At 61.5% G+C, this 57671-nt stretch carries 41 protein-coding genes and 1 tRNA gene (2 of these 42 running past the window's edge); 10 read left to right on the forward strand and 32 right to left on the reverse strand.

Annotated features, from left to right (window positions below; genetic code table 11):
* Positions 1-505: the 3' end of a glycosyltransferase gene (locus tag DL86_RS02450; protein WP_036257651.1), read on the forward strand. It extends 725 nt beyond the left edge of the window; 505 of the gene's 1230 nt are visible here — the last part of the coding sequence; the start codon falls outside the window, past its left edge; it ends in the stop codon at positions 503-505.
* A 441-nt stretch (positions 506-946) separates the two neighbouring features.
* Entirely contained in the window at positions 947-1474 is a 528-nt protein-coding gene (gene infC, locus DL86_RS02460; protein ID WP_036257654.1) for a translation initiation factor IF-3, read from the forward strand.
* A gap of 119 nt (positions 1475-1593) precedes the next feature.
* On the opposite strand, the gene DL86_RS02465 is transcribed toward infC, so the two are convergent.
* From DL86_RS02465 to rsfS, 6 genes are all read right to left on the reverse strand, one after another.
* On the reverse strand, positions 1594-3237 hold the full coding sequence (locus DL86_RS02465; RefSeq protein ID WP_156964421.1) for a hypothetical protein: 1644 nt from the start codon (positions 3235-3237) through the stop codon (positions 1594-1596).
* Positions 3238-3380: 143 nt separating this feature from the next.
* Complete coding sequence (locus tag DL86_RS02470) at positions 3381-3905, reverse strand: RNA pyrophosphohydrolase (RefSeq protein ID WP_036257658.1); 525 nt, start codon at positions 3903-3905, stop codon at positions 3381-3383.
* A 597-nt stretch (positions 3906-4502) separates the two neighbouring features.
* Positions 4503-5846 carry a S41 family peptidase gene (locus DL86_RS02475; RefSeq protein ID WP_084572628.1) on the reverse strand — a complete coding sequence of 448 codons (1344 nt, stop codon included), beginning with the start codon at positions 5844-5846 and terminating at the stop codon, positions 4503-4505.
* The gene (locus DL86_RS02480; RefSeq protein WP_051952555.1) at positions 5846-7213 is read right to left on the reverse strand and encodes a murein hydrolase activator EnvC family protein; all 1368 of its coding nucleotides are present in this window, start codon (positions 7211-7213) and stop codon (positions 5846-5848) included. Before DL86_RS02480 ends, DL86_RS02475 begins: the two co-directional genes overlap by 1 nt.
* Positions 7214-7334: 121 nt before the next feature.
* On the reverse strand, positions 7335-7817 hold the full coding sequence (gene rlmH, locus DL86_RS02485; RefSeq protein WP_036257659.1) for a 23S rRNA (pseudouridine(1915)-N(3))-methyltransferase RlmH: 483 nt from the start codon (positions 7815-7817) through the stop codon (positions 7335-7337).
* A gap of 9 nt (positions 7818-7826) precedes the next feature.
* Positions 7827-8156, reverse strand: a complete 330-nt coding sequence (gene rsfS / locus DL86_RS02490; RefSeq protein WP_036257660.1) for a ribosome silencing factor — start codon at positions 8154-8156, stop codon at positions 7827-7829.
* 423 nt (positions 8157-8579) lie between these two features.
* Here rsfS and DL86_RS18520 point away from each other — a divergent pair, with 423 nt between their 5' ends.
* Positions 8580-9731 carry a DUF3611 family protein gene (locus tag DL86_RS18520; RefSeq protein ID WP_084572630.1) on the forward strand — a complete coding sequence of 384 codons (1152 nt, stop codon included), beginning with the start codon at positions 8580-8582 and terminating at the stop codon, positions 9729-9731.
* A 112-nt stretch (positions 9732-9843) separates the two neighbouring features.
* Here DL86_RS18520 and DL86_RS02500 read toward each other — a convergent pair whose 3' ends face one another.
* Positions 9844-11145 (reverse strand): Hsp70 family protein, encoded by a 1302-nt coding sequence (locus DL86_RS02500; protein WP_036257662.1) that lies wholly within the window; start codon positions 11143-11145, stop codon positions 9844-9846.
* A 205-nt stretch (positions 11146-11350) separates the two neighbouring features.
* Entirely contained in the window at positions 11351-13132 is a 1782-nt protein-coding gene (gene rpsA / locus DL86_RS02505; RefSeq protein ID WP_036258096.1) for a 30S ribosomal protein S1, read from the reverse strand.
* Between the two features lie 220 nt (positions 13133-13352).
* Between rpsA and DL86_RS02510 the strand changes: the two genes are divergently transcribed.
* Positions 13353-13730 carry a YpsA SLOG family protein gene (locus tag DL86_RS02510; protein ID WP_162180382.1) on the forward strand — a complete coding sequence of 126 codons (378 nt, stop codon included), beginning with the start codon at positions 13353-13355 and terminating at the stop codon, positions 13728-13730.
* Positions 13731-13877: 147 nt separating this feature from the next.
* Here the strand turns inward: DL86_RS02510 and DL86_RS02515 are convergent, their stop codons facing one another.
* From DL86_RS02515 to DL86_RS02545, 7 genes are all read right to left on the reverse strand, one after another.
* Positions 13878-14159, reverse strand: a complete 282-nt coding sequence (locus DL86_RS02515; protein WP_036258098.1) for a CCDC90 family protein — start codon at positions 14157-14159, stop codon at positions 13878-13880.
* Positions 14160-14229: 70 nt separating this feature from the next.
* Positions 14230-14553, reverse strand: coding sequence for a rhodanese-like domain-containing protein (locus DL86_RS02520; protein ID WP_051952557.1), 324 nt, complete (start codon positions 14551-14553; stop codon positions 14230-14232).
* A 104-nt stretch (positions 14554-14657) separates the two neighbouring features.
* The gene (mobA, locus tag DL86_RS02525) at positions 14658-15287 is read right to left on the reverse strand and encodes a molybdenum cofactor guanylyltransferase MobA (RefSeq protein ID WP_036258099.1); all 630 of its coding nucleotides are present in this window, start codon (positions 15285-15287) and stop codon (positions 14658-14660) included.
* Complete coding sequence (locus DL86_RS02530; RefSeq protein ID WP_036257666.1) at positions 15280-16179, reverse strand: formate dehydrogenase accessory sulfurtransferase FdhD; 900 nt, start codon at positions 16177-16179, stop codon at positions 15280-15282. The genes mobA and DL86_RS02530 overlap by 8 nt, the downstream gene beginning before the upstream one ends.
* Positions 16180-16216: 37 nt before the next feature.
* Entirely contained in the window at positions 16217-18985 is a 2769-nt protein-coding gene (gene fdhF / locus DL86_RS02535) for a formate dehydrogenase subunit alpha (RefSeq protein ID WP_036257667.1), read from the reverse strand.
* Positions 18982-20694 carry an NADH-ubiquinone oxidoreductase-F iron-sulfur binding region domain-containing protein gene (locus tag DL86_RS02540; protein ID WP_036257670.1) on the reverse strand — a complete coding sequence of 571 codons (1713 nt, stop codon included), beginning with the start codon at positions 20692-20694 and terminating at the stop codon, positions 18982-18984. The genes fdhF and DL86_RS02540 overlap by 4 nt, the downstream gene beginning before the upstream one ends.
* 144 nt (positions 20695-20838) lie before the next feature.
* The gene (locus tag DL86_RS02545) at positions 20839-21600 is read right to left on the reverse strand and encodes a hypothetical protein (protein ID WP_156964422.1); all 762 of its coding nucleotides are present in this window, start codon (positions 21598-21600) and stop codon (positions 20839-20841) included.
* 542 nt (positions 21601-22142) lie between these two features.
* On the opposite strand from DL86_RS02545, the gene DL86_RS02550 reads away from it, so the two are divergent.
* The 4 genes from DL86_RS02550 to DL86_RS02565 all read left to right on the forward strand — a co-directional run bounded on the left by DL86_RS02550 (position 22143) and on the right by DL86_RS02565 (position 26325).
* On the forward strand, positions 22143-23060 hold the full coding sequence (locus tag DL86_RS02550; protein WP_051952560.1) for a TIGR01459 family HAD-type hydrolase: 918 nt from the start codon (positions 22143-22145) through the stop codon (positions 23058-23060).
* Positions 23061-23190: 130 nt separating this feature from the next.
* Entirely contained in the window at positions 23191-24159 is a 969-nt protein-coding gene (locus DL86_RS02555) for a bifunctional riboflavin kinase/FAD synthetase (protein WP_051952562.1), read from the forward strand.
* A 245-nt stretch (positions 24160-24404) separates the two neighbouring features.
* A complete protein-coding gene (locus DL86_RS02560) occupies positions 24405-25988 on the forward strand; it encodes a 2-isopropylmalate synthase (protein ID WP_036257672.1) in 1584 nt (527 codons plus the stop codon).
* A 261-nt stretch (positions 25989-26249) separates the two neighbouring features.
* A tRNA-Lys gene (locus DL86_RS02565) sits at positions 26250-26325 on the forward strand.
* A gap of 108 nt (positions 26326-26433) precedes the next feature.
* Here DL86_RS02565 and DL86_RS19590 read toward each other — a convergent pair.
* The 14 genes from DL86_RS19590 to DL86_RS02635 form a co-directional block, all read right to left on the reverse strand.
* Positions 26434-26580, reverse strand: coding sequence for a hypothetical protein (locus tag DL86_RS19590; RefSeq protein WP_156964423.1), 147 nt, complete (start codon positions 26578-26580; stop codon positions 26434-26436).
* Positions 26581-26923: 343 nt separating this feature from the next.
* A complete protein-coding gene (locus DL86_RS02570; protein ID WP_036257674.1) occupies positions 26924-27454 on the reverse strand; it encodes a flavin reductase family protein in 531 nt (176 codons plus the stop codon).
* Between the two features lie 275 nt (positions 27455-27729).
* On the reverse strand, positions 27730-28845 hold the full coding sequence (locus DL86_RS02575) for an HlyD family secretion protein (protein WP_036257677.1): 1116 nt from the start codon (positions 28843-28845) through the stop codon (positions 27730-27732).
* A gap of 1 nt (position 28846) precedes the next feature.
* Entirely contained in the window at positions 28847-29569 is a 723-nt protein-coding gene (locus DL86_RS02580; protein ID WP_036257679.1) for an ABC transporter ATP-binding protein, read from the reverse strand.
* Between the two features lie 5 nt (positions 29570-29574).
* On the reverse strand, positions 29575-30717 hold the full coding sequence (locus tag DL86_RS02585; protein ID WP_036257681.1) for an ABC transporter permease: 1143 nt from the start codon (positions 30715-30717) through the stop codon (positions 29575-29577).
* A gap of 78 nt (positions 30718-30795) precedes the next feature.
* A complete protein-coding gene (locus tag DL86_RS02590) occupies positions 30796-31218 on the reverse strand; it encodes a DUF4345 domain-containing protein (protein ID WP_051952496.1) in 423 nt (140 codons plus the stop codon).
* Entirely contained in the window at positions 31215-32648 is a 1434-nt protein-coding gene (locus DL86_RS02595; protein ID WP_084572631.1) for a flavin-containing monooxygenase, read from the reverse strand. Before DL86_RS02595 ends, DL86_RS02590 begins: the two co-directional genes overlap by 4 nt.
* A gap of 21 nt (positions 32649-32669) precedes the next feature.
* Complete coding sequence (locus tag DL86_RS02600) at positions 32670-36836, reverse strand: cytochrome P450 (protein WP_202899146.1); 4167 nt, start codon at positions 36834-36836, stop codon at positions 32670-32672.
* On the reverse strand, positions 36833-42907 hold the full coding sequence (locus tag DL86_RS02605; protein WP_036257684.1) for an SDR family oxidoreductase: 6075 nt from the start codon (positions 42905-42907) through the stop codon (positions 36833-36835). The genes DL86_RS02600 and DL86_RS02605 overlap by 4 nt, the downstream gene beginning before the upstream one ends.
* Positions 42908-42990: 83 nt before the next feature.
* Positions 42991-44535, reverse strand: a complete 1545-nt coding sequence (locus tag DL86_RS02610; protein ID WP_202899148.1) for an acyltransferase domain-containing protein — start codon at positions 44533-44535, stop codon at positions 42991-42993.
* A 1369-nt stretch (positions 44536-45904) separates the two neighbouring features.
* Positions 45905-47071: a DUF3095 domain-containing protein gene (locus DL86_RS02620; RefSeq protein ID WP_036257689.1), complete on the reverse strand. Its 1167-nt coding sequence runs from the start codon at positions 47069-47071 to the stop codon at positions 45905-45907.
* Between the two features lie 349 nt (positions 47072-47420).
* Positions 47421-48965 (reverse strand): peptide ligase PGM1-related protein, encoded by a 1545-nt coding sequence (locus DL86_RS02625; RefSeq protein WP_036257691.1) that lies wholly within the window; start codon positions 48963-48965, stop codon positions 47421-47423.
* A 324-nt stretch (positions 48966-49289) separates the two neighbouring features.
* Positions 49290-49760 carry a hypothetical protein gene (locus tag DL86_RS02630; protein WP_036258113.1) on the reverse strand — a complete coding sequence of 157 codons (471 nt, stop codon included), beginning with the start codon at positions 49758-49760 and terminating at the stop codon, positions 49290-49292.
* A 155-nt stretch (positions 49761-49915) separates the two neighbouring features.
* Positions 49916-50440, reverse strand: a complete 525-nt coding sequence (locus DL86_RS02635) for a phosphatase PAP2 family protein (RefSeq protein ID WP_245276173.1) — start codon at positions 50438-50440, stop codon at positions 49916-49918.
* Positions 50441-50846: 406 nt separating this feature from the next.
* Between DL86_RS02635 and DL86_RS02640 the strand changes: the two genes are divergently transcribed.
* Entirely contained in the window at positions 50847-51344 is a 498-nt protein-coding gene (locus DL86_RS02640) for a L,D-transpeptidase (protein ID WP_425348886.1), read from the forward strand.
* 18 nt (positions 51345-51362) lie between these two features.
* Here the strand turns inward: DL86_RS02640 and DL86_RS02645 are convergent, their stop codons facing one another.
* The 3 genes from DL86_RS02645 to DL86_RS02655 form a co-directional block, all read right to left on the reverse strand.
* The gene (locus tag DL86_RS02645; RefSeq protein WP_036257697.1) at positions 51363-51839 is read right to left on the reverse strand and encodes a YaiI/YqxD family protein; all 477 of its coding nucleotides are present in this window, start codon (positions 51837-51839) and stop codon (positions 51363-51365) included.
* A 98-nt stretch (positions 51840-51937) separates the two neighbouring features.
* A complete protein-coding gene (locus DL86_RS02650) occupies positions 51938-53653 on the reverse strand; it encodes a DEAD/DEAH box helicase (RefSeq protein ID WP_036257698.1) in 1716 nt (571 codons plus the stop codon).
* A gap of 127 nt (positions 53654-53780) precedes the next feature.
* Positions 53781-55832: an acyltransferase family protein gene (locus tag DL86_RS02655; RefSeq protein ID WP_051952498.1), complete on the reverse strand. Its 2052-nt coding sequence runs from the start codon at positions 55830-55832 to the stop codon at positions 53781-53783.
* Positions 55833-56275: 443 nt separating this feature from the next.
* Between DL86_RS02655 and DL86_RS18525 the strand changes: the two genes are divergently transcribed.
* Positions 56276-57671, forward strand: the 5' portion of a protein-coding gene (locus tag DL86_RS18525; protein ID WP_162180383.1) for an acyltransferase family protein. It continues 617 nt past the right edge of the window; 1396 of the gene's 2013 nt are visible here — the first part of the coding sequence; the start codon lies at positions 56276-56278; its stop codon lies beyond the right edge, outside the window.

Raw genomic sequence — 57671 nt, forward strand, 5'->3', positions numbered from 1 at the left:
AGGAACAAGGTTCATTCTGGCGGGCGACGAGCACAGAGGGCGCCTTGGCGCTGAAATCGACCGGGCGATCGCCAAGGCCCAGCTAAGCGACCTCGTGCGCCGCGTCGGCCCTTGCGCGGATATGCCGGCGGCCCTTCTCGCCGCTGCGGTCGTGGTCGCGCCTTTGACGCGGCCGGAAGCCTTCAGCGGAATTGCGGTCGAATCCCAGGCCATGGGAACCCCGGTCATCGTCGCCGATCAGGGCGCATCGGCCGAGGCTGTCCTTGCGCCGCCCCAGATCGACGCCGCCCTGCGGACCGGCTGGCGGGTCGCGATGGGGGACGCCACGGCGCTGGCGGGGGCGCTCACCGCCGCGCTGAGCCTTGGCGCGACGGCGCGGGACCAGCTTTCCTTGCGAGCGCGCGCCCATGCCGAATGCCATTTTTCTCTGGAGCAGGTCGGCCTCGAAACCCTCGACGCCTATCGGGCGGCCCTTGGAGGGGATGAGGGACCATCGGATGGCTAGAGAACGGCTCCCGATCAGATCGGTCCCGCCGATCGAAAGGAACTGCGCAACTTCAACGAGCTCGGGACGGATTCCAATCCATCATATTGCGGCCAGTTGTCAGTCAACATGAAGCGGGATGCAACAACCCGCACAGAATTGCGTCGGCTTGCCAACGCAATCGGGCTTCACCCTCCGAAAATTCGAATATTCCCGCGTGGACCGCGACAAAAACGCCAAGAATCATGCGCATGTTTTTTGCTTGAACCGCTTGCGTTGGCGGCGCTTGCGCGGGTGGGGCCGCGCGCGAAAACGCAAATAACGTGTTTTTATTGACTTCGCGCGGCAATGAACCGATGTTTCATCCGGGTCCGCCAATTCTTGCGACGGAAAGTCCAATGATTCGCAATCTTGCCGGGTTCGATCAGTCAACACAAAGGAGACTAAGCCATTCGCCGTCCGATGAAAGCTCCCCCGGTTCCGCAGAAGGACGGGCCACGCATCAACCGTGAAATCCGCGCTCGTGAAGTCCAATTAATCGATGCCGAAGGCCAGAACCGCGGCGTCGTGGAAACGCTAGAAGCGCAGCAATCGGCCGATGAAGCGGGACTTGATCTCGTCGAGATCGTTCCGACCGCCAATCCCCCGGTCTGCAAAATCCTCGATTATGGTAAATTTCGCTTCCTCGAGCAGAAGAAATCCGCCGAAGCCCGGAAGAAACAGAAGATCGTCGAAATCAAAGAGATCAAGCTGCGTCCGGGCATAGATGAACATGACTACGACACCAAGATGAAAGCCGTTCGCCGGTTTTTCGAAGAGGGCGACAAAGTCAAAGTCACGTTGCGCTTCCGCGGCCGCGAGATGGCGCATCAGGATCTTGGCTTCCGCCTGCTCGAGCGCGTGAAATCGGAAACCGTGACCATCGCCAAGGTCGAGGCCGAACCCTCGATGGAAGGCCGCCAGATGGTCATGGTGCTCGCGCCGAAATAGACGCGAGCCGCCCCTGCGCTGGCCGATGCTTCCCGCGGGCGCATTGTCAGACGGCGGCATTGCCGATCGCAGTTGCTTCCCGCGCTTCGATCGATCGGCCGCCTTTTACGTCCTAATAGTCACTTGGCCATTGGCAAGTCCTGGGTCATTTGATTGGAGGCGTCGAGCGCCGATTGAAGATGCTTTTGTCGAGCGCTCAGGGCCTCGCGCACCTTTTCAAGCCACTGACGGTGATCTACTCCCGCGGGACAGACCGGCCGTCCGGCGGCCTCCCGTTCGTGCTGCAGTTCCTGATCGTAGCTTTGCACGAGGTCGGCGGCAAAATAGGCCGGCTTCTTGCCGTGGTGCGCCTCGCCGCCCGCAGCGATGCTGCATGCCGGCCTTACGCGATCGAGGGCGTTTGCGGCGAGCGGCTCGCGCTGCTGCACAAGCTCCGCGACCTCCTGCAGGAACCAATATTCCGGATCGGGCGCCCGCATTTTTTGGCAAACGCGGTGCGCGGCGCACCGCGCGGCGATCGACGGAAAGTCCCGCTTCAGACGCTCGTGACCGATGAACCGACAAGGTCCAGAAGCGACAACGCGACTCAAGGCGCGATGGTCGTCCGAGATGACCACCGCGCCGTAAGGATTGGACCACAGCTTAGCGGCGTGGCCGTGGATCGAGTTTCCAGGATGATATGGAATGAGGACGAACAAACGCCCGCGGCGGCGCCCGACAAACGCCGCCTTGCCAACATCGCCGTTGCGTGGCGACGCGCCAGGCAATCCGCTGGCAGAGACGGTGACCTGAATCGTCTCAAATTGAGACTCGAGCAAGCGTTCCAGAGGCAGGCCTGGATGCCAGGCGTCGGGCATTGCGGGACGTTGCCGAGCAGGCTCGGTCGAGGGCCGTTTAACGAAAAGATTCTGTGAGCACTGGGTGAAGACTTCCTCCGTGCCGCCGACGCAGAAAACCAGCATTCCGCCGGCCTGGCGCGCGGCCTTTCGATGCGGATCTAGCTCCGTCGAGGCCAAACCATAATCCCTTTCCAGTCGGTCGGGTTGGAGCGCCTCGACTCCAAATAGCGAAATGTGAAGCCCCATAGCGTCAGGATCGTGCGGGTGCAAAGCGAGAAGCGCGAGGCGCTTGCTGGCGATTGCGGCGTCCACAAGCTCCAAGACGGCGCCGTCGGCGCTCCGCTCCCGTGCGATCACCTTCAATTCCGCGCAGCGGACCTCCTCGCCCGCGACGATCCGCCGAAAGCGCTCGGGCATGGCGCCTCCGGCAAGCCAGCGCATGATCTCGGCGCTTTCTTTCAAGTCCTGCGGCTCCGGCAGCAGGATGGGCGCGGCCACGGTTTGGCGATCGATCACGACGATCGGCGGCGCCCCTGCAATCTGTTCTAACAGCGCAGGATAAACCTTGCGGCGGCGCAGCCAGAGCCAGCCGCGAGGCGCTCCGCCGCTTGCCGCAAGCGCCTGGAAGGCGGTCATGGCGAAGGCGCCCATTACAGCGTTGAGATATTGGCGATACTGTCGATCGTAGAAATGGTCCGCGCCCTGAATGACGGCGGTTTCCGGCGGCTTGCGCGCACCGCCTTTCAGCCGCGCCGCGCCAATCAGATATTGCACCACGTGCTCTGAGGCTGGCCCCGGCGCGCCCGGACGGCGCAGAAATCGTTCGGCGATTCTCTCGCGCCAGGCGCCTGGCAGCACGCAGATTGAACGGTGCGCCAAAACGTGAAGGGCCGTCATCCGATGTCGACAATCAGAATCGGGCATTTGAAGCTCCGAAATTGAAAGCGATGTCAATAAATGCGAGGTGCAAAATTATATTATTACGGATTTGTGACGATGCGCTTCCACTTACAGACTGTCAAGCCGCGCCGGCCTTGCCGCTCAATCCGAAACAAATTCGCCGAGCATCAAGAGTCTGATCTCGAAGCCTGTTGCGGCCCGGCGAGATGACCGAAGGTTCGAACAACCTCCTCATAGACCGGGCGCTTGAAAGGAACAATCAGTTCGACGAGGCGGTGGATCGACTCCCATCGCCACGCGTCGAATTCAGGCTTTTGACCGCCAGCAGGCGTTTCAATGTCGATCTCGCTTTCCTCGCCATCAAAACGCAGAGCAAACCATTTTTGTCTTTGGCCCTGAAATCGGCCTCTCCAGGATTTTCTCAAGGATTCGGCGGGAAGATCATAAGTGTACCACTCAGGCGATTCAGCGAGCAGCGTCGCGGACAGGACATTGGTTTCCTCGCGCAGCTCCCGCAAGGCGGCCTGAAACGGATCTTCGCCTACGTCGATCCCGCCCTGCGGCATTTGCCATTCATGTCCCTGGCGCAAATGCTCCGGCACTTTCTTGTTGCGGCGGCGCCCGACAAAAACCAGCCCGTCCCGATTGAGCAACATGATCCCGACACAGGGACGATAATTTCCAAATTGCATTACCGATAACCTCACGGCAAACCAACGATCTGCCTCTCGCATTGTCGCCGCCGGCGCCCAAATGGCCGCAAGCGCTATGCCACCTATATTCTAAAGCGAGCGACTGACGCAGGCCAACCCCTCCAATCACGGAGGCGCGCCGTTCCGCGCGACGAGCGCATCGAGAAATTTTCGGCGCGATGCAACAAAAATCGCCATTTAAGGCGCCGCAAGCCCCGGAGGGGAGCCCACCAGCTGGGCTCAGGTGCGGCTTCGCGACCAGACGATGGAACCGCCTCCTGAAGCCGAGCATCCAGAACGCGGCCACTTGGAGTTAGGCCAATCAGGCTCTCAATCGATTGATCAAAACAAACAAGCGCGCCGGAGGGAATTCAGCGCGCCCAAATCTGAAATGTCACGCTGGGGCAAAGGCCATGCGCCGATAGAGCCGCCGTCGAGCCCGGAAAATGTTGAGCCCCTGAATCCGTCGTTCTGCTATTCTTACATTTTAACGCCAACCGGCATCCGCTTCGCTCGAAACTCTGAAAAGCAGGAACCGCACGACGCCGTGCGGCCCTTTTGCTAGAGCGCTTTCAGATTCAGCGGAATCAGAGAGCGCTAATTCGGGACCTTGACAGGTTCATTCGCTGGCGCCGAGGTGAACTTGTTCAACGCCTTTGGCCCGCTCCGCAGGATCTCCACGGCGGCGATCAATTGCTTGTCGTCCTTGGGGTTGGCCGGAACAAAGGCTTGCGAACCGCCCTTTTCATCCTCTCCATTCTTCAGATGGCCCTTGAGCGCAGCCTCGCCCTTGGTGTCATCCTTGCCCTTCAGTTCATCCGGCACATCCTGCAGCACGATCACATCCGGATCGATGCCCTTGGCTTGGATCGACCGCCCCGATGGGGTGTAGTAGCGCGCCGTCGTCAGCCGCACCGCGCCATTGTTCTGGCCAAGCGGAATGATGGTCTGCACCGACCCTTTGCCAAAGGAGCGCGTGCCAAGGATGGTCGCGCGCTTGTGATCCTGCAACGCCCCGGCGACAATTTCAGAAGCCGAGGCGGAGCCGCCATTGATCAGGATGACCAAGGGCTTGCCTTTGGACAAATCGCCCGGACGGGCGTTGTAGCGCATCGATTCATCGGCGTTGCGGCCGCGCGTCGAGACAATTTCGCCGCGATCGAGGAAAGCGTTGGAAACTGCGATCGACTGATCGAGCAGACCGCCGGGATTATTGCGGAGGTCGAGAATATAGCCCTTGAACTTATCGGCGGGGATCTCCGCCAGGAATTTCTGGATCGCGTTATGGACCCCGTCATATGTCTGTTCATTGAACTGGGTGATGCGGATATAGCCGATGTCGTCGCCTTCCAGGCGATCGCGAACCGACTTGATCTGGATCACGGCGCGGGTGAGCTTGACGTCAAGCGGGTCCTTGTTTGGGCCACGCAGGACTTTGAGAACGACCGAGGTATTCGGCGCGCCGCGCATCTTGTCGACCGCCTGATTAAGGCTCAAGCCCTGAACGTTTTCGTCGTCGATCGCGCTAATGATGTCGCCGGACAAGATCCCGGCGCGCGAGGCCGGCGTGTCGTCGATCGGCGTGACGACTTTGATCATGCCGTCTTCCTGGGTGACTTCAATGCCCAGCCCGCCAAACTCGCCGCGGGTCTGAACCTGCATGTCGCGGAAGCTCTTGGAGTCCATATAGCTCGAGTGCGGATCGAGCGAGCCCAACATGCCGTTGATCGCCGATTCGACGAGCTTTTGCTCGTCCGGCTTCTCGACATAATCCGAACGGATCTTTTCGAAGACATCGCCGAAAAGATTAAGGTTGCGGTAGGTGTCGGAGGCCGCGGCGCGAGCCGATCCCTCGGAAAAGAGCCATGTCGTCCTGGTCCCAAGCGTGACCATCGACGCGCCCAAAAAGGCGCCGAGCACCAGTAGAGAGACCTTGCGCATTATCCGCGAACCTTTTGCAATTCCGGCTTCACCCACCATGGGCCCGGATCGATCGCCGCCCCGTCTTTACGAAATTCTATATAGAGAATAGGCTGCGCTGCGCCAATGGCAATGGCCGCAGCCGTCTTGGCCGACCCATCGCCCATGAGCGCGACCGGCTCTCCGGCCAGAATGAACTGGCCTACGTTTACGTTGATCCGGTCCATCCCGGCAAGAATAATATAATAGCCTTGCCCCGCGTTAATGATCAAGAGTTGTCCATAAGTGCGATAGGGACCGGCGAAAGCAACCCAACCGTCGCAGGGAGAGGCGACAATGGCTTCGGCTCGGGTCGCGATGAGCATTCCTTTCTCGGCCCCGCCGAAGCCGTCCGGAGCGCCAAAGCCGCGCTGAAGCGCGCCGGCGACCGGAAGCGGCAGCAGGCCTTTGGTCTCGGCGAAGGCATTGGCGGGAGCAAGCCGCGCCGGATCCTTGAATGGCGCGAGCGCGGCTTTCCGCCGGACGTCCGGAGGCGCCATCGCTATCGCCTTGTGCGCCTCGTCGGACCTGCGCGCCGCCTCTGCGCCCCGGGCCGCGGCGGCGACCTCGCTCTCCATCCTGGCGATCAAATCCTTGAGACTGGCGGTCTGCTTGGCGAGTTGGGCGGCGCGCTCGCGTTCGGCGCCGAGCGCCTGTTCGGCGGCGGACAGCGCCGATTGCCGGGCGTCGACGAGGGCCGCGAGATGCTGGCGATCGAGGCGCAGCTTCCTGACATCGCTTGAAAGCGCATCGCGCTCGGCCGCGATCGATTGGCGCAAATGCAAAAGATCCGACAAATCGGCGGCGAGCGCCTCGGTTTCGGCGCGCATTTCCGGCAGCACGGCGCCAAGCAGCATGGAGGTGCGAATCGCCTGGAGCATGTCTTCCGGCGCGGCGAGCAAGGCCGGCGGCGGCTTGCGGCCCATGCGCTGCAATGCGGCGAGTATCTCGGCGATCACCCCGCGCCGGCTCAAAAGGGAGCGCTTGATCGCCTCCTCGCTTCCGGTCAAGGTTTCAAGCCGCGCCTCGGCCTCGCCGATCTTGGCTTCGGTCGCACTGACGCTCCGCGTCATGTCCACAAGCGCCGCGGTAAGCTTTCCCCGGTCGGTGCGGATCGAGGCGATCTCAGATTCGATTCTGCGGCGCTGCTCCTGCGACGCGTCGAGCGAATCCTGCATCCCGCGCAGCTCCAGCCGATGGCTGGTGAGTTCCGACGCCTTGGGATCGGCGGCTGGCGGCGGCGCAGTCTGACTAGGCGCGGGCTGGACGGTTTGCGCGGCCAGCGCTATCGGCGCAAGAAACGTGAAGGACGCAAGGTGCAGCGGCGCCAATGACGAGGCGAGCGCCATCGCGAGGCCCGCCGCTCTCGATGAACCGGTTCCGCAAAGCGCCGCTTGAATGGCTAAAACTCTCTTTTGCCGCAACTTGTCCATCACATCAGTGGAAAATGGCGCCAGCGCGGCAAAATCCTCAATCGCGATGATAAGGATGGCCGGCGAGGATCGTCGCCACCCGATAAATCTGCTCGGCGGCCATGATCCGCGCCAATTGATGCGGAAAGGTCATCGCGCCAAACGAGAGCGCCAACGCAGCGCCGGCGCGCAAATCGGGGGCGAGGCCATCCGGCCCGCCGATGATCAGCGCAGCGGCGCCAATGCCGTGATCGCGGCTTTGGCCAAGATGGCGGGCGAAGTCCCGGCTCGAAAGCGTCTTGCCGCGCTCGTCGAAGGCGATCACTTCCGCTCCCGGCGGGAGCCGCGCTCGAATCGCCTTGGCCTCCTCCGCCTTGCGATCCTCGGCGCGGCGGGCGCGGCTTTCGTCAAGTTCGCAAAGATCAACGCCAGTAAAGCCGACGCTCCGCCCGGCCGCCCCGGCGCGCTCTATATAACGCGCGGCGAGGTCGCGCTCCGGGCCGGGCTTGGACCGCCCGACGCAGATCAGCAAAAGCCGCATCGCGCCGGATCAGACGGCGCGCAACTCGCCCGGCCGGCCGACGCCCCACATTTTTTCGAGATTGTAGAATTGCCGGACCTCGGGCTTGAAGATGTGGACGATGGCGTCGCCCCCATCGATCAGGACCCAATCGCAATTCTGCAACCCTTCGGCGCGGGGCGCCTTATGGTTGGCTTGCTTGAACGCCTCGATCACGCGATCGGCGATGGCTCCGACGTGAACGTTGGAGCGGCCGGTCGCGATGATCATGACGTCGGCAAGGGAGGTTTTGCCGTGCAGGTCGATGGAGACGATGTCCTCGGCTTTAAGATCTTCGAGACTCGTCAGAACGGTCCGCACGAGAGGGCCGGAATCGGGTCCAGTTGGACCGCTGACCGGGTGAAGCGGCTTTTTGGCCGCCCCTGCAAGTATCGTGGGGTTCAGGGCGTCGATCCTCTTTGGGCGCCGGGCACAGGCCTGGACGCTGTATCAATGTGGCGCCGAATCGCGGAGATTTCAATCGGGGTGTTTTTTGGGGATGCAGGCTGGCCGGCTGCAGGTCCCGAAACAGAGGAAACTCTCGCTAGGCTCATTCAACGCCGAAAAAACGCACATCCGACTTCGTCCACGCGCCCTACTTCTGCGACGGCGACGAGCCCTAGTTCAGCAGTTAATGACGCAAAGGTATAAGTTTGCATCTATTATAAGCCGATTCCACTGGCCCGATGTGCAGCCTGATTTTCCCGCGCAATCCCTTTATCGCGACAACCAGGAAATTTTGCTATGCGCTCAACGACCGCACGCTACAGTTTCTCATTCATTCTGATCCATTGGATATTGGCTCTTACGATCTTCATTTTATTTGGATCAGGTTGGTATATTAAAAATATGCCACCGACAGCCTTGTCGCGGAGCTTTCTATTAGACCTACATATGTCATTTGGTCTTACGAGCGCATTATTGCTTTCCATTCAGATCTTCTTGCAGATCATATTCAAACCTCCATCCTTTCCGAATGAATTTTCGCGGTGGAAAAAGCTATTAGCCAACGCTTTATATGTATTTATATATGTTTCCTTCACCTTGATGATTGTTAGTGGATACCTCCAGGCTGTTTTCAGCGCGACGCCCATACAATTCTGGGGCCTCTCTCTGCCTGTCTGGGGCGTGGTCGACGTAACTTTGGCCAGCTTTTTTGGGGCAATACATGGCGTCGTGGCGTTTGTATTGGTTGGATTAATTTGTGTGCATGTCGCCATCGTCAGCCTGAATATATTCATACGCTCTGGCACGGCAAACGGCATGCCGCCATCTGGGCAGCAAGAATCGCGTGAGCTTATTTTAGGGGAAAGGAAATCCTTAATTGCGTCCAAGATGGTGCAAGACTTAGCGAATAATCTACGGCTCTTCGGCTGGATCGAGTTCTGGCTACAGTTCGTGTTCGCCTTCATTTCCGCGCTATTATTGGCGTTTGCCACCTCCGGACGTGCATTCAGCCCTGGCTCGGCGGGGTTTAGCGATGGCATTTATTGGGGAGGCTATGGATTTTTGCTTTTATGTTTTACGGTCTTATTGGCATTCTATTACACGCGGGCCGCCAAGAAAATCGCCGTAAGACCAGATTCATATTTTACCCGAAAGCGCAGCACCGCCTTTTGGTTTTTACGCACTGGCATACTCTTAGGTCTCTTGGGAGTATTCATATCTTTTACGGGGGTTGGCATGAGCCTGTCATTATTAATAGCGAAGACAGTATCACAGCCTCCTGGGATAGCGATTACCGACCCCAACAACATCATCAGAGCGCTCGACGTATTCGTACTCCTGGTGAATTTTATTTTGCTTATGGCGCATTTTATTGGTGCAGGAATCACACTATGGTTAAGTATATGTGCGGCGAAAACACGTCTTGAATACCTGGCAATCCCAGGATAGCTAGAATGAAATATTTAGACGTCAGCATACCCCCGGATGAGGGCTTTGCTGAAACGAAAGATGTCCGCGTCATGGCGCGAAGCGGACCAAATTCAAACCCATCCTCGCCCTTTCAGGTCAGGATCGTCACCCCTTCAGCCCCCGCCCGGTCCGCGGCGATCAACGCCAGCCCGGACGCTACCGATTGAAACGCGTCGCCGATATGCACTCGCGCCTCGCCGAAGCGGTCCAGAAACAGCGCCCGGACCGAGGGCACATATGATGTCCCGCCGGTCAAAAACACCGCGTCGATATCGGCGAATGTCAGCCCCGCCTCGGCCACCGCCCGGTCCATGGCCTGGCTGATTTTCTCAAGATCGCCGGCGATCCAGGCCTCGAAATCCTGGCGCGTCACCGCGGCGTCGATCTCGATGCCTTCGCGGGAAAAGACAAACCGGGCCTCATCAGACACCGACAGCCGCGCTTTCAAATCGCCGATGGCGCGGTAAAGCTCGAAGCCGAGGTCATGCTCGATCAAGGCGATGAGATCCTCCAGCATATGCGGGACCTCCGAACTCGCCGCGAGCTTGCGCAATTCGCCAAGCGTCTGCGCCGATTTCAGCCAGGAGAGCTGATGCCATTGCGCGAAGGAAGCGTGAAAATAGGCAGGGATCGGCAACAGCTTTTCGAACGAGCGATAGGAGGTTCCCTTGCCGAGCCTTGGCGAGACGACATGGTCGATCAGGCGGAAATCGAACGTATCGCCGGCGATGCCGACGCCGCCATGGCTCAGCGCCAGCGCCTCTAGGTTCTGTTCCTTGCGGGAAAAGCGCAGAACCGAAAAATCGCTGGTGCCGCCGCCAAAATCCGCGACGAGGACCACTTCCTCGCCCTGGAGCTTGCGCGCATACCAATAGGCGGCGCCCAGCGGCTCGAAGGCGAAGTCGATTTTCTCCATGCCGACCAATGCATAGGCCGCTTTCAGCCGCGCCACCGCCAGCTCTTCATCGGGCCGCTCCCCCGCGAAAACCACCGGCCGCCCGGCGGCGATCGCCATGGGAGCCGCGCCTCGGAGCGAATCCTGGTTAAAAAGCGCGGCGAGAAAAGTCGCGACAAGCTGCTCGATGGTGAAGCGCTGGCCATAAAGCCGCGTCTCGGTGAAGAGCGGGCTCGCCAGATGCGTCTTGATCGATTGGATGAATCTTTGCTCGCCCTCTTGCGCGATGGCGCGGGCGATCGCCTCCGGCCCAGCGGCATGGGCGATTTTGCGCCCCTCGCGCCAGAACATCAGCGCGGTGCGGAAAGTATCAGTCGCGCCAAAAGCCGAGGGCCAGGTCAGGCTCTCGACATGGCCGCCGGGATAAGCGAGCGCGACGACGCTGTTTGTCGTGCCGAAATCGACGCCAAGGCCGATCGGCGGGCCATTGCCTGGCATTGAGCAGATGTCCTCGGAGTATTTTCAAGCGAAATGGAAACCGGTTCGGGTCAAGAAAATGCGACAAAAAAGGAGCTAGAGCGGATTTCTGTTTCTGCGGAATTTGAACTCCGCTCCAGGAGCGCAAAATAAAGCCCGCGCGGAACGGCGCCCGCGCGGGCCGGAAGGCTGGGCCGCGCGCTAAAGCGCGGCTGGTTTCAGAAGCCTATTCGTCGGCCTCTTTTTTGGCGCCCTTCTTGGGCGTGTCCTCGCGCGCCTTCAGCGCGGCCCCGAGAATATCGCCGAGCGAGGCGCCCGAATCGGCGGAGCCATATTGCGCGATGGCTTCCTTCTCCTCGGCGACTTCCAGCGCCTTGATCGAGACCGAGACCTTGCGGGCGCGGCGGTCGAACAAGGTGATCCGGGCGTCGACCTTCTCGCCGACGGCGAAGCGGTCGGGCCGCTGATCGGCGCGGTCGCGCGCAAGCTCATTGCGCTTGATAAAGGCAGTGAATTCGGTCCCGACGATCTTGACCTCGAGCCCGCCGTCCTTCACCTCGAGAATCTCGCAGGTGACGACCGAACCCTTCTTGAGGTCGGAGGCGCCGCCGCCCTCTTCGCCCGCTTTGGCGCCGGCCGCATCGCTTGGCTTGGCCGCGAAAGGATCGACTCCGAGCTGCTTTACGCCGAGCGAAATGCGCTCTTTCTCGATATCGACGTCAAGCACCTTAGCCTTGACGATGTCGCCTTTCTTGTAATCCTCGATGACCTGTTCGCCGGGCTTGTTCCAGTCGAGGTCGGAGAGATGGACCATGCCGTCCACATCGCCGTCGAGGCCGATGAAAAGACCGAATTCAGTCTTGTTCTTGACCTCGCCCTCGACTTCCGAGCCGATCGGATATTTTTCGGCGAAGGCCTCCCAAGGATTGGCGAGGGTCTGCTTGAGGCCGAGCGAAATGCGGCGCTTGACCGGATCGACTTCGAGAACCTGAACGTCGACTTCCTGGCTCGTCGCGACAATCTTGCCCGGATGGACGTTTTTCTTGGTCCAGGACATTTCCGAGACATGGATCAGACCTTCGATCCCCGGCTCCAGTTCGACGAAGGCGCCGTAATCGGTGATATTCGTCACCCTGCCCTGGAACCGCGCGTCGACCGGATATTTCGCCTCGATGCCGTGCCACGGATCCTCGAGCAATTGCTTCATGCCGAGCGAAATGCGGTGGGTCTCGTGGTTGATCTTGATGATCTTGACGCGCACCGTCTGGCCGATGGTCAGGACCTCGGTCGGATGATTGACCCGGCGCCAAGCGATGTCGGTCACATGCAAGAGCCCGTCGATGCCGCCGAGATCGACGAAGGCGCCGTAATCGGTGATGTTCTTCACCATGCCCTCGATCACCTGCCCCTCTTCGAGGTTGGCGACGATCTCATGGCGCTGCTCGGCGCGGGATTCTTCGAGCACGGTGCGGCGCGAAACGACGATATTGCCGCGGCGGCGATCCATTTTCAGGATCTGGAACGGCTGCGGCACCTGCATCAAGGGAGTTACGTCGCGGATCGGGCGAATGTCGACCTGGCTGCGCGGGAGAAAGGCCACGGCGCCGTCGAGATCGACCGTGAAGCCGCCCTTGACCTGGTTGAAGATGATGCCTTCGACCTTTTCCTGCTTCTCGAAAGCTTTTTCGAGCTTGACCCAGCTCTCTTCGCGGCGGGCCTTGTCGCGCGAAATGACGGCCTCGCCGAGCGCATTCTCGATTCTCTCGAGATAGACCTCGACCTCGTCGCCCACTTTGAGGGCGCCTTCGCGGCCGGGACCTTGGAATTCCTTGAGGGCGACGCGGCCTTCGGTTTTCAGGCCGAGATCGACGACGGCGACGTCTTTTTCAATCGCGACGACGATGCCCTTGATGACCGAGCCTTCGAAAGCCTCGTTCTGGCCATAGCTCTCATCGAGAAGCGCCGCGAAATCCTCGCGCGAGGGCGCGTAGGCGGAAGTGGATGCCATTTGGTCTCCTGGTTGCCCGAATCCGGGCGGCGCCGGGGTTTTGAGTTGGGTTGCGCTTCTGGCCGCCGGCGTCCTTCGAAATGCGAGGACCACCGCTCGAAAGCGGGCCGGCGCGGGGACGGCGGGAAGAAGCAGGGTTAAGCGAGCTATGTAGCAAGCGCCGAGCGCAGCGGCAAGGGGTCGCATGGGGCGCGGGATGCTTTCGACGCGCGGGAGCGAAATGATTTTCCGGCAGCTGACGAGGATCGTTTCCGGCGGGCGGAGCAGCGTCGACCGCGCCGCTCTCGATTTCGCCCTCACGCTAGGTCTCGACTATGGCGGCTGGCGCCCGCACAGCAGCTGGACCAAGAATTTTCCGGCCCCACCCGGCATTCGGGCCAAATATCCGAGCCTCGAGCAAACGCCAAGCGCCGATCCAAGACAGCGCACGCGATGGAATGTCCGAGATAGCGATGGAGATTTGATCATCGTGGCGTCGGAGATTTCCGTCTCCGAAGCCTCGGCCTACACCGTCGCCTGCGCCATTGCCCACAAGAAACCGCCTGCGCTGATCGACCGTCGTTCAGCCCACGCCTGTTTGGCCGCAGCCCGACAATAGATCAAAAGAATTGCGCAAACGACGCTGAACATAGCCGGTCCGCGCGAAAGCGAAGGCCCAGCATCCATGCAGCGGCGATGGACTTCCTGGAGGTTTTGCTTTGACAGCGGGCCCTGCGCCGCGGCGATCCGAGGGCGCCGAGCCTCGTCATTTCGCGAAAATCCTCACAAGCGCGACGAGCGCCCCCAAAATGACGACCGTCTGGAAGCCAATGGCGCCGACAACCCATTTCAGGATATCGGCCTCCGCTTCGGCAATATCGGCTTTGATATCGGCCTTGACGGCGGCCAAATCCGCCTTCGTGGCGAGATCGCCCTGCGTCGCTTCCCCCAAGGCTTCGGCGAGCGCCTCGGCTTGCTCAGGCGTGAAATGGCCTTTGTCCCGAAGCGTGCGGGAGAGACGAAGGGTGTCGAAGAGAATGGCGCTCATTTGCGCAATATGGAGCTAGCCAGGCCAAAAGTCTATTGACGCCCTGCTCGATCTCTCACTGAAGCTCAAGCTACACTTCGACCTTTTCCCCGGCCTGCGCCCAGGCCTGGAAGCCGCCGGGGAAATGGGCGCGGACATCGTCGCGCCCGGCCCGGTGCGCAAGAGCGAGCGCGTCGAGCGAGCGTTTGCCGGAACGGCAGGACAGCACCACCCGCTTGCCCGGCTCATTAGGCAAGGCCTTGGGGTCGAAGCGCTGCAGCGCATTGAGCGTGGCGCCAGGAATACGGCCGGCGGCATATTCGTTCGGTTCGCGGACATCGACGAGAAGGATCGAGCCGTCCGCCAATCCCTGCTTCAATTCGTCGAGCGTTACGTTTTCAACTTTTGCGCTCATGATCCATTCCATCGTCGTTGCAAAACTGCGTCGCCTATAATGTGACGCAAATATTATACCCTTAAGAGGATCTTTTCATAAATTCCATCGCGTCTATCGACGTTTTACGCGGCGCCGCGCCCCTGCGCGGCGAAGATCGCTTCCGCCGCCGCGAGATCGCCCGGTTCATTGGCGTTGAAGAAGGGATCGAAGGGCTCGACCGGCCATTCCGCCGCCGCCGTGGCGTAGCGCTGGGTGAACCGATCGATCCGGCGGATGTCCTCCTCGACCAGCGCGTGGCGAAGCTCCGTCCTGATGCCAACTGGCCAAAGCGCAATGACCGGATGCATGCCGCCACCCGAACTGGCGCAAACGATGTCGGCGTTTCTTTCCGTCCGCACAGCCTCCAGCCGAGCGACGAGATTTCCGGGCAGGAACGGCGTATCGGTCGGGGCGCTGACCGCGAAGGCGATCTCCGGATGATGCGCGGCGATCCAATCGAGGCCGGCCAGGATGCCGGCGAGCGGTCCCTTGAAGCCCGGCACATCATCGGCGACGACCGGCAAGCTAAATTCAGCAAGCCTGGCCGGGTCGCCATTGGCGTTCAGGACGAGCCCGGCGCATTGGGGCTCCATCACGGCGATGACGCGCGCCAGGATTGAGGCGCCGCCGATCATGCGCAGGGATTTGTCGCCGCCGCCCATCCGCTGGGCCCGCCCGCCAGCGAGCAATACGCCAAAACACGCCTTACTCATCAGCGCCTGCGCTCTTGCGGCGCGCGCCCTTCGCCTCCTCGGCGACATAGGCCAGGTCCTGATCGAAGACGATGCGGTCTTGCCCGGAGAGCGCGACGAAACGCTTGCCGCGCGCCCGGCCAATCAGGGTCAAGCCGGTCTTGCGCGCCAGTTCGACGCCGGAGGCGGTAAAGCCGGAGCGCGACACAAGCACCGGAATGCCCATGCGTACCGTCTTGATGACCATTTCCGAGGTCAGCCGCCCGGTCGTGTAGAAAATCTTGTCGGCGGGATCGCTCTTATTGACGAACATCCAGCCGGCGATCTTATCGACGGCGTTATGGCGCCCGACATCCTCCATATAGACCAGCGGCCGGTCCCCCGCGCAGAGGACGCAGCCGTGGATGGCCCCGGCCTCAAGGTAGAGCGAGGGCGTCAGATTGATCGCATGGGTCAGCGCGTAGAGCCATGAGGTGCGAAGCTCCGCCTTCGGCAGCTTAATGTCCTCGAGCGCTTCCATCAGGTCGCCGAAGGTCGTGCCTTGCGCGCAGCCGGACGTCAAAGTGCGCTTTTTCATTTTCTCTTCGTAATTGGTGCGCCGCTTGGTGCGCACGACGACGACATCGAGTTCTTCATCGAAATCGGCGCCCGTGATTTCGTCGTCGGGCCGCAGCATCATCTGGTTCAAGAGATAGCCGATGCCGAGATAGCCGGGATGATCGCCGATGGTCATCATGGTCACGATTTCCTGCGCATTGAGATAGAGCGTCAGGGCCTTTTCCGTGACGACCCGCGTCGCGACGCGCGCGCCAGTCTGGTCGATCCCTTCGACCTCGCGACTGAGACGGGGATCGGCTGGATCGGGGCGGATAAGATAGCTCGCAAGGAGGTCCGCCTCAGCGACATCATCCATCGAAGTCCCCTCTCCTTCGGGGACGGAACGCTTCACCTCATTCGGCCGCCTCGCGCGCCTCGGCCCGCGTCACCCTGACCGCGCAAAACTTGAACTCGGGGATTTTTCCAAATGGGTCCAAAGCGGGATTGGTGAGGAGATTGGCCGCAGCTTCGGCATAGCAGAAGGGCATGAACACCATATTTTCAGGCACGTCGCGATCGGCGCGGATCTTGATCTCGATCGCGCCGCGCCGCGTCTCGAGCCGGACAAAATCACCCGCCCACAGGTTCAGCCGGCGCAGATCCTTCGGCGACAGGAAGGCGACGGCCTCCGGCTCCAGGGTATCGAGCACATTGGCGCGCCGGGTCATCGATCCCGTATGCCAATGTTCCAGCAGGCGGCCAGTTGAGAGCACCATCGGATAGTCGGCGTCAGGGACCTCATCAGGGGCGACGACGCTGGCCGGAACGATCTTGCCGCGCCCGGACTCGGTCGGAAAGCCGGTGGTGAAAATGATTTCATTGCCCGGAACATCGGCGCCATCGACCGGATAGGTGACGGCTCCTTCCCGCTCGAGCCGCTCCCAGGTGATATTGGCCAAGGACGGCATCAAGCCCGCCATCTCCGTGAAGACCTCGGCGGGGCCAGGATAATTCCAATCGAGACCCATCCGCTTGGCGACCTCCTGGATGATCCAGAGATCCTGGCGCGCCTCGCCGGGCGGCGCCACGACTGGGCGGCCGATCTGAACGCGGCGGTCGGTGTTGGTGAAGGTGCCAAGCTTTTCGGCGAAGGCGGAGGCCGGCAGGATCACGTCGGCGTGGAACGCCGTCTCTGTGACGAATAGATCCTGCACGACGAGATGCTCCAGCATGGCGAGCGCGCCGCGCGCATGCTGCAGATCGGGGTCGGACATCGCCGGATTTTCGCCCTCGACATACATGCCGACAATCTCGCCGGCATGGACCGCAGTCATGATCTCGACCACGGTCAGGCCGCGCTGCGGATCGATGCTCTTGCCCCAAACCTGTTCGAAGGGTTCGCGAAGGTCGGTTCGCCCCACCGGCTGATAGTCCGGCAAAAACATTGGAATGAGACCGGCGTCGGAGGCGCCTTGCACATTATTCTGGCCGCGCAAGGGATGCAGGCCGGTGCCGGGCCGGCCGATCTGGCCGGTGATCAGGGCGAGCGCGATCAGGCAGCGCGAATTATCGGTGCCGTGAATGTGCTGGCTGATGCCCATGCCCCAGAAGATGATCGAGGACTTCGCCGTGGCGTAAAGCCGCGCGACCTCGCGCAGGGCCTCGGCGGGGATGCCGCAGATCGGGGCCATTTTCTCGGGCGCGAAGTCGACGATGCGGGCCTTCAGCTCTTCGAACCCTTCCGTATATCCAGCGATATATTGATTGTCGGTCAGGCCCTCCGTGATGATCGTGTGCATCATGGCGTTCAGCATGGCGACGTCGCTGCCCGGCTTGAACGCGAGATGCTTATAGGCGTGACGCGACAGCGTCTGCCGGCGCGGGTCCATGACGATGAGCTTCGCGCCCTTCTTCGCGGCGTTCTTGATGAAGGTCGCGGCGACCGGATGATTGACGGTCGGATTGGCCCCGATGACGACAATGACTTCCGCCTCGAGGGCGGCGGAGAAAGGCGCCGAGACCGCGCCGGAGTTCAAACCCTCCATCAAGGCGGCGACCGACGAGGCGTGACAGAGCCGGGTGCAATGATCGACATTGTTGGAGCCAAAGCCGGTGCGCACCAGCTTCTGAAAAAGATAGGCTTCCTCATTGGAGCCCTTCGCCGAACCGAAGCCGGCCAGCGCCTTCACGCCTTTCTCGTCGCGGATCTTGACGAGGCCCTTGGCCGCGACGTCAAGCGCCTCCTCCCAGGAAGCCTCGCGGAAATGGGTGAACGGATTGGCCGGATCGACCTGATCGTTCGGGTCCTTCTTGGCATGGGGAAGCCGGATCAGCGGCTTCGTCAAGCGATGGGGATGATGGATATAGTCGAAGCCGAACCGGCCCTTGACGCAGAGGCGGTTATGATTGGCCGGGCCATTGATGCCTTCGGCATAGATGATCTGCTCATCCTTGACCTGATAGCTCACCTGACAGCCGACGCCGCAGAAGGGACAAAGCGATTCGACCTTCTTGTCCGCGTAGACGACGCGGGTCTGATGTTCGTCGAGGAGCGCCGCCGGCATCAGCGCGCCGGTCGGACAGGCCTGCACGCATTCGCCGCAGGCGACGCAGGTCGATTCCCCCATCGGATCGTCGAAGTCGAAGACGATCTTGGCGTCGGCGTTGCGATAGGCCATGCCGATGACGTCATTGACCTGCACCTCGCGGCAACCGCGCAGGCAAAGGCCGCATTGGATGCAAGCGTCGAGATTGACGCGCATCGCCGGATGGCTGGCGTCGCCAATCCAGCGCGGAGCGGCGGGAAAGCGGCTTTGGCCGACTCCAACCCGGTCGGCCCACTGCCAGAATTTCGAGTCGGGATCATGCGACGTCGCGCGCGGCGGCTGATCGGCGACGAGCAACTCCATCACCATTTTTTGCGCCTTGGCGGCGCGTTCGCTCGCGGTTTTCACCTTCATGCCGATCGCCGGCATGCGCTTGCAGGAGGCGGCGAGCACGCGCTCGCCCTCGATCTCGACCATGCAAGCGCGGCAATTGCCGTCGGCGCGATAATCGGGCGAAGGCGAATAGCAAAGATGCGGAATCTCGGTTCCAATCCTCTTGGCGACCTGCCAGATGGATTCGCCTTGCGCCGCCTCGACCTGCCGTCCATCGAGTTCAAAGCTAATCTTGTCGGTCATTCCGCTGCTCCCTTGGCCGCGAATTCTTCCGGAAAAAACTTGATGACGGTCATCAGCGGATTTGACGCCGCCTGACCGAGCCCGCAGATCGAGGCGTCGCGCATGGCTTGGCTCAATTCGCCAAGTAGGTCCTGGTCCCACTCAGGCCTTTCCATCAGCAGGGCGGCCTTCTGGGTGCCGACGCGGCAGGGCGTGCATTGGCCGCAGCTCTCGTCCTCGAAGAAGCGCATCAGATTCAAGGCCGCGCCCTTGATATCGTCTTGTTGCGATAGAACGATCACCGCCGCCGAACCGATGAAACAGCCATATTTTTCGAGCGTGCCGAAATCGAGCGGGATATTGTCCATCGAGGCCGGCAAGATGCCGCCTGACGCGCCGCCGGGCAGATAGGCGCGGAATGTGTGGCCTTCCGCCATGCCGCCGCAGAATTCATCGATCAATTCGCGAATTGTCACCCCAGCGGGCGCAAGCTTGACGCCGGGAGACTTGACCCGGCCGGAGACCGAATAGCTGCGCAGTCCATGCCGGTCGTTGCGGCCGTGGCTGACCCACCAGTCGGGGCCCTTTTCGACGATGTCGCGCACCCAGAACAGGGTCTCGACATTGTTGATGAGCGTCGCCTGGCCAAAAAGCCCGACCTGAAACGGAAATGGCGGCTTGTGGCGCGGCAGGCCGCGTTTGCCCTCGAGACTTTCGAGCATCGAGGATTCCTCGCCGCAGATATAGGCGCCCGCCCCCCGCCGGAGATGGATCACAGGGCCGCCCGGCGGCAATTTGGCGATCTCGCGCTCGAGGATGGCCCGGGCCGCCGGATATTCGTCGCGGAGATAAATATAGATCTCGGCCGCCTCGACGACATGGGCGCCGATCAGGGCCCCTTCAAGGAACCGGTGCGGGTCGGTTTCCAGGTAGAAGCGATCCTTGAATGTGCCGGGCTCGCCTTCGTCGCCATTGACCGCCATCAGCCGCGGACCGGGTTCGCCCAATACCGAACGCCATTTGCGCGCGGTGGGGAACCCCGCGCCGCCAAGACCGCGAAGGCTCGCCCCATCGAGCGCCTGCAGCAGCGCTTCGCGCGAAAGCGCGCCGGTGCGCAGCCGCTCGAGAAGCTTGTAGCCGCCCTTCTCGACGTAGGCGTCATAGCCGATGTAATCGGGAATATGCGGGTGGGTTTCTCCCTGCGCGGCGGCGGCAAGCACGGTGGGAGCCGTCGCATGATCGACGAAATGATGCCCGACCTCGGCCGCGGGCGCGGTATCGCAGCGGCCAACGCAGGGCGCCCGCACGACGCGGACATGCGGCCCGGCGCCGGCGCGCACGGCATGCAAAAGCTTTTCGGCGCCGAACATGGCGCAGGTGAGCGAATCGCAGATCCGTATCGTTAGCGGCGGAATCGGCGGATCGTTTTCCTTCACGACATCGAAATGGGCGTAGAAAGTCGCTGTTTCGAAGACTTCGGCCAAGGAAAGTTTCATCGCGTCGGCGAGCGCCGCGAGATGGGCGGCGGAGATCTGATGATATTTATCCTGGATCAGGTGCAAATATTCGATCAGAAGATCGCGCCGGCGCGGCCTTTCACCGAGAAGCGCTTCGATCTCATCCTGCGCATGCGGATCGATCTGGCGGCCTTTCGGGAGGGATTTCGCCCGCCTGATTCCTTCGCCGGGATGATCGAACTGGCGAACGTTCTGATGGCTGTTGCCTTCCATACGGGGCTGATTCCTTACCCTGGGACATCAAGGTCCATAATGTTTGTCTTGGTACATTATAGAGATATTGGAACATATATAGACGGAGCCGTCTGAGGCCTCAAGCAAAAGAGCGGCCATTGCTTTGGACCCGTGGCCAGAGGCTTAGAACCTGTGCCAGACGGCTCCGATGGGACCCTGTTCGCGACCGGCATTCTTCCCGGCGACGGTCAGGAAAGCGCCGATTTGCAGCGACCACTGCGGCGCGACATCATAGACGACGCTCGATAGCAGCTTGGTCCAGGACGAATTGAGAAAGCCATTGCCTGATCCGTTCGATACGGAGCTGAAACTCTGCGCCATGATGAGAAGCTGCGCCGCAGGGCGCAGCCCCAGCGTCAGATCGAACCTCCCCTCGCCAGGCTGATTTTGGGCGTAGAAACGATAACCCAACTGGACCTCGGCGAAACCCGGCATGGAGGCGATTTCGAAATTGCATCCGGCCATGGCGCGAAGGTCGATCGCCCCCGCCCGGCGCGGTTGCAGCGGCCCGAGGGATTCGGTGAAGGATGGGCCTGGCGTGCGCAGGCTCGCCTGCAGGGACAAGACCGCCGCTTCCGAGCGGTAGAGGCCGATCCTTGCGCCAATCGCGCTCTCGCCGAGGCCATCGTAGGATTGCGCCGGCGGCGGCTGCCGGATCTTGTCATAGGCCGGCGCCGCGAGCACGGTGAGCCAATCGGTCAGCCCATATTCGAGATAGCCGCCGAGTTCGAACTTTTCGTAAGAAGGGACCGGAATCAGACGGCCCTGCGCGTCGAAAGCGCGCGTCGAGCCGGAGAAGGCGGCCGAAGCAATGATCTGCCCGGATCCGGGCGGCATGAGCCAAGCCCCGGCGGAGACGACGCCAAGCCCCGCATCGATCGCCAAGCCAGCCGCCCCGCTCAAGGCGCAAAGCAAGGCAAACGACGCCGCTCGGAAAAAATGCCGCGAAAAACGCAACGCAACGCCTTCTCAACGCCTTTCGCTGCGCCCCTCGATGAAACGGCGGCGGCCGCTTCATCGCTGGGACCAGCGCACTTGCTCAGTCCAAGCTATCGTGCGGCCATCTTTGGCCCGAAGGGATACTAATTTCTTAAAAATACAGCAATCAACAGTGATAATATATCAATTATTACTACGCCAAATCGACAGCGCCGCGACGATTTGAAAAGCTCTGTCTGAGACCGGGCCTCTTTTATGGAAAGGCGACGCGCACTCGCGTAGTAACAATATCTTATGCAGTTTCATGGTTCCGGCCGCGCTGAAAATAATGTAGCCGACGCACGCTATTTCCACTCATCGCAACTGCGTTCAAGGCTTGCCGCTGTTCGCCGCGTCGCCGATAGGTCGGTGCGCGGGCGGAGCGCTTCAAGCAGTTGCGCCTGAACAAGCAGGCCAAAAGAACGCACGCCCAAAGGACGATTGAGCAATTGCCTCGACTTATTCATGGATTGGCCGATCTTGCGGAGGGCTTCGACGTCGTTTTATGCGACGTCTGGGGCGTGCTCCACAATGGCGCCATCGTTTTCGCCAAAGCGGTCGATGCGCTCCGCCGCTTTCGCCTCCAAGGCGGCAAGGCCGGAACCGGCGGCGCGGTCGTGCTCATCACCAATTCGCCCAACCCAAGCCGGTTCGTCCGCGCGCATCTCGACCGCCTCGGCGCGCCGGGCGACGCCTATGACGCCATCATTTCTTCAGGGGACGTCACCGCGTCTCTGCTCATTGAACGCGCTGGCGCGCGTTTGCTCCATATCGGTCCGCCCGACGAAACCGCTTTGTTTGACGAGGTCCTGGCCTTGACCGGAAAGGCGCCGCGGCTCGCCTCGATCGAAGACGCCGATTATGTGCTTTGCACCGGGCTGACCGATCCTTGGCGCGAGACGCCCGCCGACTATGACGCAAGGCTCGCCCGCATGCATGCGCGCGGCCTCGATCTTATCTGCGCCAACCCCGACATCGTCGTGCAGGACGGCGGCGCCCTCGCCTATTGCGCCGGCGCGATCGCCGAGCGCTATGCGGAGGCAGGCGGCAGGGTCATCCAGGCCGGCAAGCCGTTCCCGCCAATCTACGAGCGGGCGCTGGCCCTCGCGAGTGGGCTCCGCGGCGGAGCCCTCGACCGCACCCGCGTCCTGGCGGTCGGCGACGCCATGCGCACGGACATCAAAGGCGCCTGCGATCAAGACCTCTCCAGTCTCTTCGTGACCTCCGGCATTCATCGCGAGGAGTTGCATCGCAAGACGCCGGAAGGCGCGGTGGCGGACGCCGCCCTCGACGCCGCGGCATTGCGGCAATTCACCCAAGCGGCTGGCTTCTCGCCGACGGCGGCGATCCCCGAATTAGTCTGGTAGAACGCATCTTGAGGCCAGCTTTCGCAAAAAGCCGCGCGAGCGCTTGACGCAAGCAGGTCGTCGCGCCAGTTTCGCGCCGATTTCCGGGCTTTGCCGGCGCCGGCAAACCCTCCTCCATCACCGGGTTCCATTGGCCGATACATCCGCTCTGGAAAATTTCACGCTCGCCGTCGACCCGGCCTCGCCGCCTCTCGGACTTGAGGGCGCGGTGGTCGCGATCGGCAATTTCGATGGGGTCCATCGCGGCCATGTCGCCGTCATCAAGCGCGCCGAAGCTTTGGCGGCGCGGCTTTGCCGCCCTTGCGCCGTTCTCACCTTCGAGCCGCACCCGTCCGACTTTTTTGGCGGAGCGAACACGATTTTTCGCCTGACGCCACTGGCCGCCAAGGCCAAAGCGCTCGAGCGGCTCGGAATTGACGGCATGATCGTCTTCACCTTCGACGCGGCGCTGGCGGGCCTCCCCGCCGAGGAGTTCGTTGCCGAGATTCTGGTTCGTCGGCTCAAGGTGCGCGCGGCCGTGGCCGGCTATGATTTCCACTTCGGGGCGAAGCGGTCCGGTTCGCCCGCCTTTCTGAAGGAAGCCGGCGCCAGGCATGGCTTCGAAGTGGCGATCGTCGACTGCATTTCGGCCGAGGCCGCCGATGGCATCGGGGCGGCGTCCTCGACCGCGACCAGAGCAGCACTGGAGGCAGGCGACGTCGAACAAGCAAAAAAACTGCTCGGACGCCCCTTTTCGATCATGGGCGAAGTCATCCACGGTCAGAAACTCGGCCGGACCCTTGGCTTTCCGACCGCCAATCTCCTGCCGGATCCAAGCTGCCGTCTACGCCATGGAATCTATGCGGTCCAGGTCGCGATCGGCGACAAGATCCTCGATGGCGTCGCAAGCTATGGCCGGCGCCCGACCTTCGACAATGGCCCCGCCCTGCTCGAACCTTATATTTTCGATTTTTCGGGCGATCTCTATGGCGAGACGATCGAGGTCCGCTTCATCGGCTGGATCCGAGGCGAGGTGAAGTTCGCCTCGGTCGACGCGCTGACTGCGCAAATCAAGCTGGACGCCGCGCGGGCCAGGGAGATCTTGGCGACGGCGACCTGAATGATGCTTGCTTTTGGAGCGTCATTCCCCTAGTTTATTGAACTGGTTTCAAGTGAGGCGCCACGTGAGTTTTAGCTCCGGCATTCCGCAAAAGAACGACGCAAGGCGCACGCCTGCGATCGGCGGAGCGCGCCTTCTTGCTGGATTGCTTCGGCTTATCCGCCCCTGAGGGCCGGCCGGGCGACGCGCCTGGGCGCTCAGGGGACGCATTGAGCCGCAACGACAATCCCTTTCGGACAGAAACCATGACCAATGCCAATAGTTTTTCGCGCGAGGAAATAGCGCGCCCGAATTCCGAACAAGTCGTCATTTTCGACACCACCCTGCGCGACGGCGAGCAATCGCCCGGCGCCTCCATGACCTTCGAGGAGAAGCTGGCAGTCGCCGATCTGCTTGACCAGATGGGCGTCGACATTATCGAGGCGGGCTTTCCGGTGACCTCCGAGGGCGATTTCGAGGCTGTCTCGGCCATCGCCAAACGGATGAAGCGCGCCGGCGTCGCCGGCCTCGCGCGCGCCGCCAGCAAAGACATCGACCGCTGCGCCGAAGCGGTGCGCCACGCCTTGCATCCCCGCATCCATCTGTTCATTTCGACCTCGCCGCTGCACATGAAATACAAGCTTCAGAAGGAGCCGGAGCAAGTTCTCGAGATGATCGCGGCGAGCGTCGCGCGGGCGCGCAACCTGGTCGGCGACGTCGAATGGTCGGCGGAGGATGGGACCCGCTCCGAGATCGATTTTCTCTGCCGCTGCGTCGAGACCGCGATCAAGGCCGGCGCGACGACCATCAATATTCCCGATACCGTCGGCTATGCGGTGCCGGACGAATATCAATCCCTGTTCGAGACGGTGCGGGCGCGCGTGCCCGATTCCGACAAGGCGATCTTTTCGGTCCATTGCCACAATGATCTGGGCCTTGCCGTCGCCAACACTCTCGCCGGCGTCAAAGGCGGCGCAAGGCAGATCGAATGCACGATCAACGGACTCGGCGAGCGCGCCGGCAACGCCGCCATGGAAGAGGTCGTGATGGCGCTGCGCGTGCGCGGCGATGCGCTCGCCTATCATACCAACATCGACGCGACCATGCTGACGCGCGTGTCGAAGCTCGTTTCGGCGGTCAGTTCGTTTCCTGTCCAATATAACAAAGCCATCGTCGGACGGAACGCCTTCGCGCATGAGAGCGGGATCCATCAGGACGGCATGTTGAAGAACGCCCAGACCTACGAGATCATGACCCCTGATAGCGTCGGGGTGAGCAAGACCTCGCTGGTGATGGGCAAGCATTCCGGCCGTCACGCCTTCAAGGAAAAGCTGAAGGAGCTTGGCTACGAGCTTGGCGAGAATGCGCTCGAAGACGCGTTCGTCCGCTTCAAGGATCTCGCCGACCGCAAGAAGATCGTCTACGACGAGGATCTGATCGCGCTCGTCGATGACGAGATCGTCAATGCGCATGATCGCATCAAGCTCGTAGCGCTGACCGTGATCGCCGGCACCAAGGGACCGCAATCGGCCGCGTTGACGCTCGACTTCGACGGCGAGCAAAAAACCCATCAGGCGACCGGCAACGGGCCGGTTGACGCCATCTTCAACGCGATCCTCGCGCTGGCGCCCCATAACGCCGTGCTCGAACTCTATCAGGTTCACGCGGTGACCAAGGGAACCGACGCGCAGGCCGAGGTTTCAGTGCGGCTCGCCGAGGACGGCAAATCGGTCACCGCCAAAGGCGCCGATCCCGACACGCTCGTCGCATCGGCGCGCGCCTATATCGCGGCCCTGAACAAGCTGATGGTCAAACGCGGAAAGTCGCGGCCGGACGTCTTGACGGGGTAAGGCTAGAGCATGATGCCGAAAAGTGGAAACCGGTTTTCGGACGACATCATGCTCTAACTCTCTAATGAGAGGCGGATTCAGACTTTAGACGAGATCGCGTTGCGATTCCGTCCAAAATCATCCGGCTCTAAGGACAGCGAAGCAAATGCGTTAATAGCGCTTGCGCACGCGCGAAGCGCTGGACATGGCCGCCGGCGTTTGCTAAGCCGCACTGCTTGCTTCCGGCCGGTCCCGCCGAACCGGAGACAATCTCTTTTTGATGGGCGTATAGCTCAGTTGGTAGAGCAGCTGACTCTTAATCAGCGGGTCCACGGTTCGAGCCCGTGTGCGCCCACCATCAAAAACAAGCACTTAGCCGAAAGTTCTGAAGAACTAAAAGAGAACATCCGACGTTTTCCGACCGTCGGAAAGTCGGATGTCCGACTTTCGTTCTAAATCATCGGTTCTAAGCGCTGGCTTCGCCTTTCAGGAAGGGCTCGAGGTAGCTTTCGGACAGCGAATAGCCTCGCGTCCCGATGCGGCCGACCTTGTAGTTCTTGCTGTGGCGGGTGCCCGGCACGGTGCGCAGAAATCGGAAATTCGCGACAAACATCGGCCCTGGCGCTGGCCCTGCACTGTCGCGAGCCTTACTAGCCGCAGGCACCGTTTCGGGCCCTAAGCATACCCGCCCGCCCCGCGCCTTTATGCTCAAGCCGGTTCGGGCGCACATCCATGGGCCTGACTCAGCCTCCTGCTTCGCCAGAATCCTTGGCTGCAAGCTGACCAATTGCCGACCAGTCGAGAGTGTCGCTGCCGTGGGCCAGCAATGTCAAGAAACGATCTCGCAGGAGGCCAGCGAGCGGCATTGGCGCGCGGAGATCTTCCACCGCCGCAAGCGTCAGGCGAATGTCTTTCTGGCCAAGCGGCGCGGCGTTTCCCTCAATGACGAACGCGCATCACGGCATCCTGGAGTTCAGCTTGATCGTCTCGCCATCCACTACGAAAGCGCCATATCCCTGATGGTGAATCGTCTTGGGATTCTTCTGCGCCGGATCTGTCCAAGCCTTCAGCACCTCGAGAACAAAGATATTGTATCTGTTCACAAAGCGAGTATCGATCACCCGGCATTCCAGATTAATGAAACACTCGGCCACAAGCGGCGCGGCTACGCGCTCCGCCGGCGCCGGCGTCAAGCCGCACGCCTCGAATTTATCGGCACTGCGGCCGGAGCAATTGCCGACCTCCACCACTTTAGACGCCAGCTCCAGCGCAGGGATGGCGATCACGCATTCCTTTGTCGCGCGCAATGCAGCAAAACTGTAATTGGCGGGGCTGACGACACAGGCGACAAGCGGCGGCACGAACTCGACCATCATATGCCAAGACATCGTCATGACATTGGCGCGGCCCTTGCGCGAAGTCGTCAGCAAGACCACAGGGCCCGGTTCGAGCGCTTGATAGACCTTGGACAGAGGCAGCTCTTTCATTGGGCGCGACTCCATAGCTTCGGGAGGTCTGTCCAATCACTTTAGCGCCAATGATCCCCTCGCGCCGGACGAAAACCGCGAGCGCGGCGGCCCTCCGCCGCCGGCCGGCCTAAGCGATTCTTTCTCAAACAAGGGATTCCACCAGGTCAGGACGCGCAAAAGCATGTTCTTATGAGACATCGGATATATCCGATGTCTCATAAGAACATGCTCTAACTCATTGACTCTGAGTGATTCCTTTTCGATCAGATGACTCCATCTGATCGGGAAGCGCTCTAACCCGGATTGGGGACCAGCGCCGCCTGGCTGGCGGAGTCGGCCTCCGGCGTTTCGATGAAAACATCGACTTGCTGGCCGACGAAAGCTGGAAAATCCTTTGGAGAGAAAGAATAGATCGCCTGCAGGACGCGGGTGTCGACTCGTTCGGTCGTGTTGCCGGTCAAGGACTTTTTCGGCAGCACATAGGGCTCCACGCGAACAAAGGCGAGGGTCGCCGAGACCGATGGATTTCCGCGCAGCTGCGCAACGGCCGGCGCGCCTAGATGAATTCGCGACGCATCTGCCTCATCGATGTCGGCTCTGACGTGCAGCGGATCGACCGATCCCATAGTCATCAGCGGCGTGGCCAGCACGCCGGCCTGCGCATATTCGCCTAACCGGACATTCACTTTGAGAATCGCTCCCGCAATCGGCGCCCTGACCACCGTCTTATCGAGAGCGATCTGGGCTTGCTCCAAGGCGGCTTTCGCTTGCGCGAGCTTCGCCTCCGCCTCATGGCGCTGGGCGGTCAAGAGCTCAACTTGATGCCGCGCCCCGGAAAGGATCGCCTTCGCGGCGGCGCTGCCTGCGGCCGCCTTTCGGACATCCGCGACCGCCGTCTCGAAGCGTTGGCGGGGCGCCGATAAATTGCGGACCAGCTCGGAATAGCGGGCGTGATCGAGCGTCGCCCGCGCGTGCTCGGCGTCCGCCACATCAAGCCCCGCGCGCGATTGCTCAATCGCATCCTGCTGCAGGATCATCCTCTGCCCAATCGAGGCTATGGCCGCCTGCGCGGCGGCGATCGTCGCCTCGCCCTGCGCCACCGCGGCGCGATAGTCCCGCTCATCGATCGCAAAAAGCGGTTGCCCGGCTTTTACTTTTGCGCCGGCCACGACATCGACGCGGGTGACGACCCCGCCGCGTTCAATGGCGAGAGCGATCACCTCGCTGGCCGGCTCCACGATGCCGGAGCCCACGATGCTGCGCCGATAGGGACTGGCCGGAGCCGCGATCGGCGGCTTTGCGACCACCCTGGTGCTGTATTTCGAGGCGATGGACCAGCTCGCGAAACTCAGCATGGCCAGCGCGAACAATGGAATGCCATAGCGGATCGTGAAGAAACCGTTTGCCATGTCAAGAGACCTCGGAGAATTGATGCGACGGCATCATCCGGATCGAGCGAATCCGTCCGTCTTCCATGGTTACGATTCGTTCGGCGAAGCGGTAGATGCGGCTGTCATGGGTGACGACGGCCACCGCCCGATCGGGAGCGAGGGCCGCGGTCTTAAGTATTTCGAGAACGATCCGGCCGGTTTCAGCGTCGAGCGCGGCGGTGGGCTCGTCGCAGACGATCAGCTTTGGCTCGTGAACGAGCGCTCGCACGATGGCGACGCGCTGCTGCTGCCCGCCCGAAAGCTGATTGGGAAACTTGCCGAGATGATCCCCCATGCCGATTTCGCCAAGGATGGCCGCAGCGGTCACCGTCGCCTTCGCCATTGGAACCCCGGACGCCACCAGCGGGATCGCCGCATTTTCGGCCACAGTCAAGGCGGGCAGCAAATTATATTGCTGGAAGATGAAGCCTATGTTGCGGCGGCGGAAAGCGACCTTCTCGGCGTCCCGCATGCGGGTAATGTTCTCGCCACAAATCTCGACCTCGCCATCGGTCGGAGTGAGTATGCCGGCGATGATCGAGATCAAGGTGGTCTTGCCGCACCCCGATGGACCAACGAGCATGGTCAGTTCTCCCGCCGGCAATTCGAGATCGACGCCGTGCAGCACCGGGACGCTAACATCCCCCACAGGAAAGGATTTTGTGATGCCCCGGCAGTTGACCGTAATGGATCGCTCGTTCAAGGCGCCTAACCCCGGAACACGATCGCGGGATCCACCACCATGACCTTGCGGACGCTGGCGATGCTCGCGATGACAATGATGACGAGGACTGCCCCCGCGGTTCCGACCGCCACCTGCCAGGGCAGTTCGAACCCGCGAAGGTTGATCGAGACGCGCGAGCTGACCTCGAAGAAGCCCGCGCAGAGCCCAATGCCGATGGCGTAGCCGATGCTGGCGACGACCACGGCCTGTAGCAGCACCATGCGAAGGATGGTGGCGTTGGAGACCCCCATGGCCTTGAGCGCGCCAAACTGACGCAAGTTCTCCAACACGAAGATGTAGAACGTCTGGCCGACGACTGCCGCGCCGACAATGAAGCCAAGCGCGACGGTGATGCCGAAATTGACCGGGATGCCGGTTCGCTTGACGTAGTAGCCAACGGTCGCCAACGCGAAATCGCGCCAGGTCAACGCCTTGAGCCCCGTCTGGGCCGAGATCCGGGCGGCAAGCGCATGCGGATCCTCGCCGGCGCGCGCATGCACGAGAACGAATGACAACTGTTTGCGGGTGCTGCCGATATAGGTCATCGCCGTCGAATATTTTGTGTAGACCACCGGGAAAGTGGCGAAGGGCGCGGAAGCGTCGCAAATGCCGACGATCATCGCCCGCCGATCATTGATCTCGATGACTTTCCCAAGCGAAAGCGCTTCATCAGGCCACATGAATTCAAAGCCGGCGCGGTCCATGATCATGGCGTCGGGCTGCTTGAGATTTTCCACCGAGCCAAGCAGCATTTTCGACGCCACGCCGGTCAGGGTCGCATCGTCAACGCCGATCACGATCACCTGCTGCAACGATCCGCCCCGCGTATGCGCCACCGTCAGCCCTTTGTAATAGGGAACCGCCCAGTCGACGCCATCGACGCCGCGCACGCGCTGCAGCTGAGTGTCGGTCATCGCCTCGATCTCGTCGACATATTCGACGCGCGGATCCATGACCCAGATGTCGGCCTCCCGCACGTCGAGAATCTGGCTCGCCGTCCGCGACATCAGGCCGACAAAGATCGAGATCTGGTTCGACATGAGCATGGTCGAGAAGGCGATGCCAAAAATAAGACCGACATATTTCGCCCTGTCCCCAAGCAGCATCCTGAGCGCTACGCCATACATGCCGCTCTCCCAATGGCCGCAAGGCGACACCCGGCCCCAATGCGATATAGCGTCATGAACATTTTCCTGCGGTCACGATCAGCGTCCCCGCCCCTCGATTGTCGATTTGGATAGCCCCGCCGACGCTACCCTACTCTGCCACCAAATAAAGCAAGGCGCGCCGATAAGCTCTAGCAGAGTGAAGCCAACGAAGGGCGGAAAAGGCAAGCCGACGAGAATCAGCGAGAAGAGGCGCCCAAGTCCGCCAAAGAAGATCATCAACCATAGAACGCGAAACAGCGCAGTCTCGCGCTCGATGCGCGGGATGAGCCAGAGAGCGGCGAGACCAAGGCCAAACCATGCCCCCGCGTAGAAGCGCAAATTGCTGTCCAGCGTGGCGTCGCGCGGCAATTGGATCGAAGCGTAGAGCGGATCGTCCAGACCCATCATGCCAAGCGCGCCGGTGACGATAGGCACAAGAGCAAGGACAAAAGTTGTGATTTGAAGCGGGCGCTTTGTCATTGAACGATATCTATGTTTGTGGTCGCGCTAGCCTCAACGCGGCGCCGGCGCGCGGATTGCGGCTGGAGAGACTCTGCGGGATGGATCAGGGACCCGCTATCAGGTTGAGAGTCAGGCGATAGCGCGAGCGCGCGGATCAGGCGCAGAAGTTTCGAACGATAGCTGAAGTGCTCCACTTCGATCGCATGCCGCGATACGTTCGTGAAGCGGATGCCGCCGTCGGCGGCGGTGCGGTCCTTTGCGATGAGCCGGCTCAATCGCGCCGCCTTTTTCGGCGCCGCGTCCCGCGCGCGAATATAGCGCGCCGCCAGCTGCGACTGATAGTCCATCAGCGGCCAATTCCCGGTCGAAGTTTGGAACAGGCCGATGAAGAACAGGTTTGGATGTTGTTGATCGAACATATTCATGTAGAGCGCCGGCTTTTCCATCGACCAGCTCAGATGCTTCTGGTCCAGAAATGGGAAGCTGAGTTCAAAGCCGGTGGCGTAGACGATCACATCGACGCTCTCTTCGCTGCCATCGGTAAACAGCACGCGATCGCCCCGCAATTCCTGCACGTCGCGCTTAGCGACGATATCGCCGTGCGCCAAGTGGTAGAGCAATGTGGAGTTAATGATGAAATGCGCTTCGAAGAGTTTGTGGTCGGGCTCGGGCAGTCCGTAATCCGCCGGATCGCCGGCCGTGAACATGCGAAGCATGTGCTTGCCAAAGAAGCGCCGGGCCCATAAGGGCAGACGCAGGCGCAGCGGCCACTCGGCCCAGGCGTCGGCCGGCATGCCGAACAGAAATTTCGGCCAATAATAATAGCCACGGCGGGTGCTGTGGAATACCGCGCGGCCATGATGCGCGGCGTCCACGGCGATATCGCAGCCGGAGTTGCCGGCGCCGACCACCAGAACTCGCTTTCCGGCGAATGTGTCGGGCGTCTTGTATTGAGCCGAATGAAGCAGCAGGCCATCGAAGTGGCCGGGATAGTTAGGCAACCGCGGCTTGACCAAATGTCCATTGGCGACGAAAACGCCGCGATAGCGCCGGGTTTCGCCCTTATCGAGCTTGACGTCCCACAAATCGGAGTCCGGAACCGGCGCAATCTCGAGCACGGAGCGTTGGAATTCGGCGTGCTCGTATATGCCGAAATGACGCGCATAGCTGCGCAGATAGGCCAGCGCCTGATCGGCGCGCAGATAGATCGGCCATTCGTCGGGGATCGGGAAATCTGTGTATTCGCTGAATTTCTTGGAGCTGATCATATGCACCGACTGGTAGATGCTGCTGCACGGCTTGCCATAGTGCCAGTTGCCTCCAACATCGTCTTCGCGCTCGATTAGATCGAACGGGATCGACAGCGCCTTCAGATTTTTGGCGGCCGTAACGCCGGCGGCGCCCGCGCCGATAACGCAGAAACGTGAGCTACAATCCTGGAAAGACATTTGTATCGCCTCCGCTATTGGTCATATCGCCGGCGCTAAGGCGCGGCGCAACTGGTCTTCATCCATTGTCGGGGCCAAGGCCTCGGCCGCATTTGCGCGGAAAGCGACGCCCTTCAACTCCAACAGGATGGACCCGTCTTCATCGGTTATCGTGAAATGGTCGGCAGCGTGCTGAACCACAAACCGCGCCGCATCCGAAGGCGATGACCCCAATGCGATGCGCTCGATGCGCAAATGGGTTAGATCCGCCTCGCCAGCGCCGCGATGTTCGGCCCAGGCGGCGCGCAGCACATTCTCAAGAGGGTTGATCGGCAAGAGCAGCAGCGGAGGATATGGCAGGGCCCATAAATCCGCGGCATGCGCGGTTTCCGCGCGGCCGATCAAAAGGAGTTTCGCGCCGTCGCGGACGCGCCTCCATTCGGCGGCGCGCAGCAGGTGTCCGCTCCAGACAGCGCGACGCGACGGCGGAAGCTGGTGCGGCTCGGCCTCGTTGAAGGCCGACAGACATGCGCCGATCGTCGCTTGCAGTGCGGCGCGAGGACCTTCGCGATGCACCAAAGTCAGCCGCAGCGCTTCCCGTTGCGTCGCCGCATGGATGCAGCGAACGTCGACCAGCCAATCGGCGCCGAGCCAATAGCCGACCGCCTCCGAGCGCAGATCTACCGAGGCGTAACCAATCGAGCAGAGGATCGCTGCATCGAGCTGCACGGAGACATTGACGAGCGCGACGAGTTCCAGAGATGGGACCCCCTCGGGCATGATCCAGCTCCCAACCCCGATGGCGTGCTCCATGAGCATCGCGGAAGGCAGCGCTGGTTGATCGTCCAGGCGATAGGCATGGAGGAAGCGCGCACCGCCATCGTCCATGCGGTAGCGCGTCGCCAACCGCGCGAAGGGGCTGAATCGTTGCGGCTCTCCGGCATGATGATGCCTGGTGACCAGACGGTCGAGGTTCGGAAGCCCTAGAATGGGGCTGAATCCCTTGATTTGGATAGGGGTGACGGCGGCGCCGGCGGCGCCCATGAACATCACCTCGCCGCTGCGCCCGTCGGCGAGCTCCGCGAGCCAGTGATCGATGCCTTCATCGATCGCCATCGGCGATACATAGCGCTTGGTGACATCAAAATTAGTGATCATCCCCACCCCGTCCCAGGTGGGCCAGGCAAGGGTCTTCACCGTGCAATTCGATGCGCGCCGCGCGGCCCAGAAGCCGAGCCGGGCCAAAGCCTCGTTGGCCGCCGCATAATCCGTCTCGCCGGTCATGCCGCCGCAGCGGCCGGTCAGGGAGCCGACATTGCAGAACGCAAGCAGACCGCCGCAGTCTTGGGCTGCCGCCCAAAGATGAGCGAAGCCCAGCACCTTGGTCCGCACGACGCCGATGAAACTCTCGACGCTCTTCTGGCCGAGCCGCACCGGCTGATCGATCCCCGCATTGTGGATAATCGCGCGGAGCCTATCGCCGAACTCGGCGCAGAGCGCCCGGACGACGGCCGCGTCCGTCACGTCGCAGACGCGGTAGCGAACCGGCGCGCCGCGCCGCGCCAGATCATCGAGGACAGTGCGCAGCTCGCGGCGGCGGCGGAGTCTTGTCATCTCCCGGCGGATCTCCGCCGGCGGCCGTTCCGGCGTCGCGAGCCGAAACTGCTCCCTTGCGTAATCCTTGAAACCGGCCTCATCGAGCACCGCCCATGGCTCGTCGCCCTCGGCCGGCGACTCGCGTCCGGTGATGATGACGTCGGCGCCGCAGCGCTCGGCGATCGCCCCCGCGCAAAGCAGCCCGATGCCCCGCGCGCCGCCCGAAAAGAGCACCACATCGCCAGGTCCAAGCGACAAGGTCTGCGTCTCCTGCAGATCGTCGCGCCCCGCCTGAAGCGTGTAGCGACGCCCCTCGCGGTAGCCAACTTCGAAAAGCCCCCACCGATACAACTCGGCGACCACGCGTTGTTCGACCGCGTCCACCTCATCCGGCGCAAGATCGAGTATGCGCACATTGCAATTGGGCAATTCTTGCGGAAGCGTCTTGGCGAGGCCAGCCCATATGCCGCCAAGAGGCTGTTCGAACCAAGCCTCGCCTTCCATGGCCGCCGGGCCATAGCCCATGCAGCCATCGATCTGGGTGACCGCAAGATAGAAGAGCCGCGATGTGCTTTCTTCGATGGACCAATCCGCGTAGCAGGCATGCAGCAGCGCGAGCGTGCGCCGGATCGGCGCCTCCCACTCGGCCGCGCCGTCTAATGAAAAGGGCGCCGCCAGCCCCAGATCGACGATGCCGTCGAAAGGTCCGGCCTGTTGCGCCAAGGCCATCGCGGCGGCGGCGACGTCAGCCCCAGGAGCCGGCGTGAAAACATGCGCCTGCGCGCAAGCGCGGGTCAGCGACAGCGCCGTCCGTTCGGCCGAACTCCGCTCTCCGTTGACAATGACAATGCGTTTGCCGGCAAGATCGGGCGACGGCCACGCCGGCGGCGCCTCGATCTCCACTGGAAACCAGGTGAAGCGCAGGGTCGGCGCGGCGCCGCCATCGCCTCGCGCGGGCGCCTCAAAGCGAGAGCTGGCGGAGAAATCGATCCCCGCCTGTCTTGAGGCCGGAGGTCTTGGGGTTGAAGGTTTTCGGGCCGAAGGCATCGGCGACGCCGCGGCATCAAGATCCGACCGGTCAAGCGGCGCGGCGCTCGACTCTTCCTCGGTGGCCCTGGAACCGCCGCCGTCAAAAGGGCAGCCCAACTGGCCGGCGCCCCTCCCTTCGACTTTCGTCTGGTCCGAACCAGCCGCGTCCGAAAGCGCCTGTGGCGACGCCTCCGCCCGCCGCCCATTGTTGGCGCGGGGTTTGATGACCAGCCGAATGCCCTCCAAAGGCCGCAGCGAGATCAGCGCCCCGCGGACGATCGGATGACCGGGAAGCAACGCAAGATCGAGATGCTGGACAACGGTCGCCATTTGGACCCGCATGATCAGCAGCGCCATCTGATAGCCGATGCATTTGCGCATGCCGCCGCCGAATGGAAGATATGCGAATTTGTGTCTCTGCGGCGCATCGGAGCCGAAATTCTCCGGATCGAAGGCTTCGGGATTTGACCAGAACTCCGGATGGCGGTGCGTGACATAGGGTGAAATGAAAATCGATGAGCCAGCGGGAACATGAAAGCCGCCGATCTCGTCATCCTTCTCGAGGTCGCGGGTAAAGCCCCAGATCGGCGGATAGACTCGCAGGGCCTCGTTCACGACCTGGTCGAGATAGGGCAGCGCCTCCAGATCCTCGAGAGTTGGCGCCCGCCCGCCGAGCCGCGCGTCGAGCTCCTCTCGAAGCCGCCGGAAGATCGAAGGATGTTGCGCCATCGCATAGAGAGCCCAAGCGAGCCCGCTCCCGGTGGTCTCATGGCCGGCAAGGAATACGGTCATGACCTCATCATGCACCTCTTGCTCGGTCATCGGCGCACCGGTTTCAGGATGGCGCGCCGCGAGCATCAGAGAAATAATGTCGCTGGTCTCGCAGCGGCCTTCCCGATGGTCGTCGATGACTTGCGCGATGATCCGATCGATCCCTTTGCGCGCGCGGCGGATGCGCAGATTGAACGGAGTCGGAACCCGCCGCGGAATGAAATCATTGAGATTGCCTTGCGGCATCATCGCCTCGAGTCCGAAGCGCACCGACGGACCAACTTCCTCCGCGTAACGGGAAATGTCGGAGTTGAAGATCATCTTCCCAAGAATGGCGAGGCTCAGATGCATCATCTCCGGCACGATGTCGATCGATTGCCCAGGCGGCAGCCGGCGCCAGCGTTCGACCAGGCTCATCGAGGCCTCGCCCACGACGGCGACGCTGTCGCTGATGTGCTTCTTGTGGAACATCGGTTGCACGACGCGGCGATGCCGGCGCCAAAAATCACCATCCGTAGTCAGCAGGCCATCGCCGAAAAACAGCTTGAAATTATCGTAGAAGCGCCCCCGCACATAGTTGCGATGATTGTCTTGCAGGACATATTGCACATGTTCGGGATGGGCGAGCGCATGGGTGAGAAACGGGCCAAGCCGGTTGCGCGCGACATCGCCATGGTCCTGCCGCAGCCGCAGCAACATCGTGATCGGATCGCGCTTGTATTCGGCCAGATTGCCCATCAGCAGGCTGCCGCGGGGGCCGGGCGCGCTGCGCTTAGTCGCCAAGCGCGCCGTCGAATTCGAAATCGCAGTCATGCCGCAAATCCTTCCCTGCGATCGCCGCCAGCCAGAATGGCGTCAACTTCGGCCTTGGCCACGAAGGCGCCGGTGTCGCGGTGCACGTAGCCGATGATCACTCCGCTGACGTCCTTCATCTGGATCAACATGCGGCCATCGGGCCGGGTGGCGACAAAACGGTTCCGACTGCCGGCGCCCTCGAGCGCGAACTCGCGCGGCGTGGCGTAAAGCTCGATGGACTCATGGAGCTTCGGCAAGATGCAATCATTGCCGCTCTCGTAGATGTCGATGCGGCGGATCGAGGCCGGCGCCGCCAGCGGGATATAGTTCTCAGCGACATGGTTGAGGACCGCGATGCGCGCCAATCCGTCAAGCAGAATGGTCGGCACGACGAAGCGCGAGAACACCGGGTCGTCGCTTGACAGATCGAGACTGAATCGCGCCCGCTTGCCAAGGGGGGCCGAACGCGTCTTTTCGGTCGAGACGAATACACCGGTCAACCGCACTGGAGCGGCGTCGAAATGATAGGGATCGGCGACCGGCGTATGCGGCGCATCGGGCCAACTTGCCCAAACCGGCGCTGGTTCATAGCCGCCGGCCATCAGCGCCTTGATCTCGAAATGAAGCTTGTCGCGCACCAAGACCTGACCCGATGGAGCCACGACGTCCCCAGTCACCCGCACTTGAACGACCGCGCAATCGTCGCCGCGCCGAAGAACCTGCGCGTGAATTTTCTTCACGCTCGGCCGCCGCGCATCATAGACGCGCAGGAAATGGTGAAAAACAGCATCCTCGAACCCGACGACCACGGAGCCGGGCAACAATTGCAGCGCCGCCTCCGCCGCGATCTCTGGAACAAAGGTGCCAGGCAGCGTCGCAAAGCCATTGACCACGTGATGCTGAAGATAGGCGTCCGCATCGAGGTCGAAGACCCGTTCGAATGTGGCTTCGTCCGTTCCGCGCGCCAACTCCCGACCGAGATAGAAGCCCGGTGATTGGACTCGGCTCGCGACATCGCGCATGGGAGCGGCGGCCGCCGCATATGGCGCCGGGGCCTCAAAAAACGAGGGGAGATGCGCGATGATGGCGCTGCGTTCGGCGTCGCCCAGATAGACTGTGGCGGCATCCGGTTCGCCGAGATTGATTTCGCGCAGGAAATGGTGAACCCCCTCCTCTGTGGGCATGCTGGTAAACAGCCCGCTCTTTTCAAGAAACGCCCGCGTCACTGGATTCGAGCCCATGCCGACCGACTGCCACAGAGTCCAGCCCATGGTGAATTCGTTCGCGCCGAGAACGCCGCGGTGATAGGCCGCCTGGGTGTTGAGGAAATCGTTGCCCGACGCGTAATCGGTTTCGCCCGACTGACCCGTCAGGCCGATGAACGAGCCGAAGTTGCACCAAGAGCGCGGTTGTCTGGCGCCAAAGGCCGCGCGCAGATTCCAATAGCCCCGGACCTTGATATCGCGCACCGCCAGAAAGTCGTTGAACGATTTGACCGGCACGGACGCAGTGCGGCTGAGCCCCGCGGCGTTGACGACAAGATCGACTTGCGCCTCGCGCGCCAGGATCGCGGCAATCGCGTTTTGGATGCTCGCGGCGTCGAGAACATCCGCGCAGAGATAGTGGACTCGGTCGGCGCCGCAATGTTTTCTCATCTCCTCGATATTGCGGCGCGCTTCACGAGCGTTGATGAGCCGATCGTAGGCTTTGTTGATTTGCGGCATGGACAGCGCCGGATCGAGCGCCCTTTGCTCGCGAATATAGTGCGGCCGTTTGCGCGCGAACTCCTCGTCGCTGCAATCGAGGACATCCGGCATCGGCTCGGCCAGCTTGGTGCTGCCGACCAGATAGATGGTCGGACGGATATGACGCGCCACCGCCTTCATAGCTTCGGCGGTAATGCCGCGCGCGCCGCCGAAGGCGACCACGACGGAGTTCGGTCCAAGTCGCATCGCTCCATCGGCGGGCAAGTCTCCAGGCGCTTCCTTGACGCGGGGCGTCAACCGGCGGGCGCCGCGCAGCGCCACGACGGGCAGAAGATGGGCCGCGCCGCTTTCCCGCTCGGCCTGCCAGATAGCTTCGCGCGCCTCCTTGCTGTCGGTAAAGACGCCGAGCGAACGGCAGGAGGGAAGCTCGATCATCATTGCCTTGACGAGGCCGGAAAACAAACCCGCATCTGGATGCAGCGCGTCTCCGCTCAGGGCGTCGAGGAGCAGCGCCGTGAACGAGCCGCCTTTGCCCAAGGCGTCGTAGCATTGCTTGAGAGCAAGGAAGGCCAGATCATGGACCGCCAGCAGCGCTGGAGCCGGCGAAGAGAATTGGCCGGGAGAAAGCGCGGCCGCGCTCAGCGAGGAGAGAATCCGGACGTGGCATGCGCCGGTGGGAATGAGACCCGCGAGCGATTTCTCATTGGCGGCGGCGATATGGCGCCAACCTTGGCGCGCCTGCGTCAGCGGGCGCGTGGACAGCACAACCAGATCGGCCGGCAGGATGCCGAGTTGATCCAAGAGTTGAGGCTCGTCGGTGACCAACACGCAGCGCGCAGGCAGGAATGCGATCGGATCGGCGCCGCGCCGCCACGGCATCTCCTCAAGGTGGATGCGATAGCGCTTGAGGCCAAGCGGCTCGCCATTTGCGCCAATGTCCGTGCGGCGCAAGCCTTCTGGTAGAGGCGGCCGCATGGCCGCTGAAGGAGCGGAAATTTCTGCCGCGGCATCGGCTGCGGCCGATGATGGGCCGGAGGGTCGAACGCTCGAGGCGACGGCCCCAACGATCCGGGCGCTATCGGCGCGCGGCGCCGGGCCTGTCTCATTTGCGGCGGACATCGGCGCGCTTGCGTCGACTTTCGCCACACGCAGGCCAAAGCACATGCGGTCGCCATCGTTCGGCGCGACCACGGTCTCGCCTGGCGTCTGCGCGAGCACGGCGCGCAGGACGGCAATGGCTCCATCCGCGGCCAGGAAGCTCACCGGGCGCCCGCTGCGATCGCAGAGGCTTGGGCCGGGGTTTCGCGCGGCGTCCGCTTCGGTAACCACGGCAGCGTCGATGCGCGCGATCGCCGACAGGCCGGAAGCTTCAGCGCGGGCCTGCGTCATCACCGCGAACAACACCAGACCTTCGGCCGGACTGACGTCCAGAGCGGGGTGAATTTCGTCCGCCGTATTGCCATTGATGCCGCCGACAATGACCATGTCGAGTTCGCCGCTGCGCAGATAGCCGGCCGCGACGTCGAAGGCGGCCAGAGCTGACGAGCGGCCAGTGTCGATGGTCATGTTCGGACCATGCAGATCAAAGTAATTGGCGATCCGCGCCGGAATGACATTGGGCATCATGCCGGGGAAGGAATTTTCCGTGCTCGTCGCCACCAGGCGCTTCGTCCGCTCCCGCAACCCAGCCAGCGCGGTTTCAATTAAATCGAAATCGGAGCCGGCTTTTTCGCCATCCAGCGCCGCGGCGATATCGTCGAGATAGCACCGGCTTGCATATAGCGAGGCGTTGCGGGTCGGCCCCATATGCCCCATCACGACGCCAATCGCGTCATGATGGGCGTCCCAGAACGCCCGCACTTGGTCGCGGAGATCATTCGCGGCGTCCAAGGCCATCAGCTGACAGCGATCGATCGCGCGCAGCACGGCCGGCGGCATTTGAACCCGATTGAAGGGCGGCAATGGATAGGAATCGCCAAAGCTGGCGAGCGGCGCGGTCCCCACGCCGAGGAGCCAATCGCGCACGGCGTCGGCGCCATCCAGTCCCGGCAGCTTTGCCGACCAGCCAACAATGACAAGCGGTTCGGAGGGATCGCGCAGGCGCGCCGGCATCGTGGGAAGATCGGCCCTGTACTCGGAGATGACGAGATGCCCATTGGTGCCGCCGAAGCCGAAGCCTGACACCGCCGCGGTGCGCGGCTCCGAAGGCTTGCGCTTCCAGTCGATGGGCGCGGTGGGGATCCGCAAACCGGACCCCTCAATGTTGAAATCGGCGGGGGCCGCGGCGAAACGGTGCTGCGGCGGTATGCGGCTATGTTGCAACGCCAGCAGCACCTGGATCACCGAGGCCACTCCGGCGGCCCAACCGGTGTGGCCGATCAGCGACTTGTTCGATGTCACCTGCACCGGAGCGTCGGCGACGAACATATGCCGCAAGCTCTGGAATTCGGCGAGGTCGCCGGCCGGCGTGCCAGTCGCATGAGCGACGACCCAATCGACCTGCCCTATCGCCGTCCCAGGCCGCTCATAGGCGCGCCGGATCGCAATGTTTTGCCCCTCGGAGCTGGGCGCGTAGATCGCCTTGCCTTTCCCATCTGAGGAACATCCGAACGCCTTGACGACGCCGAGGACGCGATCGCCGTCCGCCAAGGCGCGCTTCAGTCGCTTAAGGATGACGACGCCTGCGCCATCCGAGAACAACACCCCGTCGCAGGCCTTGTCGAGCGGACGGGCTTCCCCACTCTTCGACAATCCATGCAGCTTCGAGAACAGCACCGAGCCGCGCGGCGCCAGCGCAAAGGCGCCGCCGCAAGCGACAACATCATGCTTGCCTAGCAGCAGTCCCTTAATCCCAAGATCCATCGAATAAAGCGATGACGAACAGGCAGTGTCGACCATCATGTAGTCGGCGTCGTCTGGCAGCACGCCGCGCATCGCCGCGCGCCCCACGCGATGCGGAAGGAACTCGGCGAAGCCGCTGGCGCCGCGGCCATAACGCGCGCTGAGAACGCGATCGATCGTCGCAAAGCAGCGTCGACGCTCCTCCTCCGGCGCATCGCCTTCGGCCAGAACGGCCTGCAGGCGGCTGCGAACGCCGGCCAGAACCATCGCTTCTTCAAGGTGCTGGGAGCCGTCGGCGGTGTAGCCGGCGAAAAAGGAGACGCGATCGTCGTCGCGAATTTGCACGCCCTCCAGCGCCTGCATCAGCGCATGGCGCAGCCATAAGGTGGTGAGCTCCGTCGGCGCGACGCCGGCGTCCAACTCTTCCTGCAAGCGGGGCAGCGGTTCGAACCCTGTGATGAACACCGAGCGCGACTGGTAACTCTTGTCCTCGGCCGAAGCATCGGGCGAAAAGAACGATTGATAATCCCAACGATCGGGCGGCACATTGCCGAAAAGTTCAGGTCCCTCCAGGAGGGTTCGCCAGAATTCTTGCGGATCATTAGCGCCCGGCAGCGCCAACCCCATGCCGACGATGGCGATCTCATCGGTGTCGTCGGGCGCTTCGGCCAAACCCTGCGCCGGCGCCTGCGCTTGCTTCGAGCTGGCGGCGCGCTCCGCAATGAAGGGGGCCGCCAGAGACTCCGCCGCTGCGGCGGTCAATTCGGTCCGGGGAGACAGGCCCTCGCTGCAAAGCGACAAGCCGCCATCGGCGACCACCACTTGGCCCGTGATCCAGCGCGACGAATCGGAAGCAAGGAACAACACCAGATCGGCCAAGTCCTCGGCGGCGGCGAGCCGTTTCAACGGCGTCGCGGCGATGCTGGAACGCTTGGTGCTTTCGGAGTTGGGGAACATTTCGGCGACGCTGCCATCGATCAGCGTCGCCGAAGCCGTGTTGACGCGAATGCCTCGCGGCGCATATTCAACCGCAAGATAGCGCGTAAGCGACTCCAAGGCGGCCTTGGATGTGCCAACCACCAGGTAATTGGCCGGCACCAGAGTGGCGCCCACCGAGGAGACGTTGACGATTGCCCCGCCCCGGCCCATCAGGGAAGCCGCCCGACGGGAACACCAAAAGGCGCCTTTGAGATTGGTGCTAAGCGCCTTGTCGAAATGCTCCTCCGCGATATCGTCCACGCAAAGGAGCGCGCCGGAGGCGGCATTGTTGACGAGTATATCGAGGCGGCCATATTTGGCCGCGATCTCGTCAAACATTCGATCGACTTGATTCTTTTGCGCGACGGACGCGCGGATCACGTCCACTTCAACGCCCATCGCGCGCAACTCGGCGGCGGTTTCCTTGGAAGCCTCCAACGAATGAAAGAAATTGACGATCACATGCGCGCCGCGTTCGGCAAATCGCATTGCGATGGCCTTACCTACATTTTTTGCGCCGCCTGTCACCAGGACAAGCTTCCCCGACAAGGAGCCATCAACCATTAGAACACCCCGATTTGAAAAAGTGTGAAAGTGGATGGGACGCAAAAATTAGGTGCGGGGCCCACAATCCATTTAACGATGTCTTACGCCGCGGCTGTCGCCTTGCGTTGATGGGTAAAGATGAAATCGGCGATCTGCCCCATCGTCTTGTAGTCGCCCATGCGGAAATTGGCCGGCAGCGGCGGCAGGCCGTAAAGGGTGGCGACGCGCCCGACAATTTCTGTTTGCTTAACGGAGTCGATGCCGAGTTCCGCCTCGAGCTCTACGGCCTCGCTGAAGACCTCCGGCGGATACTCCATCGCCTCCGCATAGATATTTACCAGCTCGTTGAATAATTGCGCGCGGGAGAGTCCAATCGCCGCGACGCCATTGGTTGACGCGGCGGGCTTGACCGGATCGCGCGCAAGATCCGACACGCGGGCGGAAGGCGCAGAGTTCTGAGGCTTCTGCCGTGCAAGAAATTGCGCAAATTCCGCTTTGATTTGCAGAAGCATGAACGGGCTGCGTTCGCGCCAGAACGCTTCGAATTCAGCGGAAGCGTCAATCGACTCGGGAGCATTCAACATATTATCCTCCTTAAAATAGGCGACCATTCGCCGAACATTGTCCAATTCATCGCCTGGTCCCAAAAGAGTTGGAAACGCTTTGATGTCTTTCGACCGCAAAACGCGAATTACAATCTTGCTGAGAGCATCGAGCGCGCCGCATTCGAAATAAACGGACACGCATTGCCGTTGCAAAAAGCGGACGGCGTCGGCGAAGAGCACAGGCGACGCGAGATGACCCGCGAGACAATCGCCGAAAGCGTCGCCATCGCGGTAATAGCGTCCCAGAATTGGCGAATATACCGGGCACCGCAGAGGCGATGCCGGATAGGCCGCAACGCGCGCGGCAAAGATTGGGACCACCGGCGCCAAGCCTGGATGGTGGAATCCATAGGGCGATTTCAGTCGTTGCGCCGATATCTTGCGCTCGGCGCAATAGGCCACGAAGGCGCTCACTTCGCTTTCGGACCCAGAGACAACAGTCTGCTTGTCATGATTTTCGACGGCGATCGCGAGCGCCGCCGCGCGCGGACCATCCCGGCGATCGGCGCCCCATTCTTCGAGCATCGCGCGCACATCGGCGGGTCCCTCTAAGATGGCCGCCATGCATCCCTCTCGCGGCGCCGATGCGGCGAGGCTTTCAACGCGATCGCATACGATTTCGGCGCCGTGCTCGACCGTGTAGACTCCTGCGCAAACCAGCGCCGCGATCTCGCCGAAGCTATGCCCCATCAACAAATTGGGCTCGACGCCATCTTCAAGAAGAATTTCATGCGCAGCGATGGAGACCGCATAGATGGCCAGTTGCAGCAACGAAGGATCGGACTCGAGCAGATCCGCTGTTGTGTTGCGTTCATCCCACATCGTCGCGATCATCGATCGTCCAAAGCGGCGGATGGCGACAGCCTCGATCGTGGCGAGCGCGCGTTCGACGCCAAGGCAATCAAAGCGCGTTTCCCGCAAGGCCCCAGGATAGAATGCGCCCTGCCCAGGGAACAGAAACGCAATCCGTCTTCCGCCCAGGTCTTGCTCCCCAAAGTCATGCTCGCCAAAGTCTTGCTCGGCCAGGTATTGTGCGCCCAAGTCTTGCTCTAAGTCTCGCTTCGCCGACATGCCGATGCTTCCTTGGCTCTGCAGAAGTTAAATTTCAAAACGCTAGTGACGGACGTCAGACAGCCGCGACGCGACATCAACGGAGGCGCCGTCGTAATTGGTGTTGAATTTTGGTTTAGATCTAACTCCAGCCTAACGAGGTTAGGCGCTGGAGAGATAGCTTGCTTTGTCCGAAAATTTTTCCGGTTTGATTAAATGAAATCTCAGCCGTTGTTGCACAATGTTGAAGTGACGGCGTTGGACCGCGTGAGCAGTTTCTATACTTAAAAATTGTAACCGCTCTGTGTCCTTCCGCACGCCAGCGCGCAGCTTTGGACCGGGCCTTCAGCGCCGGGCGCGGTCGGCGACCGCCAAACGCTTGAATTGGCAAGGCTCATAAGGATTGCGGCCGCAAGGATTGGGCATCACAGCAACATTGCCAAAGCGCCGCGATGCAAAGGCGTCATGTTCGCCGCATTCACGCCAGCGCAACACCACCGGCCTACACTACGGACGCCGGCGCCTATTTCCTAAGCCTTTCAATAGGCGTGATTTTGTCAACGCGCGCTTCTGATCGGCGCGCGAACTCCACCGGAGTCTTCTCGTCCTACATCAGAGCCAACGCTACTTCCGCGTTGACAGATGGGCTAAGGCGCCAGCATCGACATCGGGTCGTCCGATCAGCGGCCATTTTGCCAACGCCAAAAGCAACGCCTGTTGCGGCATTGACAAAAATATGTAGTGCCTTTCTGTGGTGCGTGTAGAGCGCTTTCTGATTCAACCGAAAGCCAGCGCTACGTCTTATCTCATTGCATTCTCCAGCGGACCCATAGCCGCTTCGCTCGAAGCGATCTGAGGGCGGCTCTTCATTTGGCTCGCTCCATCGTGCGACGACACAAAAGTGACAAATAATATTTGATGACATATTATATCCGCTGATTGGACATAATGTCAATGCTGGAAGCTAATGCTCGGCTGGTGAGGGGGCGATCTGCAGGCGAAGCCACGCATTCTGGCTGCCTGGAAGGAGTCGACGTCAAGTCGGACCGCCCGGGGAGAATGCCGTCCCGAGGGCATTTCCAGAAAAGTTAATCGACGTTTTCGATCAGAGAATGCTTCAACTCATTGAATCTAAGCGACGCCCGTCTGATCAGATGAATCTTTCCAATCGGGAAGCTCTTTTGAAGACGATCGGCGGCAGCTTTGCTCGATGGAAGCGAATTTCACCCAATCATCTCCGAGATTTCAGGCTACGGGTCTGCATCTTGACGTTTTGCAATGCCGCCAACGCTGATCGCGATTGCAAACCCTGCCAATCGCCGGGCAAAATCGTCCGAATGAGCGAGGCGCGTCTCGAGCCTCACCCGAAGCCGTTCATCGCTTTCAGCGCCGCCGCCGCCGCCGCATAGCCGCCGCGGGCGCCATCGATGAAGTGGAGATGGTCGCTATCTGCGGGCGAGGGCGTGTAGCAGGTCATCACCGCGGCGTCCTGGCGGTGCAGGCCATAATAGACCGTTCCCGCCGACGCCGCGACCTGGAGCCGCCGCTCAATCGCTTCAGCAAGCTCCGGCGCACAATCAAGAATCATGCGGAGACCGTCGGCGAATTTGCGGAAATCCGAATTCTCGATCACTTGCCGCATATAGGTTGCGGGCGTGAAGCGGCCGACGCGAATTCCATAGCGCAAGACCAGGTAGTAAAGGAGCGTGCGCGCGAGGACGGCTCCATGCCGTGCGAACAGCGGCAAACGGGCGTTGCGCGTTGCGCGCGCCTCGAGTTCCGACCCCGCCGAGGGCCAACGCATCCATGGTCCGCCGGGCGGGATAGGCCTCGACATATCCGGGGTCCTTGCGACGATCGCGACAATGTCCTCGATCGCGGCGCGGAAGGCGTCCGGGTCGGCGCCGCCGGCTGGAACGATCACCAGCGAAAGGATCAACCCGCGTGCGGCCGGCATTTCTTCGAACCGGCAGGAGAGGCCCGTGAGGTCAGGACGAACTCCGGGCGACGCCGGCTGAACCGCGAACCGGCCGCGCTTCATGGCGGCGTCCACCCATTCCAATCCGCCCCCGGAAAACATGGCGTAGGATACGTTTGGCGATGGCGCGAAGCGAGCTACGCGCACGTCGACGCCGTGCGCGCGCAGGCGTGCGACCGGCGCCAGCGCAATCCTCATAATGAGGCCGAGCTCATCCCGCACCCATGCCGCAGTGGCGGCGAGCGCATCGCGCACGCGGGCAAGATCCTTAGGCGGCGTCGCGAAACTCGCGCCATCGCCGCCGAATACGTAGGGGAAGTCGCGACCCTCCAGCGCATTCTTGACCGCCGCGATGACAGCGGCGCCGGCCATGTTCACTGCCTTGTAGTGATTTTCGGCAATCGCCTTGGTTGACTGTACGACATCGGCGGCGCCGATTGTCCAACTATCGGGCAATGGCTTATAGAGCGCCGGCTCCATCACACTGCCAAAGCCGTCGAAGACCGGTATGCTCGCGTAGAAGAGATCGCCGTCGGTGCTCTCGCTCACTTCGGTTTCACTTGCGAGTTCGCTTGTAAGTTCACTTGCATGGCGGCCCCGCCGGATCGAATTTCCGCGCCCTTTGGGCGCGCGAGACGGCCAATTTATTGTCGCCAATCCTAGCCGAAGACCGCGTCGCCAGCAACCATGCCGAGGCGTCGGACGACTAGAGCGCTTTCAGTTTCAGAGGAAACAGAAAGGAGCTCTAGATCTTCGTTTTGTCGCATTTTCTTAACGCGAACCGGCATCCACTTCGCTCGAAAATGCTCTAAACGAACCTTTTCGGAGGGCGCGCGGCCGTGCGATCATCGATCGCTTGGCGAAGACATCAGCCGCGGCGAAAAGATGCGCAGACAGATCATCCTTGCGACGCCTGCTCGCGATCAAGCACGGCGACGGTCTCCCGATAAAGCCGGTCCGCATCGCCATGCGAAGGCCCGACGCAAACGACGCCAAGTTTGCCAAACTCCGACAGCGCCCCGATCAGATGAAAGACCACGCCCTGTTGCGTCGCGCCGTTGAAATGCAGCCCGTTGACCACCGCAATATCGAGAAGATCGGTTGGCGTCAGCCCGCGGTAGCCCGGCGCCTCCAGATTATCGGACGCGTAATAGCAGCACGGCGCGCCGGAGGGCGCGCGGAACTCTCCGCTTACGGCGTCATAATGCCCATCGGTGAGGAACTGGAGCATCATGAAGGGATGGGTTGTCCCGCCCTTGCGCAGATTGATTTCTATGGCGCGATGGCGCCATAGAGCGCCATCCCACACCGATAGGAAGTCGATGCCGAACCGTCCCAAGACGCCGCGATCCCGCAAGATCCTTGCGGCTTTCATTCCTTCGTCTTGGATCGCCAGCCGATAAGAATCGTCGGCCGGGAAGCGGCACCCAAGAAACACCTGATTGGAGCGTCCTCCGAGCACCTGATCATGCGTTGAAACCGCCTCGATCTGGCCGAGCGGATCGATCCGGTATTGCGCCGAGGGCGATCGCTTCTCGGAGCCCTCGATAAATTCCTCCACGATCGCGCCCATTTCGCGGATCTTGGCGCCATAAAGCTCAAAGGACATGTCGCGGGCTTCAAAGGCGAGCGCGGGAAGCCTCGCTTTGATCCAGCTCTCGAGGCCTCCGCGCTCAGGCGCGCCTTCAAAGGCGAAGACCGCGTTGCCTTCCCCCGAAAATCCCTCATTGAGCTTGACGATGGCTCTTCGCAGACTTGCATCGCGCCGCTTCAATTCGACGAGGGCTGCGGCGACGTCGTCGGCGTCCGAAAGGTTCTCGACGCCAACAGGGAGCAGCGCGCCGGCCTCGCGAAGGATTGCTCGCCCCCCGCTTTTCGACCCAAGCGGCAGCAGGGCCGGATCGCATCCATAGATCGGAAGGCTCAATCGCACCGCCAGCGTGCGTTCCAGCGGCGATACATTGAAGCAGGACATATGCGCGCTCGCGGGCGCGCCGATGGCGTCGCGGAGACGCGCCACCAATCGCGGACGCGCCAAAATTTTCGCGGCGAGAGGCTTCGGCGTCGAATCGAAACAGGACAAAAGCGTCAGGCGCTGGCGGGCATGGGTCGCCGGGACGCCGGGGAGAAGATGAAGATAATAGTCGATGATATCGTCCGACACCGGCTGGCTGGTGACATAGACGATCCGAGTCCTCGGCAATTTCAGCAGCATCAGCATGCACAGCATGCGTTCTTCGTAATGATGCGCGCCGCTCACCCGCGCCATCACATCCGGATCGAGGCTCAAGCTCGGAATTATGACGACAGTGCGGGACGCGGCCGGGTCTGGAAAAAGCTTGCGAAACAAGTCCGGCAGCCGAGACTGCACCTCCCGAAAAGCCGCGAGTTCGGCTGCCGATCCTGGTTCAGGCGCGGCGAGGAATGGCTCAGCCTCGTTCATGGCCCGCGCTCCCGATCCGCCGCCAGCGCTGCCTTCCGGCTCGGCCCACCCCTTAGAGCATGTTCTTATGAGACATCGGATATATCCGATGTCTCATAAGAACATGCTCTAACTCATTGACTCTAAAAGATTCCTTCCCAATTAGATGAACTCATCTGATCGGGAAGCCCTTTAGCGCGCTAGAAGAAAAACAATATCCAATTCAATTCGTTCCTCCCAGAGATCGATGCGAAAGCTGAAATTTGGATCCCGGCCAAAGCCAGAGCGCGTTGGCTTCGCGATCCTGACTTGGATCCTGCCCGCCCATTCCGAGCGCGTTTTTCGCTAGCCTTCTGGGCCGCCGGCGTCGAGGATCCAGGTGCGATCGCAGAATGCGACATAGAGCCGTTCCTGGCCAAGGGCGGCGCCGAGTTCGACCGCGAGTTCGTTCAGCATCGCCTCGATGGCCTCATCTGGCAAATGTCCGAGATAGGCGTGCACCGCCTCGCCGGTGAAAATAGCCACCGGTTCGCGATCGGATCCGGCCGTGCCGTCGGGACGGGGCCAAGCGTAGGTCACCTCGGCGCGCGCGAACATGCCGGAAAGAGCGGGCAGCCCCGCTCCAACCCGGCGGCTCATCCAGGCTCGCGCGGTGCGAACGGCCTCGGAGACGTCGTAAACCCGCCCCTCCGTGTCCCAGCCCTCGCGAAGGCCGACCGTAATCCTGAAATCCCGGCGCGGTCCCTCGGAGCCTGGGACGATGGCATAGTCCTCTCGCCTGGGCGCGGCGGCGCGCCGGGCAACGCCTTCGCTCACTTTCGCATCCCCGTTGTTCGGGCGCGCAGAACCGCCCTCATTCAAAGGAATGAAACATGTCGGAATCGAAAAAAGCGAGCAACATTTTTGAGGATATGCTCAAGCGGACCGTCTGGCATGGCGCACAAGCGGGGCGCTGTCCGCCCTGCGCGAAACTACCAGACGGCGAGGAGGCAAGCAGACAGCGGATAGGCCAAGACAACGCCCATGAACAGGCCGCCGAAAATGTCGCTCGGATAATGATGAGCGGTCGCTATGCGCGACCAAGCCATGCAGCAAAGCAATGCGACCGCCGAGAGGGCGGTCGCGGGCAAGACAAGGACGATCGGAACAAGCACCCCGGACAAAGTCATTGTGTGCCCGCTTGGAAAAGAATGCTCGTCGAGAACCGCGAGCAACGAGCGAAGATGCGGATCCACGCGAAAGGGTCTTGGCCGGCCAATGCGCCGCTTGATCAGCGGAAAGAGGCAATGCAGCAAAACTGCGTTCAAACCGGCGAGCGCCGCCACCTGAATTCCGGCGCTGCCCAACCAACCGAAGATGAGTGCGCCGAGGATGGGATAAAGCCAACCATTGCCCAGCTTGCTGATGACGATGGCGAAGGCGCGGCCAACCGCCGGCTTTGCTGAACGAGCGATAAACCGAACGGCGGCGAGGTCCGCGGCGAGAAGTCTTGCCACCCAAAGCGCCCTCAAGGAGCCATCGCCTCCGGCCCCAGGAAGAGGACCGGGGCATCTCAGCGTGGATAGATGATTCGGCATGACATCCATGCCTCTTCACATAAGGTATTGACACGGCATTTTCGTGACAGTTTGCGGCCCCGGTCCGGCAACCCGCCGCCTCGATCCTGACGACAAGGCTTTTCCCGCGCGGCTTAGCCGTGGCGGCGACTTGTTCGTCTCCCGCCTCCGCCATAAGGGCCCTGCCCCATCAAGAGCACATTTGCGACCAAATTGGGTGCTTCAACCCAATTTCTGTCGTCCCAACTGGAGGAAATCAATGCTTCGAAGGACCATCGCGCGCGCCGGGGCTCTTCTCTTTTTATGGACCAGCGCCCTATTAACCAGTTCCCCGGCTACCGCCGACATGAACCCCTTCGCCCGAGGCCCCCTGGCCGATTTCCTCGGTCTGTTTCGCCAACAAGCCGTCCCTCGTCAGATCGTCCCGTGGGACAAAGGATTTTCGGCGGGCACCGTGGTTGTGTCCACAAGCGAGCGCCGCCTCTACTACGTTCTTGGCGACGGCCGGGCGATCCAATATGGAGTCGGCGTCGGCCGGGAGGGCTTCACCTGGTCCGGAACCAAGACGGTCTCGATGAAGCGCGAATGGCCGGGGTGGAGTCCGCCGCAGCAAATGCTCCGCCGGCGTCCCGACCTGCCGCGCTATATGCCGGGCGGGATCGACAATCCATTGGGCGCCAGGGCGATCTATCTTGGGTCGAGCCTTTATCGCATTCATGGCTCGAACGAACCCGAGACGATCGGGGCCGCCGTGTCTTCCGGCTGCATCCGGATGACCAACCGCGACGTCGCGGACCTTTACGATCGGGTCAAGGTCGGCGGGAAGGTGGTCGTCCTGCGCTGAACCGGCTGTTTCCAGCGCTCAAGGACCAAAGCCAGCGCGTTGCAGCCGGACGATCGCGAGATCGAGCGCCGACAGAAAGGCAGAGCGATCGCGCGGCGCAAAAGGTTTCGGTCCCCCGGTCGCCTCCCCGATCGACCGCAACTCCTCGAGCAGATTGCGCGTCGCCAGGGCAAGGCCGATCGAAGCCTCGGTGAAGGCCCGCCCATTCGGCGCGATTACATTCGCCCCAGCCTTGACGCAGCGGCTGGCCAGCGGAATGTCGGCGGTGATGACGACATCGCCCAAAGCGACGCGCCCGGCGATCCAGTCATCGGCCGCATCCGGACCGGCGGCGACGACGATTCGTTCGATCGAGGCGTCCCTCGGCACGGCGATGGGGCTATTGGCCACGACATAGACTTTCGACCGCCGCCGCTCGGCGACGCGATAGACCTCGGCCTTGACCGGGCAGGCGTCGGCGTCGACATAGATCGCGATTTCTTTGGGCGGACTCAAAACGCGCTTTCTTTATGCTTGCTCTCGATCGCGATTGGTTTCTGGCGCCCAATCATGACCGCCTGCCCCGCTCTCGCGCCAATTGGCGCCGCACGGCCCTATTCCATCTTGCCTCTTTTTCGCTCGGGCTTGCCGCCGGCGGCTTTGGCTTTGTGCAGCGCCGCCGGATGCGCCCTGCCCCCGCCGCCGCTCTCGGACCCAGAGGTCACCGGCTCTATGCGGATGGGATCGCTGTCCGGTCGGAGGATATTGAGCGCGAATTGCCGGGCGGCGGGCGCGGCGACCTCGAACTTCGTCTCGCGCTCAAAAATGCGGATCGCGCCAATATCCTGTTTGCCGATCTTGCCGCGGCGGCAGATCATCGGCAAAAGCCAGCGCGGATCGGCGTTCTTCTTTCGCCCAATGTCGAGCCGGAACCAAACGCCGCCGCCCGGCCCGCCATCGCGCGATGCTTCCTTGTCGCCGCGGCGCTGACCCGGAGTCTGGCGCGGCTCGCGGCCCTGTCCCGGGTCCTGCACTTCCTCCGGCGCCGGCAAGCGCGCGCGGTAGACGCGCACGAGAGCGCTGGCGATGTCCTCCGCCGTGCGCTCCGCGAGCAGGGCGCGCGCCATCGCAAGATCATCCTCATTGCCGTCTCCAGCCAGCAGCGGGTCCTGCAGCAGGCGCTCCTGATCCAGCTTGCGGATCTCGTCCGCAGTGGGCGGTCCGCTCCAGATCGGCTGAACCCCGGCGCTCGCGAGCAATTGCTCGGCGCGGCGGCGGCGCGAATTAGGGATGAGCAAGACGCTGACGCCCTTGCGGCCGGCGCGGCCGGTCCGCCCGCTGCGATGCTGAAGGATCTCAGCGTCATGGGGCAGATCGGCATGGACCACGAGGTCCAGACCGGGCAAATCGATGCCGCGCGCCGCCACGTCGGTTGCGACGCAGACGCGGGCGCGTCCATCGCGCAGCGCTTGCAGGGCGTGATTGCGCTCGTTCTGGCTTAGTTCGCCGGACAGGAGAACGGCGGAAAAGCCGCGCTCCAAAAGGATCGCCTGCAGATGCCGGACCGCCTCGCGCGTATTGCAGAACACCAGGGCGCTTTGCGCCTCGACCAGCCGCAACACATTCACGACCGCTAGCTCGACCTCGTTCGGCGCCACGCGGATCGCGCGATACTCGATGTCGGCATGGCCGCTCTCGCCTCCCGCGACCTCGATCCGCGCCGCATCGCGCTGATAGCGCTTGGCGAGCGTCGCGATGGCCTTGGGCATCGTCGCCGAGAACAGAAGCGTGCGCCGTTCTTTTGGCGTCGCATCAAGAATGAACTCGAGGTCCTCGCGGAAACCGAGATCCAGCATTTCATCCGCCTCGTCCAGCACGACGGCCTTGAGCTTGGCGATATTCAGCGCGCCGCGCTCGATGTGGTCGCGCAGGCGTCCCGGCGTTCCGATCACGATATGCGTCCCAGCGGCGAGTTCGCGCCGCTCGCGCCTCGGCTCCATGCCGCCGACGCAGGAGACGACGCGAACACCCGCATAATGATAGAGCCAGGCGAGTTCGCGATGCACCTGCAGCGCCAGTTCGCGCGTCGGCGCGACGACGAGGGCGACCGGCTCGGCCGCCTCGCCCATCAGCTCCGCCGCGCCAAGAAGGGTGGAGGCGATCGCCAGTCCATAGGCCACCGTCTTGCCGGAGCCGGTCTGGGCCGAGACGAGAAGATCGCGTTCGGCGGCGGCAGATTCGAGCACGGCGGTCTGAACCGGAGTTGGATCGTTATAATTGCGCTCGGCGAGCGCGCGCGCCAACGCTGGACTTGTCGTAAGAAATGCCAAGTCTGAACTTGCCCCTTTGTGAAAGAAATGCGCCCCATCGGCGCCTTTAGAGCATTTTCTTAACGCGAACCGGCGACCACTTCGCTCGAAAATGCTCTAAAAGAAGATTGAAGGCCGGCAAAACACGTCAGCGCGCCAGCGATCGCAGCGTGCTCGCGAGGTCTGTCCGTTGTGCTAGAAGGCGGGAGCCATCATAGGACAGATGTCCCCCGTCCCGATAGACAAAGATTCCGTCAATCGATGTTCGGCATGAGTTTGCGCCACAGAGCCAGGCATCGAATCGGAAGATCTTCACGTCCAATTGGCTCGCCGCCCGCGCCAGAAAATCCAGCACGCCGCGCTTCAACTGGTGATAGTCATCGAGGTGAATTTGACAATCTTGAGGAGCGCCAAGAAACGGTTTGCCTTCGATCAAGCGCTCCAAGCAGCCCCCGACATTAAACCCTCCAGAAGGCGGCGGCGCCACGATGACGACGCGCTTTCCCAAGGACCGCAATGCATCCAGGCTTCGCCGCAACCCCGCCAGGGCGGACTCCGCGCTCGGCTCGATAATTTCAAACGCGCCATCGGCCTTCTTCAGATCGACGACGGACGCTGAGTCGACATATTGTGAGAAGGGGCTGGACAGGACGACGGTCTCGATCGATGCCGCATGGGCAAGATAGTCGATCACCGATTGATTGAACGCGATGCAGCCTTCGGCCCAATTTTTATTGTAGCCGAAGCGAAAGACCTTCTCGATCGGAGCCAGCCCCAAAAGCGGGCCGCAGTTGGCGCGCGTCGCCTGGATGACGCCCATTTCGCCGCTTGTCGCCGCGAGTCCCGGCACAAGATGCATGGCGAACGAATCGCCCCAAACCATGATCATCGGCTTTTCGGAATTGCGGCATTCCGGCTTTGACACGAAGCGGTCGCCAAATTCACACGCCCGATCGAAGCCGAAGTTGATGCGTCGGATATGCTGAAAGTCGGCGCTGCCTGGCGTAGCGGCGGCAATGCCGGAAGGAATCAGGATCAAGCCGAGAGACGCCGCCAAAGTTTTCGCGAGCAGGTTCCCGGAAAAGCGGAAATTCGACCTGCGGACCGGCGTCTCCACATAGCGGTAAAGCAAATAGCCGAGACCAAGCGCGAGGACCAAGGCAACAATTCGGACCGCGATAGGAGGATGGCCGGCCTCCTCCCCAGCCCAAAGATTATTCGCGAACGCAAAAATTGGCCAATGCGCCAGGTAAAGCGAATAGGAGAAGTCGCCAATCGCCGCCAGCATCAGGACCGGTGCGCCGAAATTGCGCATCGGATAATGACGCAAAATGACGACAATGGTCGCCAGGCACATGATCAAGGCGTCGGGGCCCGGATGGTTGCCGCCGAAAGGAAAAAACGGGATCGCGAGCAAAGCGAGCAAAGCCGGAAAAAACAGCGCCCGAGCATAGCGGTAAAGCCGGCTGTCGGCGCCGATCAACGCGCCGATCGATCCAATCGCAAGCTCCCACCCGCGCGTCGGAAGGATATAGAATGTCGTGACCGGTTTTACGTGGCCCCCGATCGCGCAAAGAATGAGACTGACGGCAAACACGCCGACCATCAATGGAAGCCAGCGGCGCGCCGGAACGAAGACCAGGGCCGCGGGCATGATCAAATAATACTGTTCCTCGATCGCCAGCGACCAGACGTGAAGCAAGGGCTTTAGGTCGCCGGCGCCCTGAAAATACCCGGTCTGCTGCGACAGGACGAAATTGCCGGTGAAGGTGACGGCGCCGATCATCTGTACGGCGAAATCGCTCAACTCTTTGCTGGTCAAAAAGAGCGGCGCGAGCAACGCGGCCGTCAAGAATGTGACGTAAGCGGCCGGAAGCAAGCGTTTGGCGCGGCGAAAATAGAATTCCGAAAAACGGAAGTCGCCTCGCTCTATGCCCGCCTTGACCAAGCCAGTAATGAGGAAACCCGAAATGACGAAGAAAACGTCGACGCCAAGATATCCCGCCGGCAGGAAGGGCATTTTAGCGTGATGCAGGACGACAAGAAGCACCGCAAGGCCACGAAGCGCTTGAATGTCGGTGCGGATTTCTTTCATTTGACCTGAAGGGAAAAGCTGCGCGCGTCGATCGATCTCAATGCGCTTAACGGACGCGAGCGGCAATGCGGACGGCAGGTTGGCGAGGGGAAAACGCTTCGCCATTGATCTTGAATGGCGCCTTGGCATGTCCGGCGCGCCACCGGTAGCAGATCACGACGCAAGGTCAAGGATCCAAGGGCGAGGCCAATCCGCAGCGAGGATCTTCGCGCCGGCGAAGGCGACGCTTGGCACCCCAGATGCCTCCCCCTTTCGCCGATGTCCTCGCTTCCTGACGCGGGCATTATCGGACAGTCGCGCCGCATGTCCGGAAAGGGAAAAGCGCCAAACGCGCCCATGAAATTTTGGCTATGGGCCCGGCGGCAGGCCGATGTGCTTTGCCCACTGGGAGAGGCTTGCCGAGCGCTGGCGCCGTCCGGTATGTTGCGCTTCAGCCTGCGGCGGCTCTTTTCGAGGATTCTCGGGGGCGATGCAAAGGGACGGCCCTGCAGAACAACGTTAAGTGAACTCATTTTCATCAATGGCGCGGCGATTGGCAAATGGCGGCAATGAAGTTTAGATACGACATAAATGCTTTGAGGGCCCTAGCGGTAACGGCAGTCACGCTCTACCATTACAAAGTAAACTTCATTTCCGGGGGATATGTCGGCGTCGACATATTTTTTGTAATCTCCGGCTATCTTATGACTAATATTATTGTTGGCAGGTTACAAGAGAGTAGCTTCACCATCCAAGGCTTCTATTATGACCGCACGAAGCGGATCATTCCAGGTCTTGTCGGCCTCTGTTTTGGTCTTCTGGCCGCGGGCTTCTTTTTTCTGGACCCAGTCACATACCATTACCTTGGCTCCACGTCGATTTCGGCTCTGTTATTCTTTTCAAATTTTCGGTTTTGGGAAGCTACAGGCTATTTCGACGCCCAAAGCAGCGCCAAATGGCTTTTGCATACCTGGAGTCTTTCAGTAGAATGGCAGTTTTATTTGATTTACCCAATTTTACTTATGTATTTGCATAAATTTCAGATCACAAGGCGCTATTTGGCCCATGCTCTCTGGGCCATGGCTTTGCTTTCTTTTGCCTTATGCGTTTGGTTCACCGAGGCGGAGCCCGCGTCGGCCTTCTATCTTCTCCCACAAAGGGCGTGGGAAATGCTAGCGGGCGGAATTGTCGCCTTGCAATTCAAAAATCCCGAACAGAAATATTCACGGATTCTGCTTGCTGGCGGGCTTCTATTTATAGCTATATCGATATTTACCTATACTAAGAACATGCCCTGGCCATATTACTGGGCCTTGACGCCAGTTGTCGGGACATGCCTTGTTATTGCGGCCAATCGCGCCGACGCCGCGGTTTTCAAGTACCGGCCCATTCAAACGGTCGGAATATGGTCCTATTCCACCTATCTCTGGCACTGGCCGATCGCCGTCGCAGCCCTCTATTTCAACTTCGTGACGACGACGCCTTACAAGATTGCCTGCGAAATTCTCATTCTCGCCGCGATCATCTCGGGTGGCGGGCTCGCGCTGTCATGGCTCCAAAAGCTCTTGAAAGAGAAGCGCATCGATTGGAAGCCGGCCCGACCGCGATTGGCTCTCATCGCCGGTTCGCTGGCGCTCACAGTCGGCCTCGCGGGCGCCGTCACGCTTAACGACGGATTTCAGAGCCGGCGCCCTGATGGCGACAAGCAGGTCGAAACCTATAGGACCGCCATCACGGACTGGGACTATCCGCCTGGATGCAATGGCCGCGACCAGCTTGGCAATGTGAAGCCATGCCATTTGGGTCGGCCAGATCGTTCTGGAGTCTTGTTCATCGGCGATTCTTACGCGATGCAGATCTTCAGCCGTTTTGCTGAAAGAGCCAGATTCAACCCTGAGGATTCGTACACATTCGTGACCAACCCGGCATGTCCGCCGATCGTCGGCATTCGCATGAATTTCGATC

Source organism: Methylocapsa aurea (assembly GCF_000746085.1).
Taxonomy (GTDB): domain Bacteria; phylum Pseudomonadota; class Alphaproteobacteria; order Rhizobiales; family Beijerinckiaceae; genus Methylocapsa; species Methylocapsa aurea.

Excerpts from the sequence above, each read along its gene's own strand:
- DL86_RS02510 (WP_162180382.1), top strand. The coding sequence starts at position 13,353 with ATGATTTTCCGGCAGCTGACGAGGATCGTTTCCGGCGGGCGGAGCAGC.
- rlmH (WP_036257659.1), bottom strand. The coding sequence starts at position 7,817 with ATGCGGCTTTTGCTGATCTGCGTCGGGCGGTCCAAGCCCGGCCCGGAG.
- DL86_RS02500 (WP_036257662.1), bottom strand. The coding sequence starts at position 11,145 with ATGCCAGGCAATGGCCCGCCGATCGGCCTTGGCGTCGATTTCGGCACG.
- rpsA (WP_036258096.1), bottom strand. The coding sequence starts at position 13,132 with ATGGCATCCACTTCCGCCTACGCGCCCTCGCGCGAGGATTTCGCGGCG.
- DL86_RS02520 (WP_051952557.1), bottom strand. The coding sequence starts at position 14,553 with ATGAGCGCAAAAGTTGAAAACGTAACGCTCGACGAATTGAAGCAGGGA.
- DL86_RS02480 (WP_051952555.1), bottom strand. The coding sequence starts at position 7,213 with ATGGCGCTCGCCTCGTCATTGGCGCCGCTGCACCTTGCGTCCTTCACG.
- DL86_RS02530 (WP_036257666.1), bottom strand. The coding sequence starts at position 16,179 with ATGGATGATGTCGCTGAGGCGGACCTCCTTGCGAGCTATCTTATCCGC.
- DL86_RS19590 (WP_156964423.1), bottom strand. The coding sequence starts at position 26,580 with ATGTTTGTCGCGAATTTCCGATTTCTGCGCACCGTGCCGGGCACCCGC.
- infC (WP_036257654.1), top strand. The coding sequence starts at position 947 with ATGAAAGCTCCCCCGGTTCCGCAGAAGGACGGGCCACGCATCAACCGT.
- DL86_RS02465 (WP_156964421.1), bottom strand. The coding sequence starts at position 3,237 with ATGCCCGATTCTGATTGTCGACATCGGATGACGGCCCTTCACGTTTTG.
- DL86_RS02470 (WP_036257658.1), bottom strand. The coding sequence starts at position 3,905 with ATGCAATTTGGAAATTATCGTCCCTGTGTCGGGATCATGTTGCTCAAT.
- DL86_RS02540 (WP_036257670.1), bottom strand. The coding sequence starts at position 20,694 with ATGGAAGGCAACAGCCATCAGAACGTTCGCCAGTTCGATCATCCCGGC.
- DL86_RS02625 (WP_036257691.1), bottom strand. The coding sequence starts at position 48,965 with ATGAACGAGGCTGAGCCATTCCTCGCCGCGCCTGAACCAGGATCGGCA.
- DL86_RS02640 (WP_425348886.1), top strand. The coding sequence starts at position 50,847 with ATGAACCCCTTCGCCCGAGGCCCCCTGGCCGATTTCCTCGGTCTGTTT.
- fdhF (WP_036257667.1), bottom strand. The coding sequence starts at position 18,985 with ATGACCGACAAGATTAGCTTTGAACTCGATGGACGGCAGGTCGAGGCG.
- DL86_RS02605 (WP_036257684.1), bottom strand. The coding sequence starts at position 42,907 with ATGGTTGATGGCTCCTTGTCGGGGAAGCTTGTCCTGGTGACAGGCGGC.
- mobA (WP_036258099.1), bottom strand. The coding sequence starts at position 15,287 with ATGAGTAAGGCGTGTTTTGGCGTATTGCTCGCTGGCGGGCGGGCCCAG.
- DL86_RS02600 (WP_202899146.1), bottom strand. The coding sequence starts at position 36,836 with ATGACTGCGATTTCGAATTCGACGGCGCGCTTGGCGACTAAGCGCAGC.
- DL86_RS02570 (WP_036257674.1), bottom strand. The coding sequence starts at position 27,454 with ATGAAAGAGCTGCCTCTGTCCAAGGTCTATCAAGCGCTCGAACCGGGC.
- DL86_RS02575 (WP_036257677.1), bottom strand. The coding sequence starts at position 28,845 with ATGGCAAACGGTTTCTTCACGATCCGCTATGGCATTCCATTGTTCGCG.
- DL86_RS02655 (WP_051952498.1), bottom strand. The coding sequence starts at position 55,832 with ATGGCGAAGCGTTTTCCCCTCGCCAACCTGCCGTCCGCATTGCCGCTC.
- DL86_RS02595 (WP_084572631.1), bottom strand. The coding sequence starts at position 32,648 with ATGTCTTTCCAGGATTGTAGCTCACGTTTCTGCGTTATCGGCGCGGGC.
- DL86_RS18520 (WP_084572630.1), top strand. The coding sequence starts at position 8,580 with ATGCGCTCAACGACCGCACGCTACAGTTTCTCATTCATTCTGATCCAT.
- DL86_RS02475 (WP_084572628.1), bottom strand. The coding sequence starts at position 5,846 with ATGCGCAAGGTCTCTCTACTGGTGCTCGGCGCCTTTTTGGGCGCGTCG.
- DL86_RS02590 (WP_051952496.1), bottom strand. The coding sequence starts at position 31,218 with ATGACAAAGCGCCCGCTTCAAATCACAACTTTTGTCCTTGCTCTTGTG.
- DL86_RS02515 (WP_036258098.1), bottom strand. The coding sequence starts at position 14,159 with ATGAGCGCCATTCTCTTCGACACCCTTCGTCTCTCCCGCACGCTTCGG.
- DL86_RS02585 (WP_036257681.1), bottom strand. The coding sequence starts at position 30,717 with ATGTATGGCGTAGCGCTCAGGATGCTGCTTGGGGACAGGGCGAAATAT.
- DL86_RS02560 (WP_036257672.1), top strand. The coding sequence starts at position 24,405 with ATGACCAATGCCAATAGTTTTTCGCGCGAGGAAATAGCGCGCCCGAAT.